Origin of the sequence: uncultured Ruminococcus sp., from assembly GCF_947301925.1 — a bacterium.
Taxonomy (GTDB): Bacteria; Bacillota; Clostridia; order Oscillospirales; family Ruminococcaceae; genus Ruminococcus.
The window spans coordinates 114,319-171,989 of record NZ_CAMYUE010000005.1; the positions used below are offsets into that span (position 1 = coordinate 114,319).

A 57,671-nucleotide genomic window follows, 5' to 3' on the forward strand; every position below is an offset into this window, starting at 1 on the left:
GAGAAGGGCCTCGTTACCGACGCTCTCAAGAAGCTCATCGACAGCGGCGAGAAGTACGACAGAGTCATCACTATCGGTCCCCTTATCATGATGAAGTTCGTCTGTAAGCTGACTAAGGAGTATGAGATACCCACGGTTGCTTCCATGAACCCCATAATGATCGACGGTACGGGAATGTGCGGCGGCTGCCGTCTCACAGTCGGCGGCCAGACAAAGTTCGCCTGCGTTGACGGTCCCGAATTCGACGGCCATCTCATCGACTTCGACGAGGCTATGGCAAGAGGCGCTATGTATAAGCCCTTCGAGCGCCACGCCCACGAAGAAGCCTGCAATCTGTTCAAGGAGGTAAAGTAATATGCCCAATATGTCACCTACAAGAAACGAGATGCCTGTACAGGCTCCCGATGTGAGAAACAAGAACTTCAGCGAGGTAGCTCTCGGTTACACCGAGGAGCAGGCTATAGACGAGGCAAAGAGATGCCTTAACTGTAAGAACAAGCCCTGCTCAACAGGCTGTCCCGTACAGATAGATATCCCTGCATTCATCGCTCAGGTAGCTGAGGGCAATTTCGCAGAGGCATACAAGATAATCACAAAGTCAAGCTCTCTCCCTGCTGTATGCGGCAGAGTATGCCCCCAGGAGACACAGTGCGAGAGCAAGTGCGTAAGAGGCATCAAGGGCGAGCCCGTTGCTATCGGCCGTCTTGAGCGCTTCGTTGCCGACTGGCACAACGCACAGCCCGAGACAGCTCCCGAAGTCCCCGCAAAGAACGGCCACAAGGCTGCTGTTATCGGTTCGGGTCCTTCAGGTCTTGCCTGCGCAGGCGACCTTGCAAAGAAGGGCTATGACGTTACTATATTCGAGGCTCTCCACGTTGCGGGAGGAGTTCTCTCCTACGGTATCCCCGAGTTCAGACTTCCCAAGTCCATCGTTCAGAAGGAGATAGGCGGTCTCAAGGCTCTGGGCGTAAAGGTGGAGACAAATACAGTAGTTGGCAAGACTATCTCCGTTGACGAGCTCATGAAGGAGGAGGGCTTTGAGTCCGTATTCATCGGCTCGGGCGCAGGTCTCCCCAGATTCATGAATATCCCCGGCGAGAACCTTAACGGCGTATATTCCGCTAACGAGTTCCTCACCCGTATCAACCTCATGAAGGCATACAAGGAAGGCAGCGCTACTCCCATAAAGGCAGGCACAAAGGCTGTTATCGTAGGCGGCGGAAACGTTGCTATGGACGCAGCCCGCTGCGCTAAGAGACTGGGCGCTGAGGTATATATCGTATACAGACGTACAGAGGCCGAGCTCCCTGCAAGAGCAGAGGAAGTAGAGCACGCAAAGGAAGAGGGCATCATCTTCAAGTTCCTCACAAATCCCGTTGAGATAACTGCTACAGACGACGGCTGGGTAAAGAGCGTTCACTGCCAGCAGATGGAGCTCTCCGAGCCCGACGCTTCAGGCAGAGCAAAGCCTGTTCCGATAGAGGGCGCATTCATCGATATCGACGCTGACTGCGTTATCATGTCTATCGGTACATCGCCCAATCCCCTTATCAAGTCCACTACAGAGGGCCTTGACACCCAGAAGTGGGGCGGTATCATCGCCGACGAGGACGGCCTTACCTCAAAGGAGGGCGTATACGCAGGCGGCGACGCAGTAACCGGCGCTGCTACTGTTATTCTGGCTATGGGCGCAGGCAAGAAGGCTGCCGCAGCTATGGATGAATATATGCAGAAAAAGTGAGCCCTCTGACGGAGGTACACCATGAATAAGAATATTACCTCACAGACACTCTCGCGTCTGCCAGTGTACTTCAATTACCTTGTTTCGCTGCCCCAGGAGAGAAAGAACGGAAATATCTCCGCAACGGCCATTGCAGAGGCTCTCGGCCTCAATGATGTGCAGGTCAGGAAGGATCTGGCCTCGGTCAGCAGCGGCGGCCGTCCCAAGGTGGGCTATTCCGCCTCGGAGCTCATGAGCGATATCGGCAGGTTCCTCGGCTTTGAGAACCACGACAGGGTAGTGGTGGCAGGCATGGGCAACTTCGGCAGAGCTATGCTGGAGTATAACGGCTTTCAGGCCTACGGCTTCGATATAGTATGCGGCTTTGACTGCAACAGGGAGCGCGTGGGCAGCACCATAAACGGCAGGCCTGTCCGTCATATCGACGAGATGGACAGCTTTTGCAGGGATAACGATATCCGTATAGGTATCATCACCGTACCCGAGACAGCTGCGCAGGAGGTCTGCGACCGTATGGCACAGGCGGGGATAAAGTATATCCTCAACTTTGCCGCAGTACATATCAACGCTCCAAAGGGCGTTGCGGTGCATAACGAGAATATATCCCTGACCCTTGCCATGCTGGCAAGATGTCACTAAAAAGAAAAAGCAGGCGCGTTGAACCGTGCCTGCTTTTGTATTTAGTCTGTGCTGATTTCGATATTTTCGTCCTCGCTCTCGATCTCGGTGTTGAATTCACCGCCGAAGGACAGCTCCATATCCTCGGGGATAGGAGTGAATTCGTCCACCTTTGAAAGGTAGATCATGAAGCCCTCCTCTTCCTCTTCATCCGCGATGATAAGTCTGTCGCCGTCCTTTTTGAGAGTCATCATTTCCTCATTGGCTTCAAAGGTAACGCCTTCGCCTGCCTGTGCCTTCAGTTTCTCGATCTCCTCATCAGCCAGGGATACAGATACGGAATCGCTTCCGTTTACTTCCCATTTGAGCTTCAGGGGACCGTCTTCGCCGAAGAATCCCGAATAGAGGAACGAAAAGAACGAACCTGTATTGTCTTCGCTGAGCTCGATCTGGTACAGAGCATAAGCGTCTACGCCCATGAGGTTGTTGGTGCTCTCCCCGTCTGATACGATCTCGTCGCACTGCCATTTTCCTACAAAGTCAGCTGCTTCGGCCTTATCACCGGCCTTGTCTTTGGTGTCGGCTTCTGTGGTTGCAGCCGCTGTGGTGGTATCTGATGCGGAAGATTTTGTTTTCTCCTTTTCAGAGTCTCCGCAGCCTGCAAAGGCCGAGAGCACAAGAACGAGAGCTGCTGATAAACTTACGATTTTTTTCATGATAAAATCCCTCCTGATCATGTTACGGAGGTCTTAATAACTTGTGTTGAGTTCATTTGACCTCCTGACAACTGCATTATATCACAAAGAAATGAAAATGTCAAGTTTTTGACAATTTTTGCTTTGGGGCACTTTTTGCCTGTAGCAGGTCAAATCGTCCAAACTTGTTGGTATATGATAACAATTAGCTGCTGCGGCACAGGCAGGAAAACCGGGCCGCTGCAATGCGGCTGTGAAGCTGCTTATGGAACGGGTATGCCGTAATAGTATGCCGTTATTCCGGCTTTTTGCATATTCCCTAAAATTGTACCGGCCGTAAAAGATATTTTCTATATTGCATTTTGTCAGGATTTATGTTATTATATAAGGTAAGAAGTTGCGCCATGACGATTCATGGCAAATATATCAACGTACATTTTCAGTGTACGGGTCAGGAGAATAATATGCCAAAAAGACAGGATATTAACAAGATCATGATAATCGGCTCGGGTCCTATCATAATCGGCCAGGCCTGCGAGTTTGACTACTCGGGCACTCAGGCCTGCAAGGCTCTTCGCAAGCTGGGCTATGAGATAGTTCTCGTAAACTCGAACCCCGCAACTATCATGACAGATCCCGATGTTGCTGATATTACTTACATCGAGCCTCTCAACCTCGAAAGACTTACACAGATAATCGAAAAGGAGCGCCCCGACGCTCTCCTTCCCAACCTGGGCGGTCAGTCAGGTCTCAACCTCTGCTCCGAGCTGGACAAGGCAGGCGTACTCAAGCAGTACGGCGTTCAGGTAATAGGCGTTCAGGTAGACGCTATCGAGCGCGGCGAGGACCGTATCGAATTCAAGAACGCCATGAGCGCTCTCGGTATCGGTATGCCCAAGAGCGAGGTAGCTTACTCCGTTGACGAGGCTGTAAAGATAGCTGAAAAGCTGAAATATCCTGTAGTTCTCCGTCCTGCCTACACCATGGGCGGCGCAGGCGGCGGAATGGTTTACAATGTAGATGAGCTCAAGGTAGTCTGTGCAAGAGGCCTTCAGGCTTCTCTCGTAGGACAGGTACTGGTCGAGGAATGTATCTTCGGCTGGGAGGAGCTTGAGCTTGAGGTAGTTCGTGACGCCGAGAACAACAAGATCACGGTATGCTTCATCGAGAACATCGATCCTATCGGCGTTCACACAGGCGATTCCTTCTGCTCCGCACCTATGCTCACCATCCCCGAGGACGTTCAGAAGGAGCTCCAGGAGATGTCATACAGGATCATCGAGTCTATCGAGGTAATAGGCGGCTGTAACTGCCAGTTCGCAAGAGACCCCGAGACAGGACGCATCGTCGTTATCGAGATCAACCCCAGAACTTCACGTTCTTCCGCACTTGCTTCCAAGGCAACAGGCTTCCCCATAGCTCTCGTATCCGCTATGCTGGCCTGCGGTCTCACACTGAAGGATATCCCCTGCGGCAAGTACGGCACTCTTGACAAGTATGTTCCCGACGGAGATTATATCGTTATCAAGTTCGCTCGCTGGGCTTTCGAGAAGTTCAAGGGCGCTGAGGACAAGCTGGGCACTCAGATGAGAGCCGTAGGCGAGGTAATGAGCATCGGCAAGACCTACAAGGAGGCATTCCAGAAGGCTATCCGCTCACTGGAGACAGGCCGCTACGGTCTCGGCTTTGCTAAGAACTTCAATAATATGACCAAGGAGGAGCTCCTTTCAGAGCTTCGTTATCCCACCAGCGAGAGACAGTTCGTTATGTACGAGGCTCTCCGCAAGGGCGCAACAGTTGACGAGCTCCACGAGCTCACAAAGATAAAGAAGTACTTCATCGAGCAGATGAAGGAGCTTGTTGACGAGGAGGAGGCTCTCCTCAAGAACAAGGGCGCTGTTCCCGCAGACGACGTTCTCAGACAGGCTAAGCTGGACGGCTTCTCAGACCGTTACCTCAGCTCTATCCTCGGCGTTACCGAGGAGGAGATAAGAAATGCCCGCACTGCTATTGGCGTAAAGGAAGCATGGGAGGGCGTTCATGTAAGCGGTACGGAGAATGCGGCTTACTACTACTCAACATATCACCTTGACGAGGACAAGAGCCCTGTCAATACAGACAAGCCCAAGATCATGATACTGGGCGGCGGTCCCAACAGAATAGGTCAGGGTATCGAATTCGACTACTGCTGCGTTCACGCTGCTCTGGCTCTCAAGAAGCTGGGCTTTGAGTCGATCATCGTAAACTGCAACCCCGAGACAGTTTCCACCGACTATGATACATCGGATAAGCTCTATTTCGAGCCCCTTACCCTTGAGGACGTTCTGGCTATCCACGAGAAGGAGAAGCCCGTGGGCGTTATCGCTCAGTTCGGCGGACAGACTCCCCTTAACCTTGCCAACGACCTGAAGAAGTACGGCGTGAATATCCTGGGTACAACTCCCGAGACCATCGACTTGGCAGAGGACAGAGACCACTTCCGCGCTATGATGGACAAGCTGGGCATTCCTATGCCCGAGGCCGGCATGGCTGTAAATGCCGATGAGGCTATCGCTATCGCAAACAAGATAGGCTATCCCGTAATGGTTCGTCCTTCCTACGTTCTCGGCGGACGCGGCATGGAGATCGTTCACGACGACGAGATGATGAGAGTATACATGAATGCGGCTGTTGGCGTAACTCCCGACAGACCTATCCTCATCGACCGCTTCCTCAACCACGCTACAGAGTGCGAGGCTGACGCTATCTCAGACGGTACAAACTGCTTCGTTCCCTGCGTTATGGAGCATATCGAGCTTGCAGGCGTACATTCGGGCGACTCCGCTTGTATCCTGCCTTCAAAGAACCTGACAGAGAAGCAGGTAGCTACCATCAAGGAGTACACAAAGAAGATCGCTGTTGAGATGAACGTATGCGGTCTTATGAATATGCAGTACGCTATCGAGGGCGATACGGTATACGTTCTCGAGGCTAATCCCCGTGCATCAAGAACAGTTCCGCTGGTATCAAAGGTTTGCGACATCAACATGGTACGTATCGCAACAGATATAATAACTTCAAAGCTCACAGGCAGACCTTCACCCGTACCCGAGCTCAAGGACAAGCAGATCGGTCACTACGGCGTCAAGGAGGCTGTATTCCCCTTCAATATGTTCCAGGAGGTTGATCCCCTTCTCGGACCCGAGATGCGTTCAACAGGCGAAGTTCTCGGTATTTCTCCTTCCTTCGGCGAGGCTTACTACAAGGCTCAGGAGGCTACAAAGAACAAGCTCCCTCTGGAGGGAACAGTTCTCCTCAGCGTATGCGACAGAGACAAGCCCGAGCTTGTGGATATCGCTAAGTCCTTCAACGAGCTTGGCTTCAAGGTCATCGCTACAGGCAAGAGCTACGAGATGATAAAGGAAGCAGGCATACCCTGCGAGAAGATCTTCAAGATCTACGAGGGACGTCCCAATATCGCAGACCAGATCGCAAACGGCGAGATCCAGATGATAATAAATACTCCCGCAGGCAAGACCAGCGCTCATGACGACAGCTACATCAGAAAGGCTGCTATCAAGCACAGAGTTCCCTATATGACCACTATGGCTGCTGCAAAGGCAAGCGCAGAGGGCATAAAGGCTATCAAGAACAATACTCATCTCGGCGTAAAGTCGCTTCAGGCTCATCACGCTGATATCAAGTAAGGATAATAAAATGGATAACAATTACAATAACGGTTCCGGGAACAACGGTACGCAGAATACAGGCACAGATCCATATAACAACGGCCAGCCCAACTATGGCGGCCAGCCCAATTATGGCAATCAGCCCAACTACAGTGGCCAGCCCAACTATGGCAGTCAGCCCAACTACGGCGGCCAGCCCAACTATGGCGGCCAGCCTAACTACGGAGGCCAGCCCTATTACGGAGGCCAGCCCAACTTCTATAATCAGATGCTCAACGATCCCTATGCTCAGCCCCCGGTTGATTCTACAGGCGGAAAGGCTATTGCTTCACTGGTAATGAGTATAATCAGTTGTTTTACCTTCTGTGTTCCTGTTGCCGGCATATGTATGAGCCTTATCGGTCTTATCCTGGGTATACAGGGACTCAAGGGCGGAAAAAGAGGAATGGCCATTGCAGGAGTTGTAATTTCAAGTATATCCCTCTTTGTAGCTGTCATAACCTTTATTTTCTTCGTGATCGGCGTTATAGAAGAGATGTAACGGCTTCACATTCAGTTTTCCCTTAGGCAAGTGACATAACAGACACGACAAAGAGAAAAAGTGAAGGAGTTTCGTAAAATGGATAACAACTACAATAACGACCCAAATAATAACGGCCAGAGCGGTTACAGCAACGCCCAGAACGGTTACGATAACCAGAGCGGCTACAGCAACGCTCAGAACGGTTACGACAATCAGGGCGATTACAGCAACGCTCAGAACGGTTATAACAATCAGGGCGGTTACAGCAACGCCCAGAACGGTTACAATAATCAGGGCGGCTACAACAACGGTCAGGGACAGAACTATTCCGATCCCTACGGCTCGCCTCAGAATTACGGCGGAGCTCCCGATTTCTACGGTAACCTGAACAACAGCGATCCTTTCAATGACAACAGCGGAAAGGCTACCGCTTCAATGGTATGCGGTATCATCAGCCTTGTTCTGTGGTGTATCCCCATAGCAGGCTTAGCGCTTGGAATAGTAGCTGTTACTCTCGGAACAAAGAGTAAGGATTCCATGAATGGCGGAAGAGCAAAAGCAGGTTTTATAATGGGATGTATCGGACTTGGATTATCTGTTATCAACTGGATAGCGGGAACCATTTTAGCATTGAGATGATAAAAAAGCGCCGTCAGAGGAAAGCTTCCTCCGACGGCGTTGTTGTATAATAAGAAAAGCCTCCGTATACGGAGGCTTTTTCGGTATGTAATTACTTCTTTTCCTTGAGAAGGTCCCTGATCTCTGTGAGAAGAACTTCTTCCTTCGGAGGCTCTGCGGGCTTCTCCTCTTCCTTCTTCTTGCCGATGCTCATGAGCTTGTTTACTGCCTTGACCATAAGGAAAATGCAGAAAGCCATGATGAGGAAGTTGATGATAGCTGTTACGAAGTGACCCCAGTTGAGATACTGGCCTGTGTCGCCCAGCTTGATCTTGCCGCCGACCTCAGCTCCGCCTATACAGGCGATGAGGGGGTTGATGAAATCCTCTGTAAGAGCTGTAACGATATTACCGAAAGCAGCACCGATGATAACGCCGACTGCCATATCCATTACGTTGCCCTTGAGAGCAAATTCCTTGAATTCCTGTAAAAACTTCTTCATTTTTTACAACATCTCCTTAATAGAAAATATGATTTATTAAATTTCCGGCAAGCCGGGAATTTCCGCTTGTTTTTTTGATTTTTTGGCCTTCATCGATTCGGGGAGCTCAATGGCGTCGATCTCGTCGTTGTAGGTCTTGGGTTTCTTAGGCATAGCCTCCACCGCGTGATCTGCCTGAGCCATGATCGCCTCGGTGTGCTCGGTGGTATTAGCTTCAAGCTCCTCTGCATTGGCGGTATCTGCCTTGTTCATTATGTTCCACGCCTTGCCCTTTTCGTAGGTGCGGAGTTCGCTGGCGTCCACATTCTTTGTGGGGCGCATATAATCCACGTGCTTTTCCTGCTTTTTGGCTTCAAGCTTGTCGGGATCGGCTGTTCCTGCCACCTTCATATAGAGCTTGTTGAACTTTGCGGGCTCGTTCTTTCTAAGCTTGCTTGCGTCCACAAGAGGCGTATCGTTCATGTAAGCGTCCTTTTTCTTTTCAAAGCGCTTCATGCCCTCGATCTCGTCGCCGCGCTTTCCGAAGAAGTCGTCGGTGGAGTCTGCCGCAGCGTGTTCTGTAGCCTTGCCGCCGTCGAAGAACTCCCAGAAATCATCGGGGACCTCTACCTTTTCCTTATCCTCTGCGGGAGGGGGAGGAACGGGCTTGCGCTGGGTGAACTGTCCTGCGGGAGCGCCGGGCATACCTGTCATAGCGGGACCCTCGGGCTTGTCGGGAGCCTGGGGCTGGCCGTACATCACGGGCTGTCCGTAAATGGGCATACCGCTGGGGTCATAGCCTATTATCTGAGGCTGTGCGTACATCATGGGCTGGCCGTAAATGGGCATACCGCTGGGATCGTAGCCTATTATCTGAGGCTGAGCATACATCACGGGCTGTCCGTAAATGGGCATACCGCTGGGGTCGTAGCCTATTACGGGAGGCTGACCGTACATCATGGGCTGTCCGTATACTGGCATACCGTTCATCTGAGCGGAGCCGTTCTGGGGCGGTATACCCTGCATACCGCCCTGCGGAGGTACAGCGCCCATCATACCCTGCTGAGGGGGAAGTCCCTGCATACCGCCCTGAGGAGGTACAGCGCCCATCATGCCCTGCTGAGGGGGAAGTCCCTGCATACCGCCCTGTGGCGGAACAGCGCCCATCATACCCTGCTGAGGGGGAAGTCCCTGCATACCGCCCTGCGGAGGAACAGCGTTCATCATGCCCTGCTGAGGGGGAAGTCCCTGCATACCGCCCTGCGGCGGAACAGCGCCCATCATGCCCTGCTGAGGGGGGAGTCCCTGCATACCGCCCTGCGGCGGTACGGCACCCATCATGCCCTGTGGAGGCATAGCGTTCATCATGCCGTGGCGGGGCTGGGGACGGGGCATACCCTGATTTATCATCTGAGCCTGTCTTACCGCCTGTGACTGCTCGGGCAGGGTAACTCTGCCTGTGTCGAGCTTGGGGATAAACGGCTCGTCGAAGCTGCTGAAATCAAATTCCTCGTCTGAGTCATTCAGCTCATCGGCGGTATACAGATCGGAAGAAGAATCTCGTGAAAATGTGTCGTTTATAGTAAAAGTGCCGCTTCCGAAGGTAAAGCCTCCCGAAGCAGGATCTTCCTCAGAATGATAGCCGCCCATATCAACCTGTTCGATGTTGATATCCTGCGGATCGTCAAGATTGACTCCGCATTTCACGCAGAATCTGAAACCCGCTTCGTTGTCAGTTCCGCATCGGGGACATTTCATAGAAATCACTCCTTAAAGTGAAAATACAGCACAGATCAAACGATAGTGAAAACTGCCGCAAAAAGATATATCGGCTCAAAGCCGAGGCTATATTATCACAATATACATTATAGCATTAATTTAATTCTTTTTCAAGAGCTTGAGTAAAAGATTGTGCAATACAGCATTAAAACCCACCGCGTTTTTGTACAGATTAACACTATATAACGGCTTTATGGGGATTTTCGGTAATTATATAGGGCTTTTCAGGGAAAGTCCGGGGGAAGTTTTTTGTGAAAACGACACAATTTGTGTCGATAATGCACAGCTGCGATTTTGCAGCTTTACAAAACTGCTCCCTTACCACTATATTTTCACAGAAAAATATGATATAATGCTATTATATGAGTATTTTATAGTTCCGCACAGCGGACAATAATAACATAAAGAGAGAGAAAAGGAACAAAAGAGAACGGAGTCTCAGACTCCCTATTTGCAGCTGTTTCTACAGCGGATTGGAGCAAAAATATGTCAAAACAGAAGATAAGCAAGGAAATGAGCATAAGGCGTGCCAAGACCATGACGGAAGTTGTCATCAGCCTCGTGATCGTGGGCACCTGCGGCTTCTTTGTAAAGAATACATTTTCCAATATGAAGGAAGTGACCTCGTCATCTTACTTCGATCAGACGGATATTGAGGTCACAACACCTACGGATAATGTCAATATCGACCCGAATCAGACTATATATGAGTCCCATCAGGTGGATACAAAGGACAAGTTCCGCGGCGACCTTATCCTCGTTAATGAGGAGCATCAGTACTTCGGCGGAGATGAGGACCTTGTCAGCATCACCGATATGAACTACGAGAACGAGCGCACCTGCTTTACCGCGGTGGACTCCACCTATACCATTCTCAGACAGGTATATGAGCCAATGGCTCAGATGATACAGGACTTCTACGATAAGTACAACAACGATACCCTTATAATATACGGTTCGTACAGAGATACCGAGTTCCAGCAGCAGCTTTATGAGAACGACCTTGCGCAGAACGGAAGCGACGACTCCACCAAGGTGGCAAAGCCGGGCTTCAGCGAGCACGAAACAGGTCTTGCCTTCGACTTCTCGGAGACTGAGAACTATGACTACACAGGCAAGGGCGATTTTGAGTGGCTCAACGCAAACTGCTTCAAGTACGGCTTTATAGTGCGCTATACCGCCGCTAAGGAGAAGATTACAAAAATACAGGACGAGCCCTGGCATTTCCGCTATGTGGGCATTCCCCATGCCTATTATATGGACAGCAAGGATCTCTGCCTTGAGGAGTACATCGACATTATACGCGAGCACCCCTACGACGGTCAGCACCTTGATTTCTCCGATAACAACGGCAATGACTATGAGGTGTATTTCGTAGCCTCCGACGACGGCGCAGAAAAGACCAATGTACCTGTTCCCACAGGTACAAGGTATGAGATCTCGGGAAATAACGTGGACGGCTTTATCGTTACCGTTTATAAGGGTCAGAAGCCTGTAGTGGAGGAGGCTCCCACAAAGGCTTTTGAGGACGCGGAAAATGATACAGACAGCGAGGACGATAGCTCCGAGGACAGCGACGATCAGTAAGTCTGTTATACCGGATATGAACTTCAGCCTGCAAGCATGAGTATTGAGTGCTTGCAGGTTTTTTATGTATGGGTTGTGCGCTTTTTTGTTATCGTTCGCTAACAATCATGCGTCAAACAGCCTTTTATAGCCTCAAAGCAGATCTGAAGAAAAACGCTCCAAAAGCTTGACAATTATGTTTTTTTGTGATATAATACCTATGTCAAAGGTTCAACGGAACTTGTTCAAAGTTATAAAGAACTCATAAAATGATAGGAGGGATTATCCCATGGGAAAAGCATTATTTTTATACAGAGCTGTCTGCTGCGGCTTTGCAGTCCCCCATGACTGCGGTCCGGACAGCGCATACGCAAGGAGCGATTAGCTGCCGCTGCATTGTTATGAGGCTTTATAACAATGAGCGGTTCGCGTATACCTTGACGTCTGCGGCTTCGGTTCAGTGATGATCCCAAGCCGTTCCATTAACCGAAAGCAAAAAAGTGTGTTCTTAAAAAAGCGGTGACTGAGGTCACCGTTTTTTATGTCCTGAAATTTCTTGTCTGGCTATTGACTTTTTTCTGCCGATAATGTATAATTATACTGTTGAGTTCAGAATGCTTGTGCAGCACAGCTGGTAGTGCAGCGAATTTGCTGAGCGGACGACCGCTGCCAGCGGCAGATAAAGGGAGTTCGCGAAGGAAAGAAATATGGAGTAATGGGAGCGTATGCGAGCAGTGCGACTTATTTCTGACCGACAATGAGCAGGTCGCAGACTGATTATAAAGCGACAACCGTGCAGTACCTTACAAATTCAAAAATTTAATATGCTTGTGTAGCACAGTTGGTAGTGCAGCTCATTCGTAATGAGCAGGTCGCAGGTTCGAGTCCCGTCACAAGCTCCATATCTATGTTACAAAATAGATCCCAAGCCAAAAACTCCCGATTTTTCGGGAGTTTTTGCGTATCAAAAAGAAAAATTTTTTATGTGTTACCGTAGATCCCAAACCGTAAAAATACGACTCGAACGCGCCAAAAGGCGTTTTGAGAGCTGATACAAAGGCGGTTAGGAATAAAAGTACGGAAAAGCTTAGAAAATAGCCAAAAACCGAATATAGAATTTTCAACCGATTTCAAAGCCGATTTTGTTGGTTTCTCACAGAAGCCATACAGAGTCGGCTTTTTTGCATATATAGATACTTTTTTAATGAGTGGAGGTCAATAATACGTCATAGGAAAAAATTAACACCACAGCAGAACATTATTTTTTTCTATATCAATCATAATTTTTATAAGTCTATTAATTGACATTATACCGTCTTCTATGATATAATAAAAAAAATTACGAATGTGGTGATTTAATTGTCCTCAGAACAACATAAAAAATTCAAATCTCTTGCACCGGCAAATGATGTAAGTGGTGTTGAACCATATATCGAATGGCTAGATGAGATAGTTAATGATGATTCCTACGGAAATATTGCAGTAACAGGTGATCTTGGCATAGGAAAAAGCAGTCTCATCCGCACGTTTGAATGCAAAAAGCAGTACAAATTTACCTATCTTTCTGCTAGTGATTTAGGTTATCGTTTTGATGAAAATCAAAATCTTTCGGCTGAAATGTGTCAAAATCGTATCGAAGAAATCCAATCTAAACTTGAAAAGGATTTACTGGTTCAGTTGGTTTCACTTTGTAAGCATACTGATATACCAAAGAGTCGTTTCCGCACTGTGCCAGAAAATGAAACTCGCTGTTCTAAGATAAAGAGTATTGTTTATTCTATGATTTGCGGTTTAGCTATTCTTTGTTTAGGTAAACTGGTTGCAAACTTTTTCCTTTCAGATGCAGATTTTTTGCCAACTTTCAATTTTGTTCCGTTCCAATTTGGAATTATAGTTGCTTTTTTAGGTTTGTCTTCTGTTCTCTTTGTTTATCGTCTACTGAAAAATTACAAATTATCAAAATTGTCGTTAGGTAAGGAGAAAAATTACTCTGCTAGTGCGGAGATTGATATTAAAAACTTAGAACCAGAAGCCTTGGATACACATCTTCACGAAATCCTATATCTTTTTGAGCAGATTGCAGAGAAAAAATCACACAAATCGAAAAAAAGCATGCCTGTTTTTATCATTGAAGATCTTGATCGTTATCGTTCAGATATTTGTCTCCCGATTCTTACAAAACTTAAGCAAATAAACAACATGCTGAACAATCGTTTTAGAAACCAACATGACACATACGGAATTCATTATAAATTTATTTATTTGTTAAATGATCGCATTTTTGATGTCTCTGAAAAAGACATAGAGAACAACAAAAATATTCCATATAACTATGAAGACTCTCCTTACAAGTTCTTTGATATTATTATTCCGGTTTTGCCCAAACTTGGGTTTACAAATAGTTCTGATACAATACGAAAACGCTTTGGAACTGCCATCGAGCAAGATTTTATTGATGAGATTTGCCTTTATGTATATGATTATCGTAAGTTAAATGATATCGAAAATGAGTTTACTATTTATAAGGAGCGTTTCAAAAGTAATGATAGAATTTCTGAAACAAAACTACTTGCGTTTGTTATCTACAAAGTATTTTACAAAGCAAAATATGACCAGCTATTTAAAGCTAAGGACGGTGCTCCAATAAGCGAGCTTCTAAAACGTCTATTAATGCCAGATGTCTATTTAAATGTTTACCGTGAAGTAGAAACTTTGGAAGGCATTCTTGAAGAAAGATTTCAGGATGTCTTATTTGACATTCTACAAATGACAGATGCTGTGAAAAGTAAATATAAATCTGAGATTGTTGTAAATAATCCAGAAAAAGATTATTCAGGAGAGAATCTCTCTAAGATTAATCTTACTAAAGTGGATTTGCATGGACGAAATTTTGTTAATTCAGATTTGAGTGGAGCAGATTTAAGCTACTCCAATTTGAATAGTAGTGACTTGAGTAGAGCAAATTTGAGAGGTACAATTTTATGTGATGCCGATTTGAGAGAAGCAGATTTGACTGATACTGATTTGAGTAATGCTAATTTAAGTGGGGCTGATTTGAGTGGAGCGAATTTGAGAGGTGCTATTTTATGTAATGCTGATTTAAGCGAAGCAGATTTGAGTGATACCGATTTATGTAATGCCAATTTGAATGGTGTTAATTTACACGAAGCAAATTTATCAAATTCAAAATTAATCAAGGCAAGTTTGGTCGAATCAAAGTTGACATGTACCTGTTTATTTAAATCCAATCTGATGATGACTAATTTAACGGGAGCAGATCTTACCGATGCAAAACTCAAAGCTACCAATTTACAACATGCTAAGTACAACTATAAGACCATTTTTCCTAAGAATTATAAACCGAATTCTCATGGTATGGTTGAAGTTAGAAGTAGCTTACATTATTGATTGTAAGCAACAACAGCTCAGAAAATAGCCAAAAACCGAATATAGAATTTTCAAGCGATTTTAAAGCCGATTTTGTTGGTTTCTCACAGAAGCCATACAAGGTCGGCTTTTTTGTATATATAGATACTTTTTTTAGTGATTGGAGGTCGATAATACGGCATGGAAGAAAAAGCTCACGCCGCAACAGAGAGCTGAATATAAGACTGAGAAGCGTGAGGAAATGCAGAGCTTATTTAAGAAAATCGATGACGGCGTTAAGGCTGTTTTCGATTCCGACAGCTACAAGAAATGCCTGCGATATATGAGTAAGTTCACAAATTACTCCGCAGGCAATTGTATTCTCATTATGCTTCAGAAGCCAGATGCAAGCCTTGTAGCGGCGTTCGGCAAATGGAAAGAGCTCGGCAGGACTATCAACAAGGGAGAAAAAGGCATAGCCATACTTGCCCCTATGTCCTTTAAGTCCAAAGAACTCAAGGAGCAGCCTGTTAGGGACGGCAGTGGTAATCAAGTATATAATGCTGACGGCAGCGAGAAAAAGGAAAAGGTCGAGGTCGAACAAACCTCAATCGGCTTTAAAAAGGTATATGTGTTTGACGTATCCCAGACCAGCGGCGAGCCTATTCCCGAATACGTTCATGAGCTGAATGAGGCTGTCGAGGACGAACACGTTGAAGCTGTGATAAACGCAGTCCACGATATAACAGGAATCCCTGTTGATTTCGAAAATATAAGCAGCGGAGCTAAGGGATATTACAGCTACGGTGAACAGCGAATAGTGATACAGGAGAATCTCAGCGGCGCACAAGCCGTTAAGACTGCCATTCACGAATGCGCTCACGCCCTGCTGCACGATCCTGATAAAAAGCTCCCAACGGCAAATACTTCCCGAAGCGATAAAGAAGTACAGGCTGAATCGGTGGCATATATCGTGGCTTCGAGATACGGTATCGATACAAGTGATTACAGCTTCCCATATATAGCCTCATGGAGTCAGGGAAAGCAGCTTGAACAGCTCAATCGCTTCCTTAATGAGATACAGGAGACTGCGAGAACGATATGTGATGCCATAGACACAGAGCTTCAGGCTTTATCCGAAAATCAAACAGAAGAACAGACCGAGGACGAGTGCCTCGGTCTTGCTATGTAAGGAGGAATTTTTTTGATAGGCATTCTTATAAACAACAACGGAAAGACACTATTTACAGCACTGCCAAAGGAAACCGAAAAACTTGAAAAACAGCTTTCAGGTATCGGTCTGAATGTACCAATGCAGGCAGTAAATCTTTCAAATCATAATGATATCGGGTATGAACTTGAGATTTATGCCCAGAGTCAGATCGACACGGAGATAGCTTCAAGAATAATTCTGCATGATAATATCGGACAGCTTAATGACCTTATGCTGTACATTTCACAGGGAGATGCTGATAAAATGTATGACAGGATATGTGAAAGCCATGCTGAAACGATCTCAGACCTATATAACGAATTAACGACTCCGCCAGAGCTCGAAACTACTGATAAGCTCGTCATAAGGACTACGCTTAACTATAACGCAAACTTCTATGAGCCTGCTGACTGTATAGTTGAAAAGGCAATAGCAATACCGCATGAGGAATATGACGCTCTTATCAATATTACTGACAGTTGCTATAGTTTTATTGCTGAAAATCAAGATTGTATGTATTACGATAAAGATAACAATAATCATTGTATCCTTATCTATGATGATACAAGCGGTGATGGAGTTATAATTAATGCTGACGGCTGTAATTACCCGAAATATTCAGCATTTGTTCCACATGCAAAAAACATGCTTGAACAGCATGAAATGGAGCAAAGCGGACTGAAAACAGTCAAAGCTCCTATTACAGAAAGTGAAAAAAGGCTTCTTGATACCATATCAAGTGCCGCAGACAGGATAGCGACCTTCGCACATCTTGGTCATAAGGACTTCACTATTGAAGATGTTCTGAAAGAACTTGACTGCGATTTTGGCGATATAAAGGAACTTATACGGAATGCAGTAGCTGAAAAACTGAATGCAAAGCCTGATATATCATCGGTCGAGGTCAGTGACCTTGATATACCTTTGCAGCCTGAAATATCAGTTACAACAGAAGAAACACAGAATATGACCGCTGATGAAGAGATCGGCGGGCTTTCTTTATGATCGGAGGTAAAATATGAAATTTGTAAAACTAAAGCTCTTTTCACCGATAATGGTAAAGGGAGAAGCTCCATACGAAAATCCGTGGGACGGCGGCGACGATTACCGCATCCTTATCGAGCGAGAAAAGAAGAAATGCAGGAATGAGATATATGTAAGTTCTTGTAATGCACTTACCCCTGTTTCTCTTCCGCAGCGCTTTGAAAGCCGAATTTATTCTGCAGTTCCTGCTATTGAGGAAAAGAACGGCAAACTCATGCTCTGCCTTAACTGTGAATGTTACAGCACACTTGCGGAATCTGAGCTTGATGAGCTTTGCGCCTGGTGGGAGAAAAGGGTTGTACAGGCGAATGAAAGTCTCAGAAAAATGCAAATAAAAACAAGAAAACTCGGCAGGATAATCATTTACCTGTGGTTTATGAACGGGTGGGCTATAGAGCCCATATTTCCTGCCATGCAAAGGAGCTGATATTATGAGAATGCCAAGTGAAAGAGAAATAGAATACTACCGCAGCCGTTACCCTGCAGGAACAAGAATATGCTGTGACTGTATGTCTGACGATCCCAGACCTGTACCGCCCGGTACTACGGGAACTGTTATGGGAGTTGATGATATGTGCAGCATTATGGTGAATTGGGATAACGGACAAGGGCTTTCTCTTGTTCCCGGAGTTGACAGCTTTCATGTCATATCACAGGAAGAAAATATATCTGAATCACCTGACATGGGTATGCAGCTATGAAGGTAAATGCAGCAGAGGAAGACTTTGAGCTTATGGAGCTTTTCGGACAGACAGTGCTTTTCACAAATATGAGAGTTGACCGAAGCACAGTACCCGAAGGTCTTTATGCATACGATGTCAGACACGATGATGACTGTACAGGCGAAATATGTGAGATAAAGCCGTCTGTAATGGTCAATCACTGGGGTACGATCATCTGTAAAGAACCTATTGAAATGGATGAGTTCTGGCATAGCAAATTCGTTGATAAGGGCGATTATTGGTATCTCGGAGATACTGCAAAGCTCGATGAATTCATAAATACGGACTATTCTGAGGAACAGTCCGAGGGAATGGAGATGACATAAATGGCGATAGAAAAGATAACAACAGCGCAGCTCCGAACTATGAATGACAAAGAAGGACTTGTTATTCAAGGCTGCGGCGGCGACCTGCAGGAATGGGTAGACGGACTCAACGAATCGCTTAATGAGGGTGGTATACTGCTTAATGGCAGTCGTTTTGAAAACGGATATGTTTTCAAAAATGACGGCGTTACCTGTATTTTCTTCCCTTTCGATGGCATTGCCTGTGATACAAATAAAATGGCAGCGTGGCGGATAAAAACTCATAGTCTTTTCTGTGGTACATGGTTCACGGATTATGTCAATAATCGACTCGGTGGGTTTGCCGAGGAAGTACAGAAGAAAAAGCCGCCTTGTCCCCTTGAAAATGAGGACGGCAATATCTTTAACATAATGGGGCTTGCCGCCAAAACACTCCGTAGGGCAGGTATGTCTGAAGAAGCAAAAGAAATGTGCGAAAAGGTCACTCACAGCGGCGACTATTATAAAGCTCTTGGAATTATTATGGAATACGTTGACGTAAGCCCTGAAAATAGCGAGAACGAGGAATTCGGCATGGAGATGTCAAACTAAACCTATCCCAGCGGCTGAAAAGCTGCTGTTAATATATATATTTCAAAAACAGCGACGGCTCGGCAGAAATACTGTCAATCTCGGAGCGATAAAGGAGGAATGAAATATGGATACGTCCTGATAACCTTTGAGGGAAGGAGGTCGTATGCAGACACGCAAAAGATACGAAAAAGCAAGTGTTACACTTAATGGAACTGTACCGTCAATGCTTAAAAGAGCGAAAACGGTTCTTTCCTGCAAGCAGTACCGCGAGCTGTGTTTCGCCGTCAATGAGGCGGCAGACTATACTACAAAGAAAGGAATGATATCAGCCTGTTTACAGGCAAAGAAAAATAATACTTAAAGCCGCTTGTCGGGAGCAGAAATGTTCCATGCAGGCGGCTTTTTCTGTTTCCGACGCATAAGCGGCGGAAAGGAGGCGTATGAACAGTTTCATGTCATGGGTGGGAGGTAAGAAATCTCTCCGAGACAAGATAATAATACGTTTTCCGCTTGAATATGGGCGGTATATTGAAGTTTTCGGCGGTGCTGGCTGGGTGCTTTTTCATAAAACACCTGAGAAATTTGAGATTTTTAACGATGCCAACAGTAATCTCGTCAACCTTTATCGCTGTGTACGCAGAAACGCCAGAAAGCTCATATACAAGCTCATGTTTATGATAAATGCACGTGATGATTTTCGCTGTATCGTGCAGCAGCGCAGGAGAGGTCTTTTTCCAAGATTCCGTGACTTTGACAGGGCAGCGAAGTTCTATTATCTCATACAGTACAGTTATGGTCATAAAACCGACCAATACTGCTGCAAACCTGTTTCCATGTGGAAGAAGTTCCCGCTTATCGAAAGAGCTGCAGAAAGGCTTCAGTCAGTTGCAATTGAGAACAGGGATTTTGAAGAACTGATCAGGCTGTATGACAGACCTGACAGCTTCTTCTACTGTGATCCGCCGTATTATGATACGGAGAGCTTCTACAAAGATGTGGACTTCACAAGAGAGGATCATATAAGGCTGAGGAATGCCCTGCTCGAATGCGAGGGAAAGTTCCTTGTATCATACAATGACTGTCCTGAGATAAGGGAACTGTGGGATATCCCCGGTATATACATCGAGGAAGTTGTAAGACCTAATAATCTTGCGCTCAGGTATGAAAGCGGAGCTGAATATCATGAGGTGTTTATCAGCAATTACGATACGTCCGAAAGGCGTAATTTAAACCGTCAGTTGTCATTTCTTGACGATGACGAGGAAGGATACTAATAATGAAAAAGATAATTCACACTATCGGCTTTGTTGAAGATAACGATGATATTGTTATCATGGGTGTCATACACGAAGCAAATAAAACGAATGTCATACGGCTGACACTCAGCGAGGAAGATGTAACAGTACAGCAGCTTGAGGGAAGAACAGTTATTCCCGAAATTCCTCCAGACCTCATAAGCAGTATATTAAAGGGCGATGCTTCATGAGCTTTGAGTTTCTGTACAAACACAGCAGAGCCGATGCCGTAGAAATGGACGAGCTTGAAAGGTGGAAGTTAAGCTATAAAGCCAACTGCGAGTGCAAGGAAGCTGTTGAAAAGGCTATAAGGAAGCACTTTGATGGCATGTACCTTGACAGCGAATGCGTCAATGAGGTTTTTTCCGAGTGCGGCTATGACCGTACAATGTGGGTAATCGCGGCAACTATCTGCTGTAAAGACTATGACGGACGTTTCTCAAATTCCAATAAGGAATGGGCAAAAGGGATAATAACTACGGATATTTCCACAGATGAAATGCGGAGATACGCTGTAGACAGTCACCCTGCTGTACTTGATGGCTTCACATCAGAAGTGCGGAAGCAGTATAAGGCTCTCGGACTGCTCGATAACAATAAATGTCTATCAGATGATAAGGAATACGCCGAAAAGCTCCTTATTCTCAAACCAACTACACTCAAAGATGAGTTCCGCAGACCGTTCTTTCAGTATTTCTATGCACAGAGCGGCTTCGGCTGTTATCCCGATAAGCTGGGCGGTAAGGTATTCGGCAGATTTCTCGCCGACGGGGAAAAAGCACAGTTCCGCCGCAGCGACTTCTTAGGCTCAGCTGATACCGAGCAGCTGCCGCAGTGGGCGCAGAAAAGGCTTGAACAGCTTGCTGCTCCGAAAATGCGGATAAGGGTATTCCAGATAGATGACAGCAAGGATGCAGATAAACTCAAGTTTATGAGCCATGAAAATGTTATGAAAAGCGCAGGCGTTGATTCCGATATATATCATCAGGTATACGGCGGAGTTGTCAACTGCTCTGATCTGGAAGGAGTTTTCACCCTTTGCAATACAAGCTTTCCTGCAGGATATTATGGGCATTCATTATCAGTAAGCGATGTTGTCGAGATATGCGACGGTGCTGATAAGGGCTTTTATTACTGCGATCCCGTAGGCTTTCAGAAGATAGACTTCGATATATCCAAAGCTGACCGCAGTGATATATTGAATGTCCTCATCGTCGAAAACGGAAAAGAGCCGTATGAAGCTGAGATCCGCGATGAGCTGAAAGCGAAGCAGAGTGTGGTCGGCGGACTTATCGAGCCTGTGTATTTTGCAGAAAATGATAATGCCCTTATCTACTGCGACGAGGAGTTTCTTCTCAAGGATTCTGCTCCTAACCGAAAGGTAGGAAGTTTAGTCATTCACGGTACATTTATGGTTGTCGGCAATGGGGAAAATGAGTATGGTGAGGGCATAGAGGTTTCGCTTACCGATGAGCAGATAAAGGAATATTCCGAGATGTTCAGATACCCACTGATATATATGACACAGGAAGAACTGAACGAAGCACAGGCAGAAGAACCCGACGAAGGCATTTCTCAGATTTAGGAGGTGTCAATGAAAGAAGAAGTATTTATACCGTCTCCCCTTGCGGAGCAGCTCGAAAAAGCTGCCGAAGAACAGGGGCTGACGGCAGATGAGCTCGCTGAAAATGCGATAAGAAAATTCATAAGGAGTGATATTAATGGCAGATGAGAAAAAAGGTATCACAGTAAAGATAGATGCCGACTTACACGCAGAGATAAAGCAGTTTATTGAACAGAACGGAATGACAATGGCTGATTTCGTTTCACAGGCTCTGTATAACGAGCTGCATCCGAAGATACAGCCGCAGGAGGTGAAAAATATGGGTCCCATGAGAACAATGGCATTCCAGATGCCTGAAGAAATGTTCCAGAGATTAAAGGACTATCTGCACGAGCACAACATGACACAAAAAGAGTTCGTTCTCGGTCTGGTCGAGGCGGAGCTTAACAGGGATCAGGAACTTAAAAATGCTCAGGCAGCTGCCGCCGGTGAAACTGTAAGCAATGAAAAGGCAGAGATTATCGGCGAAGAACTTGAAGATATCGAAGAACCAGACGTGGAAGAAGAATTTGATGGCGATGAATTCGAGGACGAAGACTTCGACGAGGATATGGATGATATTGAGGAGCCTGACGAGGATGAAGAACTCGATGATGACGAATCCGAAGATGAGGACTTCGACGAAGATATGGACGATATCGAAGAAGCTGAAGACGAGGACTTCAGCGAAGAACAGGAAGAACCAGATAATGAAGAAGCAGAGGAAGAGATAGAAGACGACTCTTTCTCAATGGCTATGTAAGGCATAGCTTAAAACAGACTTCAATGTAAGGTGTATTCAGCGGCGACTGTGGTCATACGGGTAACAACGAAATGGAAATGGCTGATATGACCACAGGAACTGCTGTTACATATATACGCAGTGCAAGGCTGACCTTGCCAAAATAAAGGAGGATTGATACGATGAAGAAAAGTATTAAAAGAACGATTGCCTGTGAACTTGCGGCAATTATGGCGTTTATGAATTTTGCGGTTTTAAATGCAAATGCAGCAGGCGACGTTGCCAGTGCCGTATCAGGTACATGGGACTCAGCCAAAGGACAGATAAAGACAGTTGTTGATGATGTGGTGTTTCCTGTTATCGACGTTATACTGGCTATTCTGCTCTTTGTTAAGATTGGACTTGCTTACATGGACTATCGAAATCATGGAAAACTTGAGTGGTCACCAATTGCCATTATTTTTGCCTGCCTGATATTTACGCTGACTGCTCCGCTGTATATCTGGAGTATCGTCAATATATGACACTCTTGGAATAGTTATTATGAAAAACAGAATAATATAATAGAACTCTAATGTATCGGCAGAATCTACTATTTTGGTTCTGCCGACATATACAGAAAGTAACTACGTATTGGAGTGGGATTAACTATGAGTTGGCTTTTGTAATATAAAATTTATAGTATTTTTTGATCCGCCGCTTGTTCTACTTATGAGCTCTTTTTGCTTTATTATTTTTATGAGATTTGATATTTTGCTGCTGAAATTGCTTTTGTCATTCGCTTTTTTCTGATAATAATAAATTTTAGTCTGGACATTATCATTTAAAATAAAATCTTTTAGAATATCCTTATCAGTAACATCCAATGAATGTCCGAATATATATAATTCAAAATCTTCTGCAAAAGATGGCCCTATTTTATTACGTTCGTGGATTGAATCAAGCCAAACAGAATAGCTATTATCAGTCTGTTTTATGATCCTTTGATAAAATTTTTTGAATGCAAGAAAATCCAAGTTCGTATTTTTCTCATGTTTCTTTAAATATTCATCAATACCAAGAACCAAATTACAAGTGTCAACTGAAGCCAAAGAATCTGCCTTACCATGTATATAGCATATTTGAGCATCTTTTGACATGGATTTTTTATAATGTTTTTCAAATGTGTTTGTATAATTAAACGATAGTATATAATCAAATTCTTGTTCGGATATATCCTGAACGATTGTTGGTTTTATTTGGGAAACAAAAGATGATAAGTATATTTCCAATGCTCTTGTTATTTTGTTTAAATGCTTATATAAAACATCCATAAAACAATCTATTTCTTCTATTGTAATTTCTTCAGCTGATCTGTTAGTTCTTGTTTCATGAGGAATTATTGTAGGATTTGAAGAGAACTTCCATATATTTACAAAATCTTTCGGCTTAAAGTCGGTGTAGTATTCTAATATTTTTATATCATAACCGATGTTTTTGCTTTTTGTTTTCTTCTTTTTTAAGTCATCAAATTTTTTAATTACTTTTGTTATTTCCGTTTCAAAATCAATCCAGTTATGTCCGTTCAAGGAAATATTCTTAAAGTAGTTATACCATATATTCCCATTAATACAGTCAAATAGTTCATTTAAAGAAGTAGATTTTGTAGTTATGGTTGAAATTGCAAATGATTTGGAAATGAAAGCATCATTTAATAAATCCTTTAAACAATCGTTTCCGCCCCATGGATCAAGATATTTTGTTTTAAATTCGTTATTGAAAGTGTCGAGGTTTTCTTCTGTATATATTTTCTCTGCTTTTTCGCAGAAATCAAGGAATTCATTATATTGAGTTGGAAGCCCATTAGCTTTATCAAATCCATTGCCAATTATAAGTATTTTTTTCATAATAATCCCCTTTTTAAGAAATAAAATAACATTAAAATGTCAATTCAATTATAATATACTTCATAGATAAAGTCAATAATTGACGAGAAATAGGAGATGATCTATGCCATACATACCATTTACAGAAGAACAGAAGCAGACCGCCAATAACGTAGAACTTGCCGAATTTCTACGTATGCGCGGCGAGAAGCTTGAACGTGCAGGACGGGAGTACAAGCTCATATATACTGACGGTGGCGGTAAGCACGACAGCATAACCATGTCTGGAAACCGCTGGTTCGACCATAAGGCTCAGACAGGCGGCGGAGCTATAAAGTTCATGCAGTATTTTTATGGTATGAACTTTGTCGATGCTGTACAAAGCCTTCTCGGATATTCGGTAGAGCCGCAGCAGCACAGCCCTCCGCATAAAGTGGAGACAGCAGAAAAGAAACAGGAATTCAAACTCCCCGAAGCCAATAGTGATATGCACAGAGTGTACGCTTACCTCATAAAACAGCGGCATATAGCTCCTGAGATAATCACTCATTTTGCAAAGGCTCATACTCTCTATGAGGATAAAGAGCATCACAATGTTGTGTTCGTAGGATTGGACGAGAAACGCGTTCCGCGACAGGCAAGCAAACGCTCTGCCACAACTTATGGAAACAGCTTCAGAATGACTGTAGGCGGATCTGACACAAGATACAGCTTTGGGCATTTCGGTACTTCAAATAAGTTGTATGTCTTTGAAGCTCCCATTGATATGCTCAGCTTCATAACGCTGTACCCCGATAACTGGCAGGAACACAGCTACATAACGCTGAACGGCGTATATGAGCATCCGTTGATTGGTGCGCTTGAAACCCATGAAAATTTACGTCAGATATACTTCTGTACCGATAATGACGAGGGCGGTATCGATGGTTATGAGCGGCTCAGGGATATTCTCTTGGATAAAGGATATACCGATATACATCGGTGCGCTCCAGAATACAAGGACTGGAACGAGCAGCTCAAGGCTTTAAGCGGCGAGGACGTGCTGCCTGCCGTTCCACACTTCCGAAAAAACAAGTATTATGAGATAGCCGAAAGCCTCAGAGAGCTTACCTTTAACCCTTACGGCTTTATGAATGAACTGCGAAAGGCGTATAGGAACGGCGACAATATTTTTATGACCGAGCTTGCAATAACAGGCTCGGTCTTCTATTTGCAGCAGGCGGCGTATAACAGCGATTTTAAGGGGCTTTGTGCGAAGCTTAGGAAAGAGTACAGGGCGTATACCGATAAGGGCAGAATAGAGCAAAAACGGCGCGATATGAGCAATATTTTCAAGGCAGTGGAGAGCGATTTTCGGCAGACGGCACGCACAAGGGAGCAGTCTGTCCGGACGGCGAAACTGCTGTATCAGCTTGCGGATTCGGCTATACGTGTGGAAGTTGAAGAATGCCACATTGCACACGAACAGGAATTGAATGAAGAACAAGAAGCGGAAACAGAAGCGGTTCTGGCTTTCGGCTAAGACAACACCCCCTGTTGCCGAGGACAACAGGCTTTGAATATACCAGTTTATTTTATTATTAATAGCAAAAGAAGAAATACAAGGAGTGATGTATTTGAGTGAAAAGCAGATAGTTATTTTAATACTGCTGTCTGTAGTTTTTATCGGCTTTATTATTTTTGCCAATGTTCTCGATAACAAGAGCATCAACGGGATAAAGTCAAAGAAAGTCGGCGACGGACAGTACGGAACGGCTCGGTGGGCGACAAAGTCAGAAATACGGCAGACCTTTTCTTTTCTGCCATTCGAGCCTCAGAAATGGCGCAAGGGAGAAGTTCTTCCGAAAGTACAGGGGACTATAGTAGGCTGCCGCGGAATAAATAATACAACTGCACTTGTCGATACAGGCGATGTTCATACACTGATGATAGGAGCTGCAGGCGTTGGAAAAACTGCTTTTTTTCTGTACCCGAATATCGAGTTCTGCTGTGCAAGCGGAATGTCATTTATCAACAGCGATACAAAAGGTGACGTGGCTCGAAATTACGGAGAAATAGCCAGGAAATACTATGGCTACAATGTTTCTGTGCTTGACCTGAGAAACCCTACAAGAAGTGATGAAAACAATATCCTGCATCTTGTGAACAAGTACATGGATATATATTTATCCGACAGGACTCAGCTTTCAGCGAAGGCTAAGGCTGAGAAATACGCAAAGATAACTGCGAAAACAATAATTAACATCGGCGGCGGTGACAGTGCAAGCTACGGACAGAACGCTTACTTCTACGATTCCGCTGAAGGCGTGTTGAGCTCGATAATACTGCTTTTAGCAGAATTCGGAGAGAATAATGAAAGACATATAGTTTCAGTTTTCAAGCTCATACAGGAGCTTATTGAAAAGTCCGCGCCGAAGAATTCAAAGGATAAGTATGCTATGTATTTTGCAAAGCTCATGGATAAGCTGCCCAGTGACCATAAAGCAAAATGGCTTGCAGGAGCTGCTCTTAATACAGCAGATCAGGCAATGCTGTCGGTTATGTCAACTGCGCTGTCGAGGCTTAATAATTTTCTCGACAGCGAAATGGAACAGCTTCTCTGTTTCGGAACGGCTATCGATGCGGAGAAATTCTGCTCGGAAAAATCTGCAATTTTTATCATACTTCCCGAAGAAGATACCAGTAAATACTTCATGGTATCCCTGCTTGTGCAGCAGCTATACCGCGAGATACTAGTTATCGCAGATGAAAAAGGCGGAACGCTTGATAACCGAGTAATGTTCTATCTCGATGAGATGGGTACCTTCCCAAAAATAGAGGGTATCGAAGCCATGTTCTCTGCAGGTCGAAGCCGAAAAATATCCATAGTTGCGATAATACAGAGTTTCGCGCAGTTGGAACAGAAATACGGAAAAGAGGGCATGGAGATAATCACGGATAATACGCAGCTTACTGTTTTCGGCGGCTTTGCTCCCAACAGCCAGAGTGCAGAGGTATTATCGAAATCACTTGGTGAGCAGACCGTTCAAAGCGGCTCAGTATCACTGGGGAAGGAACATTCCCAGTCCCTGCAGATGATAGGCAGAGCGCTTATGACGGTAGACGAGCTTAAATCAATGCCGAAAGGTCAGTTCATCGTTATGAAAACCGGAACGCATCCTATGATATCTCCGCTGAAGCTGTATTTCAAATGGGGCATCAGCTTTGAAGAACCGTTCCTGCTGCCTGATAAGGGAGCAAGAACGGTGGCATATATGTCCCGTGATGAGCTTTTCAGGGCTGTAGAACGGAAATATCCGCAGAAAAAGAAAGAGTCTCCTGTGGAGAATTATGAGTTTCCCGATGTGCAGGAGACAAAACCAAAAGTAAAGACAAAAAAGGTCGGTGATAATGATGATAGTGCCTGAGAAGATATATAAGCTGCAGCTTTCTTCATCAGAGATAAACGTGTATCAGTACTTATGCAGCAGAGCCAATAAGCAGGGAGAGTGCTTCCCGTCGCAGACTACTATTGCCAAAGCTGTGAATATGCACAGGTCAACTGTGAATCAGGCAATTAAGCGATTGGAGGGAAAGAAGCTGCTTATCATTGAGCAGCGCAAGCGTGATAACGGAGGTACTTCCTCAAATCTATACAGGATCGAGGTGATATAGCTTGTTTGACTGGGTAGAAGATGTGATAGACTGGATAAGCGGCGGCGTTTCTTCTGCATGGGATAATACGGTTGGAACACTGACGAGTGAAGCAGCAAGAAGTATTTTTGATGCAATGTTCAACTGGATATTCATGACCGTATATGACGCAATTGCAGATATATTCACATGGATAAATGAAAGCTCTGCCGACTTATTTGATCTTGCATGGATAAACTCCTTTATATCACTGTTCCATAACATAGGGTGGATATTATTTGCCTGCGGTCTGGTAGTTGCAGTATTCGATACTGCTATTGGCTGTGAAAACGGACGTGCAGATATAAAGGGAACGTGTCTCAATGTACTTAAAGGCTTCTTTGCGGCAAGTCTGATAACCGTCGTACCTCAGCGGCTATATTCATTTTGTGTATCATTGCAGAATACATTTGCCAAAGACCTTGTTGGAGCGCTTATACAGAACAGAAGCGTTTCACTTACTGATGAGGGACTTGAAGTTATCAGCGCATTAAAGGCAGATACTTCACTTACAAGTCTGTTCTTTATTATCCTTTTCGGATACTGTGTAATAAAGATCGTGTTTGCAAATATAAAGAGAGGCGGTATACTGCTCTGTCAGATAGCAGTCGGTTCACTGTATATGTTTTCAGTACCGAGAGGATATATGGACGGCTTCACGGGCTGGTGCAAGCAGGTCATCGCCACTTGTCTGACCGCCTTTTTACAGACTACAATACTGTATTTAGGTCTGCTAACATACTCGGAACATCCTATAATAGCAGCAGGTATCTGTTTGTCTGCAAATGAAGTTCCGAGAATAGCTCAGATGTTCGGACTTGATACAAGCGTAAGAGTAAATATGATGAGCATAAGCAGCACAGTTTCTATGGGTTCAAGAATGATAAGGGCTATCGGCAGAAGATAAGGAGGAAATACAATTGAAAACGTACATTTATCCCGAAAACCTCAGGGCAACAGTTAAGCTGTGGTTCTGGAATGTTCGGGATTTTATTATTATCTGTGCAGGCGTTATCGTTTCGGTAATGCTATTCGCAAAGCTGTGGACTCCGCTGCCTATGGCTGTTACAGCCTGTTATGCGTTCATAACATTAAGGGCTGAGGACACTTGCATACTTGACTATATATCAAACGCCGTAAAGTTCTTCTGCACCACTCAGCAGGAATTTCACTGGCAGATAGGAGAAGATAATGGCAGAAAAGAAAAATAAGAATAGCCTGCAAAGCCTCATAGGTTTTCAGACCTTCACAAAATACGGCGTTAAGACTGAAAAGAGTGAATTCATCTTTTATCATGTCGAGCCTACTAATATATCGGTGCTGCCGCCTGAAGTAATCGCTAATAAGATGCATGACCTTGCAATGGTACTCAGCGTAGTTCCGGAGCTTGAGATAATGGCTCTTGACAGCTGTGAATGCTTTGACGATAACAAGGCTTACGTCAGAAAAAGACTTGCAATTGAAAGGAATCAGGCTGTACGGGATCTTCTTGAAGCAGACCTTGAATTTCTCAATGAAATTCAGGTGGGAATGTCCACAGCGCGAGAATTTATGTTTATATATCGTTTCCGCAAGGAAAAGGAAGAACAGGTTTTCAGTCTCATAAACCGTATAAGCAAGGCTATTGCAGACCACGGATTTTCGGCTCACAGACTTGAAAAACCTGAGATAAAGAGGATGCTCGGACTATACTTCGGAACAAGCATTATAGCGGATGAGATATCCGATATCGAGGGTGAGGAATATTTAAAGGAGAATGCAGATGAGAATAATTAAGAACATATTCAAAAAATTATTCAGGCGAAGAAAACAGCTGACTCCTGAGCAGCGTGAAATCATTGCAACTAAGGACTTCTTTGACAGAATGCTTCCCGGAACGGTAAAGTTCTATAGTGATCACTATATCTGCGGTAACTATTACAAAAGCGTATGGGCGATAACTGAGTATCCACCAAATACTGAGGAAACAGCTCTGCTTTCACACCTCGCAGACAGAAGCGGAGTATCACTGAGAGTATATAACAGGCTGGTATCAGCCCTTGAACAGAAAAAGATAATGCAGCAGGCAGCTCGTAAGAATCACATGATGTCGGGAACTAACGATATCAATGAGAGTGTTAAGGCTGAGGAAAACATGAATGATATCGTCAATCTGATCGCGGAGCTTAAACGGGACAGAGAGACACTTCTGCATACAGCTGTTTTTATTGAGCTCAAGGCAGATAGCGAGGAAAAGCTGAAAGAACTGCAGGCGGATATCCAGATGGAGCTTACACGTTCAAAGATATCATTTGATAAACTGCTACTAAGGCAGAAAGAAGGCTTCCTGTCTGTTATCCCCTGTGGCAATAATGTATTCGGAGTGCAGCATGAACGAGTACTGCCGTCAAGCTCGGCGGCAAATCTTTATCCGTTGAACTACAGTGGCAAGACTGATCCCAACGGCTTTTATTTAGGCAGGGATAAATACGGATCTAATATTCTTGTAGACTTCGACAAGCGAACTGATGATAAGACCAACAGCAATATCCTTATTCTTGGCAACAGCGGACAGGGAAAGAGCTATCTTATGAAGCTGCTCATTTGCAATATGCGTGAATCAGGCAAGAGCGTTATCTGCCTCGATCCCGAAAGTGAATATGAGGACTTATGCAATAACCTCGGCGGCACATACATAGACATGATGTCTGGAGAATATATGATAAATCCACTTGAACCCAAGTCCTTCGGCGAAGCTGACAGGAGCGCGGATGCTCCCGATACCTTTCGTAAGATAACAAGGCTTAGTCAGCATATATCATATCTCAAGGATTTTTTCAGAGCATATAAGGATTTTTCCGACAGTGAGATCGATACTCTTGAGATAATGCTCATAAAGCTGTACAATCGATTCGGCATAGATGATAACACAGATTATTCCAAGCTGACAGCTGCCGACTACCCGACAATGGCGGACCTCTATGAGCTGACGGAAATGGAATACAAGGCTTATGACAGAGGAAAAAAGAATCTCTATACTGAGGATACGCTACAGAATATCTGCCTCGGTATTTACAGTATGTGCAAGGGAGCTGAAGCTCAGTACTTCTGCGGTCATACCAACATAAAGGACGGAGAATTCCTCTGCTTCGGTGTAAAGGGTATTATGGATACCAACAGGCAGTTAAAGGGGACTCTGCTTTTCAATATCTTATCATATATGAGCAGTCAGCTTCTCGGCAAAGGCAATACAGTCGCCGCTATAGACGAGCTTTACCTCTTCCTTTCCAATATGACTGCTATAGAATATATCAGAAACGGTATGAAGCGAGTGCGAAAGAAGGAATCCGCATTTATACTTGCTTCGCAGAATATAGAGGACTTCCTTATTCCTGAAGTCAAGGAGTTCACTAAACCGCTGTTCAGTATCCCTACGCATTCATTCTACTTCAATGTAGGTAACTGTTCAGCTGTCGATTTTATGGACACGGTGCAGCTTCTCAAGCCTGAATATGACCTTATCGCCCATCCTGAGCGTGGTACTTGTCTTTATCGCTGCGGTAATGAGCGATATCTGCTACAGGTCCATGCTCCTGCGTACAAAGAGGCTTTATTCGGAAAGGCAGGAGGAAGATGACAAACTTTGTTTACAGAATATCCTGTAATTCTTGATTTCCTCATTCATTTATGATACAATAGTCATAATAATTCTTTGGAGGGACAAATATGAGTGATAATCCTGTACTTGACAGGGAAACATACCGTAAGATAAAAAAGATGAGCCGTGAGGAAATGCATAGCTTCCTTATACGCTACGCTGACGGTCTGTTGGCAGATGAGGATAACAAAACTATCGACCTTCCTGCTCTGGAGGACGATCTGAGGCAGGTAAAAGGAATAGGCGCAAAACGTCTTGAAGAGATAATGACAATAATCGAAAAACATCTGGATATCTGAGAAGGAGTCGCTTATGCGGCTCCTTTTTTTGAAAGGAGAAGAAATGATAAAATTAGCATTAGCACTCATTAAAAGGCTGATAATCGGTGTTGCCACCGATAAAAACAAGCGCAGCAAATTCCTGACTCTGGTAGGAAGTATAGTGGTCGGTATATTGCTGCTTTTGTTTGCGCCTTTGGCTGTATTTATTTCAATGGGTGAAATGGAGCCGCCGTCTGTCGATGTTCAATTCGACGAGGCGGCATTTTTGTCGCAGCTTTCACCAGAACAGCAGGCGGACATTTCGGCAATTGAAGCTGATGGACGTGCAATAGCGGATGCGATGGCGGCAAGAGGTTTACAAGAGCAGACTATAAAGGCGCAACTCATATATATGTCATACTTTGACAGTAACAGGCTCACGGACTTTGCAGCATACGCAGAGCATTTCTCACAGAATGATGAGCAGCTTATCCAGAGTCTGAATTATGACTATAGCCTGGATATTGATTATAACGAATTCATAAACACATATATATTTGTAATGAATTCTACTATCAACGAGTATATGTTCACAGACAGATACACAAAGAATTCCGCCGACCTCGCTGCATGGTGCAGAAATGCAGTAACCTCGGGGTGGGGATTTGATGATTACTGTATAGGTGAAAGAACAGGGGAAAACAACCTGCGATGCACCGGTAATATTGGTCTTATTACAGGATATCTGCGTTACAATGCAGATAGCAGGAGCTTTACCGATGACGTAATTTGTTTGTATTATACCAAACAGGGAAGCATAGATACCATGCCGGATATACAAGGTGTGGGAGTATTCAACGGTACTGACTTCGGAGTGTATATCGGCGGCGGTGAAGTTGTTTTCTCTTCTGCTATTGGCGGCTGTGTTCAGCAGCAGGCTCTCGAATACGGTAACTGGACATCATGGTGTACCTTTGACTCGGTAAGCTATCCCCAGGAGGTATGGGACAGGGTAAATGAGCTTCACAGAGAAGAAAATGAGGGAGAGTGATATTTTGAGAGTTAAGATACGGAACAGATATGATGATAAGCACAGCATAAATGTGAATTTGCCTGCAGAGCCTTTGGAGCTTTATGATATGCTTGACAGGATCGGCTCGGACAATAAATACTGTAACGTGTATATGAACATTGATGATGAGCGTATTCCAAAAGCAATGTGCGACGGCGGCTTCTATGATGATATATTCAAGCTGAACTTACTTGCACAGCGGCTTGAGCAAATGTCCCATGCCTATACCGCAGGATTTAAAGCCGTTCTTATGGCGCATGAGGACTACAACCTTGATGACCTGATACTTGTAACATACGGCTTGGAAGCATATCCGATATATCCCTGCAAGGATCATGCAGAGCTTGGCGAGGTTGTTATTGACAATGATATGATACCCGAAGTTGAAAATTGTCCCGATGAACTTGTGGAATATCTTGATAAGGAGTGCATCGGCAGGCTTGCGGCGGAGCAGTTCAGAGGCACATTTGTTGGCGGTTACTACTGTGAGGTTGCCGACTACGAACCGCCTGATATGGCAATAACTATCAGTAAACCTAAGAGGAATGAGTTTCAGATACTTGCAGGAACAGATGAAAACACGGCACAGTGGTACAGCCTCCCATATAGCGGAGATATATCCGATAAGGATATTTATGGATTCAGATTTCCGCTTCCTTACATAGAGGATATCGATAACACATCAAGGCTTAACGAACTTGCTGAAAAGGTCGCGGCGCTTGATAAGGCTGACCTGGTAAAGCTGAAAGCAGTTATGGAGCTCGGTGAGGTAGAGGATATATCAGGAACAATAGATGCCATAAACAGTCTGTCTGAATTTGATTTTGATCCAAACCTGCGTTATGAAAGTGAGTTCGGCAGAGAGTATCTGTTGAAGATACTGCCGCAGGATTTTAAGGCGGAGATATTTGACTCATTGAATATGAGAGACTTCGGCAAGCGTATTCTTGATGCAAAGGAAGGTATTGCGACTTCGTATGGAATAATATCGGGCTACGGACAAGAGCTCTATACTTCCATATGTACCGTACAGGATCAGACCGAAAACGAAACTGAAACAGAAGAATTAGGAGCGTGTTTAACATGAAAGACAAAATTATTTTATCCATGAGTGAAGAAAAGCTGTCGGCGCTGGAGATGTATCTGGCACAGCGGAACTCAACACTGACGGCTGAGATCGACAAATATGCAGAGCAGCTGTATACCAAAAATGTTCCGCAGAACGTCCGTGAATACATAGAGCTTACGTCAGACAGCAAGCCTGTACGTAAATCCAAGCCTGTCAGAAACTCCGAGGACAGACCGCCTTCGGAGCAGTGAGGAAAGTGTTGCAAGATAAAGCCGCGTGGTCGCGGCGGTCACAGCGGACGGCGAAGCCGACCGCATATTGAGCAAAAACAGCATTTACATTTAGGGGTTGCAATTACAGCAAAAAGAAAATTCAGGGGTTGCAGCTCCGCAAAAGGCTGTTTATTGGCAAAAACTTAGGAGTCGGAGGCATAAAAATGGCATTTGACAACAAAATAAAATTTCCGCTGTGGGTATATCCGCAGACGATAGAAAATGTGAGAACTCATTACAGACACGACAACTGTAAGTCGCAGAGTGAGTTTATAGAGAAAGCGATCTCGTTCTATATCGGTTATCTTGATGAAGAAAGATCTGTCAACTACATATCGCCGCTTATAACGGAAACAGTGAAAGCTACTATCGCAGGAACAGAACAAAGATTGTCTCGACTTCTGTTCAAGGTTGCAGTAGAGCTTGGAAAAATATCAAATATGCTTGCGGCAGTAAATGATATTGATGATGAAACCTTGAGACAGCTGCAGTCGATGTGCGTGAACGAGGTGCGACGTATAAACGGTATAATTAGTTACGAAGATGCAGTTGAGTTCCAGAAGGAGTAAGCATTGCCGAGGTTAGTTGTGGTGAGTCGTTACCTGAAAAGCGGCAGCAATAAGAATCTTTCTAACTACGTTAAATACATCGCTACCCGTGAGGGAGCAGCAACAGTAAAAGAGAATAACGGAACAGCTCCTGCAACAAAAGCACAGCAGGAGCTTATTTCTTCTTTACTGAAAGATTTTTCTTACAGCAAAAACAGTTTCTCTTATGAGGAATACAAAAACAGTCCTACGCAGAAGAATGCGTCAAAATTTATCGAAGAAACTATCGAGCATAACGCCGACATAGTTGCGAACAAGAAAAACTATATGGCGTATCTTGCCAATCGTCCCGGTGCAGTTAAGTTCGGATCGCATGGATTATTTTCACAGACCGACGAACCGATATCGCTGAAAAATGTTGCAAAGGAAATCGCGGAGCATAAAGGAAATGTGTGGACACACGTTGTATCTCTCCGCAGGGATGATGCTCAGAAAATGGGTTACGATAACCTGACAGCGTGGCGCGAGCTGATAAAGCGGCAGATACCGAACATAGCGAAGCAGTCAAAAATAGACATGGCAAATTTGAAATGGTACGCTGCCTTTCACGATAAAGAGACAAATCCCCATGTTCATATAGTCGTATATTCGACCAATGAGCGTGAGGGATTTCTTACCAAGCAAGGCTGCGATAAGATACGCAGCGGCTTTATGAATGATATTTATGCCGATGAGCTGAAGCATCTCTATCAACAGCAGACCGATACACGTGACCTTCTTAAAGCTGAGAGTGCTAAGCTCATGAAACGGCTTTCGAGTGATATTGCTGACAATAACTGTATTGATACAGAAATAGTTGAATTTATGCGTAAGCTCCACGGACAGCTTCGTAACACAAAAGGAAAAAAAGTCTATGGCTACCTGAATAAAGATACAAAGCAGACAGTTGACGAGATATTTCTCAGGCTTTCGCAAAATGAATCTATACAGAAAATGTACAAGCTATGGTGTGACATGGAGCAGAGTAAGCATGACTTTTATTCCTCAGCAAAGGTGGATTTCCCTGCAATGGTCGATAACGAGCAGTTCAAGTCCGTTAAGAATATGATAATACGTTCTGCGGCAGAGATTGCTTCAGTTGATCTTGTGGCTGAGAGAAAAGCCGCTGCTGAAGATAAGCCCGATGATACAGTTTTGGAAAGCGATAGTGTCAGCGAAGCCGTTGATAAAATAGCCGTTCCGCCTGTCGTCAGTAAAGATAACAGTGTATTTGCCAGTGCGGCATTCGGGTTGATGGTGAACATCAGTCGTATTATATATGATGATTATGACCGAGAGCAGAGGAAGCTTTGTTCGAAAGTTGATAGAAAGTTGCGTAATACCATTTTAAAGAAAAAACAAGATCTGGGAGTAAAGTCGGAGAACATAATGATAAAATAACAGCAGGTCAAAAAATTGACCTGCTGTTTCAATTTTAGTAGAGTGTTCCATCAGGGCTACATGATAATGTAAGATTTCTTGTAATAGTTTCTATTGTTATCCCTAAAAATGTTTTATCCATAGTTACTTGTCCATAGGCAGTATTACCGCTTCTGTAATGTGAATGACTATTTATATGCCAATTATTATCTTTTATATCATATGAATCATCATCATATGTGCATGTTGCAGAAGCCCCATTATATGAAAATGTTCCATATATCGTGTAACTCCATAGTACCTGATTGGAAGAATTTTTATAATTATATGTTTTTGAGCCAGAAATAACAGATTTTTGTAAATTTGCATGATCAATACTTACTGTAACCTCAGCATAAAAGCCATTATCATAATATTCATAATAAGAAACAGGAGAAAAAGATTCTGCCATAGCATTAAAAGGGGCATGAATACATCCCAGAATTAATGATACAACAATAAAAAATGAAGTATAAATTTTTTTCATAAACTCACAACCTTTAATTATATTCAATGTTTTCGGTAACTATGTCAATAACTTCTACTGATCCATCGTCATTGTTCTTGTATGTTGTGATTTCACCATAATCGCCGTCAACGGATTTGCGAGCGTTTAACCATGCACAAAAAAGGACAGTACCGAAGATTATGAGCGCGATAGCGCCTATAATGATTAATACTCTTACAATTGAAGTGCGTTTTTTTATATATTTAGTATTAATATTACTAAGAAATCCATCGGCTATTTCCTGAGGTGTGCCCATAGTTTTTTGTAGCTCATCAATACTTACATCGGGGTTATCTTTCAGAAAATCATCAATGTTGTCGTTAAAGTCTTTCAGGAATTTCTTGCGCTCTTTCGAGCTGCAAAAGAGAAGTTTTTTGATTTGATTAATGTATTGATTTCTCTCTTTATTCGTGATTTTCATCGCTTTCCTCCTTGAAATTAAGGATATTACTTATTCCTTCTGTGATGAAAAAGTATTCTTCTTTAATCTCATTAAGGTATTTTTTTCCTTCATCTGTTAAATGATAATATACACGTGTACGTCGTCGTCCAACAAGGACTTGTTCGTCAGTAATAAGTCCCTTATCGATCATGCGATATAAAATAGGATACATAGAACCGTCTTTTAAAGTGAATTTGCCTTTGCTTCGTTCATTCATCTCTTGGAGAAGTTCGTATCCATACATATCACGACCTTGTAATAAATGTAACAAGATCATTTCAACGGTTCCACGCTTTAAATTCTCGCGGACCTGCATATAGAAACGTTTCCTTTCTGTTATTTAAAGCAAATAACTATGAATAAATTCTAACATACAAACAATCCGCTGTCAATACTATACAGCGCAGAGTAACGACTATTTTATTGTTAATTTCAACAAAAACTTATTACTATATTTATTTTATCATACAAATCATGTCTTGTCAATACTATACGACACAATATATTGTTGACATTTCAAATATTATGATGTATACTATTACCAAGAAATGGAAAGAGGCATATATTTTGAAAAATTTGGTTACGAAAGGAGGCGTGACAATACAGTTTTTCAAATAAAAAAATAATTAATGTATAATAAGGAGGTATGTATGGTCAAAGTAAAAAATTTAAACGGAACATCGAATCGAGTTCCCTTAGACGGCTCTTCTTCGTGGCAAGAATGGTGGGAGAAGAAGAAAAAAAGAAAATTTGGTGAGTGCTCCAGAATCAATTGCTCTGTTAAAGCAGAGGTCGGAGCTCATGTTCAAAAAGCTTTAATAAATGACAGAAGATGGTACATAGTTCCTTTATGTAGGGCATGTAACTCATCTAAAAGTGAAAATGGTTTTTATGTGGATGAAAAAGATTTAGAGCCAGTTAACCAGTAAACTTCATTTTAAAGCTTTCATTCATTTTATTACAATAACTAATTTAAAAATAGGGGGTAAAACATTATGTATAAATCAGGTTTCGCACACACAGAGGATATAACTGATGATAACAGTGTATGGTCATATTCTTCAACCAATAGTAAAGCTTGCTTCTATATTGACGAAGATGAATATTGCCATACAAATGGTCTTCTTCAAAATCGCAAAGAATACTCTTATGTAATATCTTCGAAATCAGCTGACAACGCTTATTTTTCAAAAACTATTAGTTTAAATGCAAATACAAATTATGTTGTAAATGTAATGGTAAAGTCCACTTTTGTAAAAGACACAAGCGTTCCATTTCCATTATTGCCAGCATATATATCTGCGACAATTGGTAATAACATAATTACAAGCATTGATTGTGTTGGTATTGTCGGCGATTGGATTGAGATGAGCCTTGGTTTTAAAACCGGTAGCTCAACATCTGTAACATTAAAAATAGGTGCTAATTTTAATAATAGCAGTAAAACGGAAGCTGTATACTTTAGCAATATACGAGTTGACAAGATTAACGCCACAAAAATACTCTTTCTTGCTTATAATAATGTTAATTATACTAAAGATGGAATTACATATAGCGGGGCTTATTCAGGAAATGTTGCTCAGAAGCTTCATGCTATGGCATCTCAATTTGAAAAAGTACTTAAGTTAGTTTCTAATGGAAAAATAGTACCTGAAATTACAGAATATGTGTCTCCTAATACCTTAACTCATTTAACTGTTACATCGGATACATATACTGTTACTATGAAAGATGTCCTAGATAATGATGGTGCGAACGTATCTGGATATGATTGTATTATATGTAATATGCCGATGTTAGATCCGGTAAGTGGTCATACAACTACATTTGGTGTATATCAAGGACTATTTAGAAGTGATGGTTCTGGTGGAGTTGATCAATATGAGAGTTTATCAGGACTGACGGGATTTATATTCTTGAGTAAACCATTTATTCAGGATTATACAACTGTTGAAGATGATTGGCAAAACAATGATGGAGAAATTCATGAGTTCATTCACTATATTCAGGACTGTGCAAGCCATTTGGATAAAGTAGCTCGCAAGTATTATCCATATTTGGATGATTTGGACTCTAGTAATAGAGATATATACGGGAATGCTTTTTCATTTAAACGTGAAAACACCGTATATAATAATTACGAGCTCTTCTATGAACATTTAAGAGATAGTAGCACATATAATTATTTATTTACAAATTTCACTTTATATAATGCTGATTATAAAATGAAATATCGTTGGTATTATGATGTGCTTAATGGTTTTGTTCAAGATTGTTATCGTGATGCCGGCGTATGGGGAATGTTGAGTAACTGGATTGAAATTGGCTGTGATTCTATAAAATATCACATGAACAAATATTTAGGTATTCGTCCCGGTGTTTATAGAGTAAAAAATGGTTATTCATCTAAATTCCTTGATTCAGATTTAAACAGTAATAATCAGATCACAATTAGTAATAATACGTTTAATACTGACCAATACTGGGAGTTCAGACCAGCAGCAGGAGGTTCATATGAAATAATACCTCTTGCCAATTATAGCAAAAGAATTGTTGCAACAAGTGCTTCAGCCGCAACGCTCTCGAATGCCAATACGCAGATTCCCTCAAATCAAAGATGGCAAGTTGTATGTGCTTCAGGTAATTACTTTACTATAAAATCGGTACAATATGGTACATATTTAAGAATGCCTAATCAATCAGCCAGTTACGTAACATTATCAACTTCAGCCGGAAGCGATAATACTGGATATTGGAATATGCAAGATGTTAATGTTATTGATAAAGGCTTGAATAAAATCAAGAGCCTTTTTTCTAATAAATATGTTTCATATCTTCCAAATATTGATAATTATGTGAAACAGTACAATTATCAATATGAACCTGGCCAAGTATGGCAGGTAAAACGATGCTTAGATGGATATCTTCAGATAATACCTCTTTCAAAGATAGATTCGTGTCTAACTACTCCAAATTATGTAGATGTTTCTGTCCAAACAAATACAGAATCTGATACACAAAAATGGTTGATTGTGGATATAGGTAATAATTTGCTTAGACTTATTCCAAAGAGCTATCCTTTAAAAGCGTTAGATATTGAAGGCCCTCTAGTTGAAGAAGGAACAAAAATGCATTTATGGGATTATGACGCATCAGCCAATCAAATGAAGTGGTATGTTGAAAATTTCCATGATGAAGGTGCCTTCCCCTGTAGAGTTAAGAGCGTTTTTTCAAATAATTATTTAAAGGATAACGATAATTCTGCTGTTCAGCATGACGTAGTACAACATTCTAGAAACAGCGATGATCAAACCTCTTCCAATTATACATATTCAGCTAATTTCATATGGGATTTTCAGCTTCAAGAAGATGGTTTCTATAAAATTATCCCGTTATCGTCTCCCTATAAAAGGTTGACAGCGGCATCTACTACTACGGATCCAGCCGTTCTTTCGTTGGATTTGGATAGAAATACAGATGATCAAAAATGGTTTATATTTAATCTGGGACAGAATAAATATCGTATTTCTCCGAAGAATAATGTAACCAAGGCTCTTGTTCTGTTTGGTCCTGTAGCAACAGATGATGCATTTATTCAGCTTTGGACATTTAATACTACATCTGAAGTTAGATGGTATATAGAAAAGTTCTGCGAATCATATTATAATACTGAGTATAAATTGACAACAGTATTAGTACCAAATAAATTTATGGATGCAAGAGATGATAATAGTACAGCTGAACGTATATATAGCAGAAATAGAGATGATATAATAACTATTTATTCTTCAAATAATCAAAATACACAAAAATGGCAATTTAAAAAATCAGAAGGATTTTATGAAATAAATCCTAAATCAAACAGTAATTATAGAATGTCCGGAATAATCAACAGTCTTGACAATCCAAATAAATTACGAAAAAAATATGCGGATGAATCGAGTGAGCAAAAGTGGATTATCGAAGATCTTGGATCATCGATATACAGAATTGCTCCAAGAGATAATCCGTCAAAATCACTTGTTCTTACAAATGACAGCGGTTTTGATGTTGAAGGCAATCTGGTTCAACTGTGGGTATATAATGGAACATCAGAAGTAAAAATTAAATTTATCTAACAATAAAAAATATATCTACTTTTATTATTAAATGCATGAAGGCTCTGGTGAATAATTAACGCAGAGCCTTCTCGCATGAATATCCACACGATCGGAAGGTTTTTGATGTTTAGCAAAGTTAAAAATTATTTTCAGCTGATACGCGTCAGGCATTGGCTGAAAAACATTATTATATTTATTCCTGCATTCTATGGTGGCGCAATACTGGATATTCCGATATTATACAGAACGATACTTGGATTTCTTACTTTTTCGTTCTGCTCATCGGCAATATATGTCATCAATGATCTGTGTGATATTGAAAAGGACAGAAATCACCCCGTAAAATGCAAAAGGCCGCTTGCAAGCGGTGCGGTTTCCAAAACAGACGGCGCAGTATTGTTGATAATATGCTGTGCTACGGCGATGATACTTGATCTGCTTCTATGCGGCATGAGTATAGGAGCGGTTATCCCCGTACTTTATTTCGGGCTGAATGTTCTTTACAGCACAAAGCTTAAAAATTATCCTGTTACAGATATTGTCATACTTGTATCGGGATTTGTGCTTCGTATGCTGTATGGCTCATACATAACGGATATAAAAATATCGAAATGGCTGTATTTAACGCTTATGGCACTTTCACTGTTTATGGCTTTCGGCAAGCGCCGAAACGAAAAGCTTAACTGTGGCAGTAATTCACGTTCAGTACTTACTCATTACAGTGATACCTTCCTGAACAGCAGTATGTATATGTATCTGGCGATCTTTCTGGTGTTTTATGCTCTTTGGAGCGTAGATACGGGAGCTTTGCCGGGAATGATATATACAACTCCCCTGGTTATAGTAATGGTAATGCGGTATACCTATGCTATGGAAAAGGATAAGCAGGGAAATCCCGTTGATATGATACTGGGAGATAAGGTACTGCTTATTCTCGGAGCGGCTTATGCCTTATTTGTTCTGTGGCAGATATATTTCGGGGAGGTGGTCTCATGAACGTATATGATTTTGACGGAACTATATACTCACGGGACAGCTCGGTGGACTTCTTTAAATTTGAAATAAAGCGGCATCCCCTTATTTTAAGGCATTTGCCTGCGTTCTGCATTAAAGCTGTCAGGTATAAATTGAAAAAATGCAGTATCGAAGATGTAAAGTCCTGCTTTTTCTCGTTTTTGAAGGATATAACCGATATAAAAGGCGAGATACAGCGTTTTTGGCAAACGCATATGAAGTATATGTCGCCGTGGTACAAAAGCGAAATGAAGAATACAGATGTAGTTATCTCGGCTTCTCCCTGTTTTTTATTGGAGCTTCCCTGCAAAAAGCTTGGGATACATACTCTTATAGCCTCAGATGTGGACATCAGCAGCGGAACTTTTGTATCAGCTAACTGCAAAGGCAGTGAGAAGGTAAAGCGGTTCAGAGAGGTTTATCCTGATGAGAGGATAGATAAGTTTTATTCTGATTCATTTTCAGACCTTCCTATGGCAGAGCTTGCCGCAGAGGCCTTTTTGATAAAAAAAGGACGTATAACAAAATGGGATACAAAGGAAAGAGGATATAAATAATGGAAAATGCTAAAAAACAGTTCAGCTTGCCGTCAATTTTCAAATTAAAGCCTAAAGCTGACAGCAAAAACGATGATAAAGCTTCAAAGTTTCCTATAGGTATTTCGTATCTGTATCTTGCAATACCTATGTATATTTTTACGTTCGGCTGGCTGAAGCTGCCGTTTGCGTTAATTATGGCGGTTGTGCTTACGTTCGGTCTTTTCAAGGCATGGAGGGACGCGCCCCAAATAGAGATAACTCTCTTTGAACGCCGTAATATAGGAAAACTTCTTATTCTCATTGTTCTTGCTATGATATGGGTATATCTGTCCGGTATCGGAGGCTTTGCATTTCAGAATTACGATCATATGTGGCGGAATGCTGTGCTTGAAAAGCTTGTCACGCAGGAATGGCCTGTGATAATTACAGAAACAGGAGCATACTTTGACAAGCCGGCTGCATTGATATACTATTTTGCATTATGGCTGCCTGCCGCCTGCTTCGGAAAGATATTCGGACTTTCAGCAGCACACACTTTCTTGTACTGGTGGTGTGTTATTGGCGTATCATTGGTATTCATTCTTCTGTCAGCCCTGAATAAAAAGATATCCATATGGCTGATACTGGGCTTTGTATTCTTTAGCGGATTGGACGCAGTGGGGGATTTTGTACTGCATAACTCCACAAATTACATATGGTTCGCAAATAATCACCTTGAAAACTGGGCATTTGGCTTTCAGATGTCCTCACTGACAACACAGCTTTTCTGGGTGTTCAATCAGGCTATACCTGCATGGCTGATAACACTGCTGCTCTTATGTCAGAAGGATAACAGATCGGTAATTTTTATTTATTCATTCAGCTTTCTGTCCTGTACTCTTCCTGCTATAGGAATGCTCCCTATACTGGCTTGCATAGGTATAAGCCGCATAGCAAGAACATATGACAGGACAAAGGCATTCAAGGAAAATGGAAAGCCTATTCTCAAAGAAGCGCTTTCTTTTCAGAATTTAGTAACGGGAGTTCTTACTGCACTTATCTCATATTTGTTCCTGAAATCAAATTCTACAGGAAATTCAGGTTTCAGAATGACCGAAATAAAAAAACTAATGATGTCTTATCTTATTTTTGTACTGCTTGAGTTCCTTGTTTATTATTTCGCCATATATAAGACACAAAAGAATAATCCGCTGTTCTGGACGTCTCTTGTTACACTTCTGATAGTTCCTATGATATCCTTCGGACCTCATGTGGACTTCGTAATGAGAGCTTCTATACCGTCTTTGATAGTGCTCTATACACTTATCGCAGACTCAATGAAGAAGAATACTGAAGCAGGAGATAAGAAGGCTGATATTATAATAGCTGTGCTGTTGATCGCAGGTGGATTTACTGCATATCATGAAATTTCTCGTTCTGTAGGTACAACTATTGAACATAGCTCGAATGATGAAGTTACTATAATTGCAAATGAAATAGATCTTTACGAAGACGGAGCGAGAGGAAACTTCTTTGGAGAATATCAGGATTCGGCGTTCTTTAAATATCTTGCAAAAAATTGAAAATTAATTGAATAGCGGAAATAAAATGAAAGGGAAAAGAATACAAATAAATGAACTCTAAAGCTGACCTCGGTCAGTTCATTTCCGAACAGAAACAAAGAAACTCTTTACAAAGTCAAGAACTTGCAAATAAACTTGGCATATCAGTCGCTTATTTGAGTCAGCTTGAACATGGAAAAAGGGTTTGTCCTGATATAAGCTTATTAAAAAAGATGATTGATATATTTGAACTTAGTACTGAGGAAACCAATGCTTTTTATGATTTGTATGAGAAAGCTTCAGGACAATTGAGTCCAGATATAATAGAGTATGTTCAGTCCAGTAATATTATAAAATATGCTCTTAGGACTGCGCGTGATGCTTCTGCTACAGATGGAGATTGGCAACGTTTTATCGATTTCTTTAAAAATGAACAATAAATTTGCGGTATATACCGCAAATTTATTATACAAAAATTTAGCTGTTCAGCTAAAAAGAAGGAGGATAGATAACATGAAGAAATATCGATGTCCATTTTGTAATGGCAGATTATTTGATTTCGTAAAATTTGATAATCATTTCAGCCTCGCAATGCATAATTGCCAATTAGTTATTAAATGTTGGAAGTGTCACACAAACGTTGTAATTAAATATAGTGACTTAGTATAAGCACCACCGCATTATTGTAGAGTAGGAGTTTGACAAGCTTAAAAAGCAGTGTCAAACTCCTCTTTTTCTGCCCATTCTGCTTTTTAGCAGAGTGGGATTTTATGATGTTATCTTATAAATGGCTGTGTATAGCCGCTAAATATCCTTGATCCTTCGTTTTGATTCGACAATAAGAAATCAAAACGGAGGAAAAACAATGGCATATAATCATGCAAAAGAAGAAAAGAAATTTAAGGAACAGTGGGAGCATAAGGAAAGGCTATACCGTGAGAGTGGCATGACCGATGATCAGATCTCTGTAATAAGAGAATACGATGAGAACGCTTTCAAACTGGATCGTGCCTTTTACAGAAGAACTATGCTGCTTGCTGAACTTGAAAGTATAACTGAGGGAAAATTTGATGACCGTTCCGATACATATTTAGAGGAATACTGGACTGACATTATAGACAGCAATGATAAATATTGCAGGCTTATGAAAGTACCGTCAATAATGCGAAAAGCATTCTATATGTATAAGGTGTTGGGAATGTATCAAGATGAAATATCGTCAGAACTATCAATTCCACAGCAAACAATTTCATACTGGATTGGTAAAATCGCTGAAATTCTAAAGTGAGTTGGTGAGAGCACCTTTTTTCGTGGGCTATGTTTATGTAGGGGACTCTAAGCCCTTACACTGTAACTTGAAAACAGAATAGCAGCAACAAGGATACGTTGATCCTGCGTCGGACTAAAATTCGGCAGCCAAAGAAACCATACGCTTGCGATGAATATGACGTTTCAGAATGCGGAGCAGCTCTCTGCAAGGCGATGAAAGCAGGAATATAATGATACTTCCGTTCAGTCACAGACTCACGCAATGAGGGCGGCTCTATGCGAACCATAGAGGGATGAGATCTCCATGAGGTCAGCAGCTACTGACCGTTCTTGTTGTTCCGACGTGACGGGTGCGAGGTCAAATATCACGGAAATACGTCTGAAATTAGAATCAGACGAAGGCTTAAGAGTTATATAATTCTGCGCCTGATAATATGTCAGGCGCAGATATAACGTAAGTGTATAAGCACAATTATACATTTACGTTATATCTATGATGTAGGGAGATTAAGACTTGAATAGTGATATTAATTGGGATAAACTCAGAACAAAGCTGAAAAATTCTGAATTAAAGCCAGAATACAAGTGTAAAACCTGCATATGGGCAGATAAGACTTCGGGGTATATACTATGTATTCGGCGGATATGTGTAAAGGAGAAGCATAATGAAAAAATACGGTCAGGCTGATGTTATGTGTGCAGTAATACATATGTTCCTTGAAAGTCAGAAAAATCTGACAGAGGAGCAGAAGAAAGATATTGAAGATAAATGCTGTGAGGATGTAATGGATAATTATCCGACAGCTGCTGAATGGGAGGTGAATATTTGATACGATTTATCTTAGGGGGATTTATTGGCTACTGCATTGGTATATTTGTAATGTGCTTTTGTCAGGCAGACGAAAAAGACAGTAGCATAGATTAGTCGGTTCTGCACAGTTTCAACTCCGAAAAATAGGTGGTTGTGGTGATTACCTTCGGGAGAAAAAAACGGTATAATGTGGCTGAGAACAGGAGGTGGCAGAAATGCCGACAGTAACAGTTATACAGCCGAAAGTTGCAGATGATACACATCGCTTACTGCGTGTAGCTGCATATTGCAGAGTATCATCAAACAGCGATGATCAGCTCAATTCATATAACTCGCAGCTTACATATTATACTCATAAATTTGAGAATTCCGAAACGGAAACACTTATTGATATTTATGCTGACGAGGGCATAACAGGTACTTGCGAAGAAAAGAGGACGGAATTCCTTCGCCTTATTGACGATTGCAGAAAAGGAAAGATAGACCGCGTATATACAAAGTCTATCAGCCGCTTCGCTCGTAATACAAGAGACTGCCTGAAGAATATCCGTGAACTTAAATCACTGGGTATAACAATAATGTTTGAAAAAGAGAACATCGATACTGCAAATATAAACGACGAGCTTATGATTACTATTATGGGCGGGCTGGCGCAGGAAGAATCAACTTCCATATCTCAAAACCTGAAATGGAGTATACGCAGGAAAATGAAAAACGGAACTTACTCCCCTGTCAATGCACCTTTGGGATACAGGCTCAAGAATAAGACTTTAGTTATTGAAGAAAGCGAAGTTAAGGTCGTAAAGGATATCTTTAAACAGTATGTAAGCGGCTTCGGAATAAAAGGAACAGCCGACTACATAAATAACAAGTACGGCGACACAGTGAAGATTACCTATTCTTCTATGAGATATATTCTCAGGAATGAAAAGTATATCGGTGATTCCCTGCTGCAGAAATTCTATACTCCGGATATAATAGGGGCAGGATGTGTTCCAAATAAAGGCGAAAAAGATATGTACTATATCCAGAACACACATCAGCCTATCATTTCACGGGCGATATTTGAAACGGCACAGGCTCTTATGAAAGATCGTTTAATAACCAAAAAAGATCCTGTAATATATCCGTTTACGAGAAAGCTTGAATGCGCCTTATGCGGAAACCATTTTAATCGAAAAGTATGCAGGGATAAGTATTACTGGGTGTGCAATAAGCACGATTACAGTGCAAGTCTTTGCAATTCAAAGAAAATTACTGAAGAAAGTATAATAAATGCTTTTATAAAGCTGTTCAATAAAATATATTCCAACTATACTGAGCTGCTTCTGTCTATACAGAAATCATTACAGGAATTAATGATAAAACAGGCTACAGGCAGAAGCGACATTATTGAGATTCGCCGAAGCTTATTACAGTTAAAGGAACAACTCAACATAATAGCATCACTTCGAACAAAAGGCTTCTTAAATGAAGCGAAGTATAAGGAGCAAAGTGCTGAGATCAATAATAAAATAGCAAAACTGAATAAGGATCTCCGACTTCTATCGCAGTCAGAGGATACAACGCTGAAAGATGTGGAAATGCTTATAGACTATTTTGAAAAGCGCGAGCACATAATGATAGAATTTGAGCCGCAGGCTTTTGAATTTTTAATAGATAGGATCGTTGTAAAAGACAACATCCTCGAATTTCATATAATGGGAGGTCTGATATTTACCGAAGAAGTATGACCACAGCATTTATGCTCTCTGCCCAAAACGCAGGGAGCTTTTTTGTCGGTTGTGGTGAATAGAAAAAACGCCTCCTTTGTGGTATAGTGGTGTCGGAGAGGAGGTGCGATAAATGGGCAAAAACAGAAGAATACCATTCGGCTACATGATGCAGAACGGTATAATAACCACTAACCCTGCGGAGGTGCTTGCTGTGCTGACTATTTTCAGCGAGTATATGGTGGGAAAGAGCCTTGAGAATATCGCTATTAATATGAAAGTTCCATATAGCGAGGATAAGATATGGAACAAGAATATGGTCAAGCGAGTGCTTGAGAACGAGAAATATCTCGGTACGGATGTTTATCCACAGCTTATAAGTGAAGAAGTATTCAGGAAAGTAAATGAGCGCAAGAGTGCAAAAGCTACTTCCCTTTGCATAATTCCTGACGAGTTGCAGGAAGTCCGCAACCTTACAGTATGCAAAGAGTGCGGAAAGCGGCTGTTCCGAACAAAAGCTGAATTATGGGACTGTCGTAATCATGAATGTCGTCCATTCTTATTCAAAATGGCAGATGAAATGCTGACAGGTGCGATACTGAATATTCTGAATACTGTAATTGCAAATCCTGTGCTTATTGAAGCAGTAGCAACAGTAAGCGAGTATATTCCGACTTCTGAAATCCGTAGCAAACAATCTGAAATTGATCGTGCCATTGATAATGGTACTAAAACTGTTGAGGAAATAAGGAGCGATATTCTCAAACTTGTAGAACTGAAATACAAGCACTGCACGTACAGTGATGTTAATCAGAAAACAGAACTTTTGAAGTCTCTGATTGATAACAGGGATCAACTTAATAATCTTGACATTGGCTTGCTGAAATCCTGCGTAAAGCGTATAACGGTGAGCCATTTGTGCGTTATAGAAGCCGAGTATATTAACGGCGTTATTATCAAAAATGAAACGGAAAGGAGCGATGACAATGGAAGCGGCAGCAAATGTAAGGATAATCCCTGCCAAGCAACAAGTAATTGACGGTAAGCCCCAGTTCAAGCGGCTTAATGTTGCTGCATACTGCCGTGTAAGCACGGAGCAGGAAGAACAGCAGAATAGCTATCAGGTACAAATAGAATACTATACCAATTACATCAACTCTAATCCTGAGTGGACACTCGCGGGAATATTTGCGGACGAGGGCATCAGCGGAACGCAGACGAAGAACAGGACAGAGTTCAACCGAATGATAAGAATGTGCAAAAAGAAAAAGATAGACCTTGTCCTTTGCAAATCCACAAGCCGCTTCTCAAGAAATACTGTTGATTGTCTTGATCATATACGTCTTCTGAAAAGCCTCGGTATCGGTGTCATATTTGAAAAAGAGAATATAAATACACTGACAGCGCAGAGTGAATTCATATTATCGTTGTACAGCAGCTTCGCGCAAGCCGAAAGCGAGTCTATAAGTAAAAATATCACTCTTGGTAATCAGATGGCTTTTAAAGAGGGAAAGGTGCGGTACAACTACAAATATCTCCTCGGCTACAAAAAAGGAGCTGACGGAAAGCCTGTTATTATTCCTGAAGAAGCTGAGGTTATACAGCTTATTTTCAAACTATACATCGACGGCGGTTCAACACATACAATCGCACAGGAGCTTAATAATAAAAAATGCCCAACACGCTCTAAAAGCGGTAAATGGAGTGCGATGCTTATAAAAAGGATACTTCAGAACGAGAAGTATATTGGAGACTGCCTGCTGCAGAAGACATATACTATTGACTGTATATCACATAAGGCGGTCAAAAATAACGGAGAACGTCCAATGTACTATGTAAGCGACTGTCACCCTGCGATTATTGACAAAAGCACTTTTAATATAGTGCAGCAGGAGATCGCTCGCCGTAATGCCAAAAGAAGTGTGTGTACGAATACTTTTACGGAACAGGGACGCTATAACAGTAAGTATGCTTTGACAGAGCTTCTTATATGCGGCGAATGCGGCACAGCTTATAGGCGATGCCGTTGGACTTCTCACAACAGGGATAGGACAGTATGGCGGTGTATTAACCGCTTGGAACACGGTCCGAAATACTGTAAATCCCCCACTATTGACGAAGAACCGCTTCATAACGCTATTGTGAGAACTATAAATGAGTTCTATAACTGTAGCGATGATGTTGCCAATATATTGAAATCAGCAGCTGATGCTGTCCTTTCAGGGGCGAATGATGGTGAAATAAAGCAGATCGAGCAGCGGCTCAAGGATATAGACCAAGCTCGCAATGACTTTGTAAACCTTATTGCAACAGAAGCGTGTGCTCCCGATTCACTCGATGACGAGTTTGCAAGTCTGTATAGCGAAGAAGAACGGCTGAGTCAGAAGCTCATTTTACTCAAAGCTCAGGCAAATTCAGAATCAAATGAGCTTGCGGATGAGATAAAAGCTGATATTGACAACTACAGCTTTGAACTTCACCAGTACGATGATGTATTGGTGCGAAAGGTTGTTGAATGTGTTGAAATACTCAACAAAGAAGAAATATCCGTCACTTTTAAGGGCGGATATGAAATAAAGGTTGAATTATTGATCTGAATTCAGTTTATTATTACCGCTTGCTTTGGGGCAGGCGGTTTTTATATACTGGAGAACGCCAAAACCGCGGCGAGAATAGCTGTTTTTAAGAGGATAAAGCCCCGAGAGGTGATATACAACCGCCAAGACCAGAAGCCGATAAAAGCGATTTGTGCGGCAATATGGGGCATAGCAAGCCACAAAGCAGCTCAACCGCCTATTTTTCTGAAAACAGTTGATTTTTTCTATAAAATAGAGTATAATAGAAAATGGATAAGTATATAATTCTCTATATATAGCGTTCAACGCGATAATAATTATGATTTAAAGATTATTTTATATAGAATCGATGATTAATTAGAAAAGGAGTTAATACTATGGGTATATACCTTAATCCTGATAATATAGATTTTCAGGAAGCTTTAAATTCAAAGATATATATTGATAAAACAGGATTAATGAAGTATACGAACAGTGTTATTAGAACAGAAGATAAATATATATGCGTGAGCAGACCTAGAAGATTTGGAAAATCAATGGCTGCAAATATGCTTGTTGCTTATTATAGCAAAGGCTGTGACTCTAGAGAGATGTTCAGTAGTTATAAAATTTCTGAAGACGAATCATATGAAAAGCATCTGAACAAATATAATGTGATTCATATTAATATGGTCAATTTTATTGATAGAAGGAAACCGGTATCAGAATCACTTTTAAATTTAAATAATAAGATTATTCGTGAATTGAAGAAAGAAAATGAAGATGTAGATTGTTCAGACTGGAATGATTTAATATCTGTTCTTGGAGAAGTATTCATTGAAAAGCGTGTTCCATTCATATTTGTAATTGATGAATGGGATTGTGTCTTTAGAATAATTAAAGATAAAGAGTCTGAACAAACTGAGTATCTTGAATATCTTCGTAATCTTCTAAAAAATCAAAAATATGTTGCTCTTGCATATATGACAGGAATACTTCCAATAAAGAAATATGGTGAGCATTCAGCTCTTAATATGTTTACAGAAATTTCGATGACAAACGCGGCTCCAATTCAAGAATTTACTGGCTTTACAGAGGAAGAAGTTTATGATCTCTGTCAAGTGTATAAAACAGATTTTAATGAAATTAAGTTATGGTATGATGGTTATAATGTTGATGGAATATCAATATACAATCCTAAATCAGTTGTAGAATGTATTTCAAGAGGAACTTTTAGAAATTACTGGACTTCAACAGAAACATATGAAGCACTCAAAGTTTATATTCAAATGAATTTTGATGGACTTCGCGAAAAAGTTGTTGATATGATAGGCGAAGAGAAAGTAAATGTCAATATTGAAAAGTTCCAGAATGACATGAGTACTTTTAATAGTGCTGATGATGTAATAACACTTCTTGTACATCTTGGATATCTAACCTTCAATGATGGAAAAGTTTGGATTCCTAATAGTGAAGTCAGACAAGAGTTTATTAACTCGATTGAAGATGGCGGTTGGGAAACCGTTATGAATGCAATAAAAGCATCAGACGAACTAATAGAAGCAACTATAAACAAAAACGAAGAAAAAGTCGCAGAAATGATTGAAAAGATACACGACGATAATTCTTCGATAATAGAATATAACAATGAAACTTCTCTTAGCTGTATAATATCACTCGCATACTATTCTGCTAAAAAAGATTATATTACGCATAGAGAACTTCCAACAGGCAAAGGATTTGCAGATATTTCTTTTATACCTAAAAAGAATTCAGATAAGCCTGCTATGGTTATTGAACTCAAGTATAATCATTCTGCGAATACAGCAATAAAACAAATCAAAAGGAAACAATACTCAGATAAAATATCGGAATATTCAGGAGAAATTATTTTAGTTGGAATTAATTATGATATGAAGACAAAAAAACATACGTGCATAATAGATACAATAATTAAAAACAGTTTGTAATTATGATTATTACAAGTTCCATTATTATTTTGTACAGCTATAATTATTCTGTTTTGAAGTATTCTTAGTTTCATATATTAAGATAATGTGGCAGATCGTATTAAAGAATTTTAGATTTCATTATATAATAAATGATAATCAAATATGAATTCAGTTTATTATATTTTGAAATTATCTATTTTGGCTTGTGGAAAGGAAAACTTGTAATGAATGAACTATACATTAATAAGTGCAAAATGTTTATTGATTTTATGTTATCACAACAGCAATGGTCTGGAATAACAAAAATCAACATTGATTCTTGGCTTAATAATTTTAAAAGCTTAAAAAAAGATGAACAAGCCTTAGTTTACAAGCTTCTGACACATCTAATATATTTTTCAGAAAATGACGTTATAGACGCATTAAAAAATGGTGTTTATAATTGCTTATCATATTATGATATTTTGGGGAAGCAGAAAGAGTCTAAGTTTTCTGTTAGCAATCATAAATTATCAACTATTCATAAATCAAATATAAACAAATCATGCTTTGTGCCTTTGCTTGATAGTGATTCTCCTCATGAAAGTGCGAATAACATATGTCGAGCATTAGTACAACAAGGAATAATTTCAGCAGATAGGTCAATATTCATAAATCATGTTCCAGATTTGGTGAAACATGTTGAATTAGACAACTTAATTATAGTCGATGATTGTGTAGGAAGTGGGGATCAACTTAGAGATTTTTGGTTAAATATGAGAGTAAAAGATGGTAATTGCTCCTTAGCAGTCAAGGAATTATGCCAAAAAAATGGACTTAAAGCTAACTATTTAACATTGTTTGGATATGATAAAAGCATTAAAAAGCTCCAAGAAGATTTTCCTGAGTTGAACATTCATTGTGTAAGAATTTTAAACGATCAGCATCGAGTTTTTTCAGATTGTTCATATATTTGGGAAAATTGTGATGAGAGAGATAAGGCATTTGATTTATTTAGTTCTCTTGCCAAAAATGCTGGTATACCTATATATGGATATAAAGATTTAGATTTTGCTTTTATTATGCATAAAACAATTCCTGATTGGTCTCTACCAATTTTCTGGAAAGAAAATAGCGATTGGAATTTGTTGTTGAGGAGGAAAAACTCGAATGAATAATCAGTATAATCCATTCAAAGAAAATCGAACCGAACAAATGCGAGATTTATGGAAATATTATGTTCCTTTTCCTGGCTTAGACAGTGCGGGCAAGCCATTGGTTGTTGAAGGCGGTCGAGGCAGTGGTAAAACAATGTTTTTTCAATGCAATTCATGGAGGCAAAAAACATTAGCTTTTCAAAAAAATTGTTCACCTATTACAGAACTGCTTAATGAAGATTTTATAGGAATTTATTATCGCGTAGACACAACATTTGTATCTTCAATGCGTAATCGTGAAGAAGAAAAATGGGACAGTATTTTTGAGACTTATTTGGGAATATGCATTTTAAAAGAAATCCTTGATTTACTGTTGTTACTAAACAGAAGTATGAATCTTAATGGAAGTATGTTGTCAGAGTTTGCGTTATCGTTTTCTAAAAAGCTAAATGTTAATTCTACAACGGACTCGATAGAAAGATTTAGAAAAGACTGTGACGTCTTTTTAGACATTATAGAAGATAAAATAAATGGTTCAGAGATATCACCATATTTAAGATATATAAATGTTAATCGTTTTATTACAGATGTTTGTGTTGCAATAAGTGGTTTGCTTGATAAAGAAGATTTACTTTTCAAGGTTTTTATCGATGAATATGAAACATTGCAAGAGTATCAGCAAAAAATAGTTAATACATTAATCAAACACAGTTCGCTTCCAGTTATTTTTAATATTGGGTTACGCCCTAAAGGAATGAAAACATCTGAAACAATATCAAATACAGAAACGATAGAATCTCCTCATGATTATGAATTATTATTTTTGGGATTTGAACAAGATAAATATCCGGAAATAATTAAATCGATTTGTCAGAAAAGAATTGCTCTTGGAAAAGAACAAGGGAAAATACCTGTTGACGCTTCAGAAGATATTGAATTCTATTTGAATAACTATTCTATTGAATATGAAATAAGTATTATTAATCAGTGCAAAAGGAATTTGCCTTATATTGAGAAATTGCATGATTTAATAATCCAAAGAGCCAAAGATGAGAATAGTACAAATGAAGAAATTATTAAATATTGCAATTATCTTTGTGATAATGCCCCCATATTAAATTCGCGAATGCATTATGCATTATTATACAAAAAAACACAGTTCACTCCGTCGATTAAAGAACTTTATGAGTCGTATCTAAATCAAAATGAAAGATATAATGATTGGTTGCATAACAGAAAAAATGGAGTTATGTATTTGCTTTGCAAAGAAGTAAAACGCGACAAGATGTATTTTGGATTTGATGTGTTTTCTGCCCTTTCTTCAAATATAGTTAGATATTTTCTTGAACTCTGTGAACAAGCTTTTAAAATTGCTTTTTTGAATGATTGGAAATGGGAAACACCTATATCTCCAGAAATACAGACAGAAGCAGCTAAGTATGTTAGTGAATATAAAATAATTGATATTGCAGGATATGAACCATATGGAAAAGAACTTAGAATATTTGTTCAATATATAGGACAAATATTCAACAAATTACACACTTCTGAAAATAATACATTAGGAGAGCCAGAACCTAATCATTTTAACACTAAAGATTTGTCTTTGCCGGATTCTGCAAAAAAAATAATAGCATCTGCAATTATGTGGAATGTTTTACAAGAAGGCGAAACTACAAAGAAAAAGCAGTCTAAACTATCTCCTGAAACAGTAGACTATTATTTAAACAAAATATATGTCCCTTATTTTGGAATATCTTATCGTAATCAAAGAAAAATTTTCATTTCAGTTGAAATTTTGCAAGAATTACTATCCGGCAATGAAGAATTAGCTGTCAGAGGTTTTAAAAGATATTTTAAAAATAGTGATGTTCAAACTGAATATGATAATCAATTACCGCTTTTTGATATGGAGGTCAATCATGATTAAAGAAGAGTATTCTTTTCACGATATAAATGATTATCTGTTTGAAAATATTAATTTGCTTATTGTTGGATTTCCTAAAAAAGAAGAACGCTGTACATTCTTTTCAAATTTATGGAGAAATAAACATATAGAAATAATGTATTTGAAACTATATGAATCTGAATATGTTCATATTAGAACTAATCAGAATAAGGAGTTAAAAGTTGATCTTTGTGTAGGGCTTCCAAGAATTTTAAAATCTATTAATATCTCGGAAAAAAATGTCTTATTGGATATATCCAGCTTAGACAATGTTTTGGTAATGTTTTTGACTAAGCAATTGCTAACAAAGAATTCACCGAATTCTTTCTTTGCTTCATATATAAGGCCTGAAAAGTACTATAATGAATCTGAGAATATAGGGTTTGATCTTTGTCAGCAAATTGGAGCCATTAATGCAGTCCCTGGATTTGCTAAAAGAGAATCAACAAATCAAACTTTGTGTGCATTTCTTGGTTTTGAAGGTGTTCGTTTAAAGGGTATTTTAGAAACCGTACAAAGTTTTGATCGATTAATACCTATTGTAGCTTTCCCTTCAGGAACTCCGCAGTGGTATAATGTTGCAATGTGGAATAGTATGGATATTCTACAAAGTGAAGGTAAAAACTTATCTGTATATAAGTGCTATTCTGAAAGTATTTTTGATGCCTTTGATTTGCTAAGCAACACTATCGCTCAAGATGAAACTGTAGTATTAGCACCTCTTGGAACAAGACCACATTCTATGGCTTGTGCAATATTTGCATGCCATCATGAAGCAACAAGGATAATCTATGATTTTGTTGTTGAAAACGATAATCGTGCAATCGGAATTTCAGATATAACAATATATCATCTTTCTTCATTTATTAAATCATAAAAAGGGGGCAACTACGTGGAATACAGCAAATTTTACACTCCAAAAGAAATTGCAGAAGTGTTAATTAATGAACTTACAATCCCTGAGCCTGATAAAGTTATAGACATATGTTGCGGTAGTTGTAATCTTCTTTTCGCTGCAAAGAAAAGATGGACAAACGCTGAGCTATATGGTACAGACGTTTCTGTACAGTCAGCGACAAAAGATGTTAAATTTGACAAAATTGATGGGAGAAAATTTGCTATTGAGCATGCGCATGAATATTCTTTAGTTTTGGCGAATCCACCTTTTGATTATGTTGAAAGAAAAAAGCAGATTCCTAACTTGTTTGTTGATGAATTTAAAGGTATTGTTACATCACGTTTAGAAATAGAAATGCTTATTGCTAATTTAAGACTTTTGAAACCCGATGGTGTTTTACTTGTGATATTGCCAAGCAGCTTTGTGGAAGCTCAAACATATAAAAAAGTTAGAAAAATAATTGCTAATCATTATTGTATTGAAAGTATAATCAAACTTGATGAGAATACATTCGGAAATTCCAAGATCCATACCTATGCATTAATAATACGTAATGTAATACGAAATGAGTATAATTCTAAAATTGGAAAATCTATTGGGAATAATATAATTTATAATTCTATTATAAATAGCTATAAACTTAAAGAAGGCGATTGGAATAATTATGATTTAAATAAAAACAAAATAACTATAAACCTGAAAAGAGGTAATATTTCGAGTTCCTATTTTTCTAAGCAAGGACAACCTATACTACATACTGCCAAAAACAGTGATAACTGGTTACCTAGTAAGCGTTACATATCTAATGAATTAGTTCCCTCTGTTTGGGCTGAATCAGGTG

58 protein-coding genes and 1 tRNA gene (2 of these 59 only partly in view) are annotated in these 57,671 nt (G+C 41.0%); 52 read left to right on the plus strand and 7 right to left on the minus strand.

From position 1 onward, the window contains the following. The 3 genes in view from Q0Y65_RS08490 to Q0Y65_RS08500 are tightly spaced (at most 21 nt apart) and all read left to right on the plus strand, a layout consistent with a single transcriptional unit that may run on beyond the window. Window positions 1–354: the 3' end of a sulfide/dihydroorotate dehydrogenase-like FAD/NAD-binding protein gene (locus tag Q0Y65_RS08490; protein ID WP_297958850.1), read on the plus strand. It extends 486 nt beyond the left edge of the window; 354 of the gene's 840 nt are visible here — the last part of the coding sequence; its start codon lies off the left edge, out of view; the stop codon is at window positions 352–354. A 1-nt stretch (window position 355) separates the two neighbouring features. Continuing rightward, a complete protein-coding gene (gltA, locus tag Q0Y65_RS08495) occupies window positions 356–1,741 on the plus strand; it encodes an NADPH-dependent glutamate synthase (protein WP_297958851.1) in 1,386 nt (461 codons plus the stop codon). 21 nt (window positions 1,742–1,762) lie between these two features. Next, a complete protein-coding gene (locus Q0Y65_RS08500) occupies window positions 1,763–2,380 on the plus strand; it encodes a redox-sensing transcriptional repressor Rex (protein WP_297958852.1) in 618 nt (205 codons plus the stop codon). 41 nt (window positions 2,381–2,421) lie between these two features. Here the strand turns inward: Q0Y65_RS08500 and Q0Y65_RS08505 are convergent, their stop codons facing one another. Then, window positions 2,422–3,075, minus strand: a complete 654-nt coding sequence (locus Q0Y65_RS08505; RefSeq protein ID WP_297958853.1) for a hypothetical protein — start codon at window positions 3,073–3,075, stop codon at window positions 2,422–2,424. Between the two features lie 443 nt (window positions 3,076–3,518). Between Q0Y65_RS08505 and carB the strand changes: the two genes are divergently transcribed. The 3 genes from carB to Q0Y65_RS08520 all read left to right on the plus strand — a co-directional run bounded on the left by carB (window position 3,519) and on the right by Q0Y65_RS08520 (window position 7,884). Then, the gene (carB, locus tag Q0Y65_RS08510; protein WP_297958854.1) at window positions 3,519–6,740 is read left to right on the plus strand and encodes a carbamoyl-phosphate synthase large subunit; all 3,222 of its coding nucleotides are present in this window, start codon (window positions 3,519–3,521) and stop codon (window positions 6,738–6,740) included. Between the two features lie 10 nt (window positions 6,741–6,750). Then, window positions 6,751–7,263 (plus strand): DUF4190 domain-containing protein, encoded by a 513-nt coding sequence (locus Q0Y65_RS08515; protein ID WP_297958855.1) that lies wholly within the window; start codon window positions 6,751–6,753, stop codon window positions 7,261–7,263. Between the two features lie 78 nt (window positions 7,264–7,341). Next, window positions 7,342–7,884, plus strand: a complete 543-nt coding sequence (locus Q0Y65_RS08520) for a DUF4190 domain-containing protein (RefSeq protein ID WP_297958856.1) — start codon at window positions 7,342–7,344, stop codon at window positions 7,882–7,884. A gap of 91 nt (window positions 7,885–7,975) precedes the next feature. On the opposite strand, the gene mscL is transcribed toward Q0Y65_RS08520, so the two are convergent. Beyond that, window positions 7,976–8,365 (minus strand): large conductance mechanosensitive channel protein MscL, encoded by a 390-nt coding sequence (mscL, locus tag Q0Y65_RS08525; RefSeq protein WP_297958857.1) that lies wholly within the window; start codon window positions 8,363–8,365, stop codon window positions 7,976–7,978. Between the two features lie 36 nt (window positions 8,366–8,401). Beyond that, a complete protein-coding gene (locus tag Q0Y65_RS08530) occupies window positions 8,402–10,102 on the minus strand; it encodes a zinc-ribbon domain-containing protein (RefSeq protein ID WP_297958858.1) in 1,701 nt (566 codons plus the stop codon). Window positions 10,103–10,609: 507 nt separating this feature from the next. Between Q0Y65_RS08530 and Q0Y65_RS08535 the strand changes: the two genes are divergently transcribed. The 16 genes from Q0Y65_RS08535 to Q0Y65_RS08610 all read left to right on the plus strand — a co-directional run bounded on the left by Q0Y65_RS08535 (window position 10,610) and on the right by Q0Y65_RS08610 (window position 23,076). Continuing rightward, window positions 10,610–11,710, plus strand: a complete 1,101-nt coding sequence (locus Q0Y65_RS08535; protein ID WP_297958859.1) for a M15 family metallopeptidase — start codon at window positions 10,610–10,612, stop codon at window positions 11,708–11,710. A gap of 805 nt (window positions 11,711–12,515) precedes the next feature. Next, window positions 12,516–12,591, plus strand: a tRNA-Thr gene (locus Q0Y65_RS08540). Between the two features lie 457 nt (window positions 12,592–13,048). After that, a complete protein-coding gene (locus tag Q0Y65_RS08545; protein WP_297958860.1) occupies window positions 13,049–15,097 on the plus strand; it encodes a pentapeptide repeat-containing protein in 2,049 nt (682 codons plus the stop codon). A gap of 220 nt (window positions 15,098–15,317) precedes the next feature. Then, window positions 15,318–16,247 carry an ArdC-like ssDNA-binding domain-containing protein gene (locus Q0Y65_RS08550; protein ID WP_297958861.1) on the plus strand — a complete coding sequence of 310 codons (930 nt, stop codon included), beginning with the start codon at window positions 15,318–15,320 and terminating at the stop codon, window positions 16,245–16,247. Between the two features lie 12 nt (window positions 16,248–16,259). After that, window positions 16,260–17,273: a DUF6329 domain-containing protein gene (locus Q0Y65_RS08555; protein WP_297958862.1), complete on the plus strand. Its 1,014-nt coding sequence runs from the start codon at window positions 16,260–16,262 to the stop codon at window positions 17,271–17,273. A 13-nt stretch (window positions 17,274–17,286) separates the two neighbouring features. Next, on the plus strand, window positions 17,287–17,739 hold the full coding sequence (locus Q0Y65_RS08560; RefSeq protein ID WP_297958863.1) for a hypothetical protein: 453 nt from the start codon (window positions 17,287–17,289) through the stop codon (window positions 17,737–17,739). Between the two features lie 4 nt (window positions 17,740–17,743). Next, entirely contained in the window at window positions 17,744–18,013 is a 270-nt protein-coding gene (locus Q0Y65_RS08565; protein WP_297958864.1) for a DUF4314 domain-containing protein, read from the plus strand. After that, window positions 18,010–18,360 (plus strand): LPD28 domain-containing protein, encoded by a 351-nt coding sequence (locus Q0Y65_RS08570; RefSeq protein ID WP_297958865.1) that lies wholly within the window; start codon window positions 18,010–18,012, stop codon window positions 18,358–18,360. The genes Q0Y65_RS08565 and Q0Y65_RS08570 overlap by 4 nt, the downstream gene beginning before the upstream one ends. Further along, window positions 18,361–18,930: a hypothetical protein gene (locus Q0Y65_RS08575; RefSeq protein ID WP_297958866.1), complete on the plus strand. Its 570-nt coding sequence runs from the start codon at window positions 18,361–18,363 to the stop codon at window positions 18,928–18,930. 145 nt (window positions 18,931–19,075) lie between these two features. After that, the gene (locus tag Q0Y65_RS08580; protein WP_297958867.1) at window positions 19,076–19,273 is read left to right on the plus strand and encodes a hypothetical protein; all 198 of its coding nucleotides are present in this window, start codon (window positions 19,076–19,078) and stop codon (window positions 19,271–19,273) included. 91 nt (window positions 19,274–19,364) lie between these two features. After that, on the plus strand, window positions 19,365–20,186 hold the full coding sequence (locus Q0Y65_RS08585) for a DNA adenine methylase (protein WP_297958911.1): 822 nt from the start codon (window positions 19,365–19,367) through the stop codon (window positions 20,184–20,186). A gap of 2 nt (window positions 20,187–20,188) precedes the next feature. Then, window positions 20,189–20,398, plus strand: coding sequence for a hypothetical protein (locus Q0Y65_RS08590; protein WP_297958868.1), 210 nt, complete (start codon window positions 20,189–20,191; stop codon window positions 20,396–20,398). Beyond that, window positions 20,395–21,792, plus strand: coding sequence for a DUF3849 domain-containing protein (locus Q0Y65_RS08595; protein ID WP_297958869.1), 1,398 nt, complete (start codon window positions 20,395–20,397; stop codon window positions 21,790–21,792). The genes Q0Y65_RS08590 and Q0Y65_RS08595 overlap by 4 nt, the downstream gene beginning before the upstream one ends. Before the next feature lie 9 nt (window positions 21,793–21,801). Continuing rightward, window positions 21,802–21,939, plus strand: a complete 138-nt coding sequence (locus Q0Y65_RS08600; protein WP_297958870.1) for a CopG family transcriptional regulator — start codon at window positions 21,802–21,804, stop codon at window positions 21,937–21,939. Further along, a complete protein-coding gene (locus tag Q0Y65_RS08605; protein ID WP_297958871.1) occupies window positions 21,929–22,573 on the plus strand; it encodes a hypothetical protein in 645 nt (214 codons plus the stop codon). Before Q0Y65_RS08600 ends, Q0Y65_RS08605 begins: the two co-directional genes overlap by 11 nt. A gap of 161 nt (window positions 22,574–22,734) precedes the next feature. Continuing rightward, window positions 22,735–23,076, plus strand: coding sequence for a DUF3852 domain-containing protein (locus Q0Y65_RS08610; RefSeq protein ID WP_297958872.1), 342 nt, complete (start codon window positions 22,735–22,737; stop codon window positions 23,074–23,076). 120 nt (window positions 23,077–23,196) lie between these two features. Here the strand turns inward: Q0Y65_RS08610 and Q0Y65_RS08615 are convergent, their stop codons facing one another. Further along, window positions 23,197–24,438, minus strand: a complete 1,242-nt coding sequence (locus Q0Y65_RS08615; RefSeq protein WP_297958873.1) for an AbiH family protein — start codon at window positions 24,436–24,438, stop codon at window positions 23,197–23,199. 103 nt (window positions 24,439–24,541) lie between these two features. Between Q0Y65_RS08615 and Q0Y65_RS08620 the strand changes: the two genes are divergently transcribed. The 13 genes from Q0Y65_RS08620 to mobP3 all read left to right on the plus strand — a co-directional run bounded on the left by Q0Y65_RS08620 (window position 24,542) and on the right by mobP3 (window position 36,387). Then, window positions 24,542–25,939 (plus strand): DUF3991 and toprim domain-containing protein, encoded by a 1,398-nt coding sequence (locus tag Q0Y65_RS08620; RefSeq protein ID WP_297958874.1) that lies wholly within the window; start codon window positions 24,542–24,544, stop codon window positions 25,937–25,939. A 94-nt stretch (window positions 25,940–26,033) separates the two neighbouring features. Next, entirely contained in the window at window positions 26,034–27,824 is a 1,791-nt protein-coding gene (locus Q0Y65_RS08625; RefSeq protein WP_363293534.1) for a VirD4-like conjugal transfer protein, CD1115 family, read from the plus strand. Then, entirely contained in the window at window positions 27,808–28,071 is a 264-nt protein-coding gene (locus Q0Y65_RS08630) for a helix-turn-helix domain-containing protein (RefSeq protein WP_297958875.1), read from the plus strand. The genes Q0Y65_RS08625 and Q0Y65_RS08630 overlap by 17 nt, the downstream gene beginning before the upstream one ends. Window position 28,072: 1 nt before the next feature. Beyond that, the gene (locus Q0Y65_RS08635; protein WP_297958876.1) at window positions 28,073–28,996 is read left to right on the plus strand and encodes a conjugal transfer protein TrbL family protein; all 924 of its coding nucleotides are present in this window, start codon (window positions 28,073–28,075) and stop codon (window positions 28,994–28,996) included. A 13-nt stretch (window positions 28,997–29,009) separates the two neighbouring features. After that, a complete protein-coding gene (locus Q0Y65_RS08640; protein WP_297958877.1) occupies window positions 29,010–29,300 on the plus strand; it encodes a hypothetical protein in 291 nt (96 codons plus the stop codon). After that, window positions 29,281–29,865: a hypothetical protein gene (locus tag Q0Y65_RS08645; protein WP_297958878.1), complete on the plus strand. Its 585-nt coding sequence runs from the start codon at window positions 29,281–29,283 to the stop codon at window positions 29,863–29,865. The genes Q0Y65_RS08640 and Q0Y65_RS08645 overlap by 20 nt, the downstream gene beginning before the upstream one ends. Then, window positions 29,852–31,705 carry a VirB4 family type IV secretion system protein gene (locus Q0Y65_RS08650; RefSeq protein WP_297958879.1) on the plus strand — a complete coding sequence of 618 codons (1,854 nt, stop codon included), beginning with the start codon at window positions 29,852–29,854 and terminating at the stop codon, window positions 31,703–31,705. Before Q0Y65_RS08645 ends, Q0Y65_RS08650 begins: the two co-directional genes overlap by 14 nt. A gap of 89 nt (window positions 31,706–31,794) precedes the next feature. Continuing rightward, on the plus strand, window positions 31,795–32,025 hold the full coding sequence (locus Q0Y65_RS08655; protein ID WP_297958880.1) for a hypothetical protein: 231 nt from the start codon (window positions 31,795–31,797) through the stop codon (window positions 32,023–32,025). 43 nt (window positions 32,026–32,068) lie between these two features. Continuing rightward, the gene (locus Q0Y65_RS08660) at window positions 32,069–33,037 is read left to right on the plus strand and encodes a hypothetical protein (protein WP_297958881.1); all 969 of its coding nucleotides are present in this window, start codon (window positions 32,069–32,071) and stop codon (window positions 33,035–33,037) included. Window positions 33,038–33,125: 88 nt separating this feature from the next. Continuing rightward, on the plus strand, window positions 33,126–34,145 hold the full coding sequence (locus Q0Y65_RS08665) for a hypothetical protein (protein WP_297958882.1): 1,020 nt from the start codon (window positions 33,126–33,128) through the stop codon (window positions 34,143–34,145). Beyond that, window positions 34,142–34,378, plus strand: a complete 237-nt coding sequence (locus Q0Y65_RS08670) for a DUF6103 family protein (RefSeq protein WP_297958883.1) — start codon at window positions 34,142–34,144, stop codon at window positions 34,376–34,378. The genes Q0Y65_RS08665 and Q0Y65_RS08670 overlap by 4 nt, the downstream gene beginning before the upstream one ends. A gap of 185 nt (window positions 34,379–34,563) precedes the next feature. Beyond that, entirely contained in the window at window positions 34,564–34,968 is a 405-nt protein-coding gene (locus tag Q0Y65_RS08675) for a hypothetical protein (RefSeq protein WP_297958884.1), read from the plus strand. Window positions 34,969–34,971: 3 nt separating this feature from the next. Further along, complete coding sequence (gene mobP3, locus Q0Y65_RS08680) at window positions 34,972–36,387, plus strand: MobP3 family relaxase (RefSeq protein WP_297958885.1); 1,416 nt, start codon at window positions 34,972–34,974, stop codon at window positions 36,385–36,387. A gap of 34 nt (window positions 36,388–36,421) precedes the next feature. On the opposite strand, the gene Q0Y65_RS08685 is transcribed toward mobP3, so the two are convergent. Genes Q0Y65_RS08685 through Q0Y65_RS08695 form a run of 3 tightly spaced genes read right to left on the minus strand, consistent with a single transcriptional unit; the run spans window position 36,422 to window position 37,671 of the window. After that, the gene (locus Q0Y65_RS08685; protein ID WP_297958886.1) at window positions 36,422–36,892 is read right to left on the minus strand and encodes a hypothetical protein; all 471 of its coding nucleotides are present in this window, start codon (window positions 36,890–36,892) and stop codon (window positions 36,422–36,424) included. A gap of 13 nt (window positions 36,893–36,905) precedes the next feature. After that, complete coding sequence (locus tag Q0Y65_RS08690) at window positions 36,906–37,334, minus strand: DUF6120 family protein (protein WP_297958887.1); 429 nt, start codon at window positions 37,332–37,334, stop codon at window positions 36,906–36,908. Continuing rightward, window positions 37,318–37,671, minus strand: coding sequence for a PadR family transcriptional regulator (locus Q0Y65_RS08695; protein WP_297958888.1), 354 nt, complete (start codon window positions 37,669–37,671; stop codon window positions 37,318–37,320). Before Q0Y65_RS08695 ends, Q0Y65_RS08690 begins: the two co-directional genes overlap by 17 nt. Before the next feature lie 334 nt (window positions 37,672–38,005). Between Q0Y65_RS08695 and Q0Y65_RS08700 the strand changes: the two genes are divergently transcribed. The 17 genes from Q0Y65_RS08700 to Q0Y65_RS08780 all read left to right on the plus strand — a co-directional run. Continuing rightward, a complete protein-coding gene (locus Q0Y65_RS08700) occupies window positions 38,006–38,284 on the plus strand; it encodes a hypothetical protein (RefSeq protein WP_297958889.1) in 279 nt (92 codons plus the stop codon). 66 nt (window positions 38,285–38,350) lie between these two features. Further along, window positions 38,351–41,473 (plus strand): RICIN domain-containing protein, encoded by a 3,123-nt coding sequence (locus Q0Y65_RS08705; RefSeq protein WP_297958890.1) that lies wholly within the window; start codon window positions 38,351–38,353, stop codon window positions 41,471–41,473. A 105-nt stretch (window positions 41,474–41,578) separates the two neighbouring features. Then, entirely contained in the window at window positions 41,579–42,451 is an 873-nt protein-coding gene (locus tag Q0Y65_RS08710) for a decaprenyl-phosphate phosphoribosyltransferase (RefSeq protein ID WP_297958891.1), read from the plus strand. Further along, a complete protein-coding gene (locus Q0Y65_RS08715) occupies window positions 42,448–43,026 on the plus strand; it encodes an HAD-IB family phosphatase (RefSeq protein WP_297958892.1) in 579 nt (192 codons plus the stop codon). Before Q0Y65_RS08710 ends, Q0Y65_RS08715 begins: the two co-directional genes overlap by 4 nt. Next, complete coding sequence (locus tag Q0Y65_RS08720) at window positions 43,026–44,570, plus strand: hypothetical protein (RefSeq protein WP_297958893.1); 1,545 nt, start codon at window positions 43,026–43,028, stop codon at window positions 44,568–44,570. Before Q0Y65_RS08715 ends, Q0Y65_RS08720 begins: the two co-directional genes overlap by 1 nt. 50 nt (window positions 44,571–44,620) lie before the next feature. Next, window positions 44,621–44,989 carry a helix-turn-helix domain-containing protein gene (locus Q0Y65_RS08725; RefSeq protein WP_297958894.1) on the plus strand — a complete coding sequence of 123 codons (369 nt, stop codon included), beginning with the start codon at window positions 44,621–44,623 and terminating at the stop codon, window positions 44,987–44,989. 425 nt (window positions 44,990–45,414) lie between these two features. Beyond that, the gene (locus Q0Y65_RS08730) at window positions 45,415–45,837 is read left to right on the plus strand and encodes a hypothetical protein (protein ID WP_297958895.1); all 423 of its coding nucleotides are present in this window, start codon (window positions 45,415–45,417) and stop codon (window positions 45,835–45,837) included. 646 nt (window positions 45,838–46,483) lie between these two features. Then, entirely contained in the window at window positions 46,484–46,648 is a 165-nt protein-coding gene (locus Q0Y65_RS08735) for a hypothetical protein (RefSeq protein WP_297958896.1), read from the plus strand. After that, window positions 46,630–46,743 carry a DUF3789 domain-containing protein gene (locus Q0Y65_RS08740; protein ID WP_297958897.1) on the plus strand — a complete coding sequence of 38 codons (114 nt, stop codon included), beginning with the start codon at window positions 46,630–46,632 and terminating at the stop codon, window positions 46,741–46,743. The genes Q0Y65_RS08735 and Q0Y65_RS08740 overlap by 19 nt, the downstream gene beginning before the upstream one ends. Before the next feature lie 101 nt (window positions 46,744–46,844). Then, complete coding sequence (locus tag Q0Y65_RS08745) at window positions 46,845–48,362, plus strand: recombinase family protein (RefSeq protein WP_297958898.1); 1,518 nt, start codon at window positions 46,845–46,847, stop codon at window positions 48,360–48,362. A gap of 112 nt (window positions 48,363–48,474) precedes the next feature. Continuing rightward, a complete protein-coding gene (locus Q0Y65_RS08750; RefSeq protein ID WP_297958899.1) occupies window positions 48,475–49,380 on the plus strand; it encodes a recombinase family protein in 906 nt (301 codons plus the stop codon). After that, complete coding sequence (locus Q0Y65_RS08755) at window positions 49,328–50,938, plus strand: recombinase family protein (protein WP_297958900.1); 1,611 nt, start codon at window positions 49,328–49,330, stop codon at window positions 50,936–50,938. The genes Q0Y65_RS08750 and Q0Y65_RS08755 overlap by 53 nt, the downstream gene beginning before the upstream one ends. Before the next feature lie 356 nt (window positions 50,939–51,294). Then, window positions 51,295–52,866, plus strand: coding sequence for an AAA family ATPase (locus tag Q0Y65_RS08760; protein WP_297958901.1), 1,572 nt, complete (start codon window positions 51,295–51,297; stop codon window positions 52,864–52,866). A gap of 206 nt (window positions 52,867–53,072) precedes the next feature. Then, complete coding sequence (locus Q0Y65_RS08765; RefSeq protein WP_297958903.1) at window positions 53,073–54,005, plus strand: hypothetical protein; 933 nt, start codon at window positions 53,073–53,075, stop codon at window positions 54,003–54,005. Next, entirely contained in the window at window positions 53,998–55,914 is a 1,917-nt protein-coding gene (locus Q0Y65_RS08770; protein ID WP_297958905.1) for a hypothetical protein, read from the plus strand. Before Q0Y65_RS08765 ends, Q0Y65_RS08770 begins: the two co-directional genes overlap by 8 nt. Further along, entirely contained in the window at window positions 55,907–56,809 is a 903-nt protein-coding gene (locus Q0Y65_RS08775; RefSeq protein WP_297958907.1) for a hypothetical protein, read from the plus strand. The genes Q0Y65_RS08770 and Q0Y65_RS08775 overlap by 8 nt, the downstream gene beginning before the upstream one ends. Window positions 56,810–56,824: 15 nt before the next feature. Continuing rightward, window positions 56,825–57,671 carry the 5' portion of a class I SAM-dependent DNA methyltransferase gene (locus Q0Y65_RS08780; RefSeq protein WP_297958909.1) on the plus strand. The gene runs 221 nt beyond the window's last position, so the window shows 847 of its 1,068 coding nt (coding positions 1–847); it begins with the start codon at window positions 56,825–56,827; its stop codon lies beyond the right edge, outside the window.

What these genes read in the sequence shown, in the direction of transcription:
- Q0Y65_RS08530 (WP_297958858.1), bottom strand. Translation starts at nt 10,102, where the DNA reads ATGAAATGTCCCCGATGCGGAACTGACAACGAAGCGGGTTTCAGATTC.
- Q0Y65_RS08670 (WP_297958883.1), top strand. Translation starts at nt 34,142, where the DNA reads ATGAAAGACAAAATTATTTTATCCATGAGTGAAGAAAAGCTGTCGGCG.
- Q0Y65_RS08685 (WP_297958886.1), bottom strand. Translation starts at nt 36,892, where the DNA reads ATGAAAAAAATTTATACTTCATTTTTTATTGTTGTATCATTAATTCTG.
- Q0Y65_RS08695 (WP_297958888.1), bottom strand. Translation starts at nt 37,671, where the DNA reads ATGCAGGTCCGCGAGAATTTAAAGCGTGGAACCGTTGAAATGATCTTG.
- Q0Y65_RS08740 (WP_297958897.1), top strand. Translation starts at nt 46,630, where the DNA reads ATGGGAGGTGAATATTTGATACGATTTATCTTAGGGGGATTTATTGGC.
- Q0Y65_RS08650 (WP_297958879.1), top strand. Translation starts at nt 29,852, where the DNA reads ATGAGAATAATTAAGAACATATTCAAAAAATTATTCAGGCGAAGAAAA.
- Q0Y65_RS08730 (WP_297958895.1), top strand. Translation starts at nt 45,415, where the DNA reads ATGGCATATAATCATGCAAAAGAAGAAAAGAAATTTAAGGAACAGTGG.
- carB (WP_297958854.1), top strand. Translation starts at nt 3,519, where the DNA reads ATGCCAAAAAGACAGGATATTAACAAGATCATGATAATCGGCTCGGGT.
- Q0Y65_RS08550 (WP_297958861.1), top strand. Translation starts at nt 15,318, where the DNA reads ATGCAGAGCTTATTTAAGAAAATCGATGACGGCGTTAAGGCTGTTTTC.
- Q0Y65_RS08500 (WP_297958852.1), top strand. Translation starts at nt 1,763, where the DNA reads ATGAATAAGAATATTACCTCACAGACACTCTCGCGTCTGCCAGTGTAC.
- Q0Y65_RS08770 (WP_297958905.1), top strand. Translation starts at nt 53,998, where the DNA reads ATGAATAATCAGTATAATCCATTCAAAGAAAATCGAACCGAACAAATG.
- gltA (WP_297958851.1), top strand. Translation starts at nt 356, where the DNA reads ATGCCCAATATGTCACCTACAAGAAACGAGATGCCTGTACAGGCTCCC.
- Q0Y65_RS08585 (WP_297958911.1), top strand. Translation starts at nt 19,365, where the DNA reads ATGTCATGGGTGGGAGGTAAGAAATCTCTCCGAGACAAGATAATAATA.
- Q0Y65_RS08505 (WP_297958853.1), bottom strand. Translation starts at nt 3,075, where the DNA reads ATGAAAAAAATCGTAAGTTTATCAGCAGCTCTCGTTCTTGTGCTCTCG.
- Q0Y65_RS08660 (WP_297958881.1), top strand. Translation starts at nt 32,069, where the DNA reads ATGATAAAATTAGCATTAGCACTCATTAAAAGGCTGATAATCGGTGTT.
- Q0Y65_RS08775 (WP_297958907.1), top strand. Translation starts at nt 55,907, where the DNA reads ATGATTAAAGAAGAGTATTCTTTTCACGATATAAATGATTATCTGTTT.
- mscL (WP_297958857.1), bottom strand. Translation starts at nt 8,365, where the DNA reads ATGAAGAAGTTTTTACAGGAATTCAAGGAATTTGCTCTCAAGGGCAAC.
- Q0Y65_RS08705 (WP_297958890.1), top strand. Translation starts at nt 38,351, where the DNA reads ATGTATAAATCAGGTTTCGCACACACAGAGGATATAACTGATGATAAC.
- Q0Y65_RS08710 (WP_297958891.1), top strand. Translation starts at nt 41,579, where the DNA reads ATGTTTAGCAAAGTTAAAAATTATTTTCAGCTGATACGCGTCAGGCAT.
- Q0Y65_RS08755 (WP_297958900.1), top strand. Translation starts at nt 49,328, where the DNA reads ATGGAAGCGGCAGCAAATGTAAGGATAATCCCTGCCAAGCAACAAGTA.
- Q0Y65_RS08715 (WP_297958892.1), top strand. Translation starts at nt 42,448, where the DNA reads ATGAACGTATATGATTTTGACGGAACTATATACTCACGGGACAGCTCG.
- Q0Y65_RS08590 (WP_297958868.1), top strand. Translation starts at nt 20,189, where the DNA reads ATGAAAAAGATAATTCACACTATCGGCTTTGTTGAAGATAACGATGAT.
- Q0Y65_RS08565 (WP_297958864.1), top strand. Translation starts at nt 17,744, where the DNA reads ATGAGAATGCCAAGTGAAAGAGAAATAGAATACTACCGCAGCCGTTAC.
- Q0Y65_RS08655 (WP_297958880.1), top strand. Translation starts at nt 31,795, where the DNA reads ATGAGTGATAATCCTGTACTTGACAGGGAAACATACCGTAAGATAAAA.
- Q0Y65_RS08745 (WP_297958898.1), top strand. Translation starts at nt 46,845, where the DNA reads ATGCCGACAGTAACAGTTATACAGCCGAAAGTTGCAGATGATACACAT.
- Q0Y65_RS08725 (WP_297958894.1), top strand. Translation starts at nt 44,621, where the DNA reads ATGAACTCTAAAGCTGACCTCGGTCAGTTCATTTCCGAACAGAAACAA.
- Q0Y65_RS08720 (WP_297958893.1), top strand. Translation starts at nt 43,026, where the DNA reads ATGGAAAATGCTAAAAAACAGTTCAGCTTGCCGTCAATTTTCAAATTA.
- Q0Y65_RS08630 (WP_297958875.1), top strand. Translation starts at nt 27,808, where the DNA reads ATGATGATAGTGCCTGAGAAGATATATAAGCTGCAGCTTTCTTCATCA.
- Q0Y65_RS08735 (WP_297958896.1), top strand. Translation starts at nt 46,484, where the DNA reads ATGAAAAAATACGGTCAGGCTGATGTTATGTGTGCAGTAATACATATG.
- Q0Y65_RS08665 (WP_297958882.1), top strand. Translation starts at nt 33,126, where the DNA reads ATGCTTGACAGGATCGGCTCGGACAATAAATACTGTAACGTGTATATG.
- Q0Y65_RS08515 (WP_297958855.1), top strand. Translation starts at nt 6,751, where the DNA reads ATGGATAACAATTACAATAACGGTTCCGGGAACAACGGTACGCAGAAT.
- Q0Y65_RS08595 (WP_297958869.1), top strand. Translation starts at nt 20,395, where the DNA reads ATGAGCTTTGAGTTTCTGTACAAACACAGCAGAGCCGATGCCGTAGAA.
- Q0Y65_RS08620 (WP_297958874.1), top strand. Translation starts at nt 24,542, where the DNA reads ATGCCATACATACCATTTACAGAAGAACAGAAGCAGACCGCCAATAAC.
- Q0Y65_RS08645 (WP_297958878.1), top strand. Translation starts at nt 29,281, where the DNA reads ATGGCAGAAAAGAAAAATAAGAATAGCCTGCAAAGCCTCATAGGTTTT.
- Q0Y65_RS08615 (WP_297958873.1), bottom strand. Translation starts at nt 24,438, where the DNA reads ATGAAAAAAATACTTATAATTGGCAATGGATTTGATAAAGCTAATGGG.
- Q0Y65_RS08575 (WP_297958866.1), top strand. Translation starts at nt 18,361, where the DNA reads ATGGCGATAGAAAAGATAACAACAGCGCAGCTCCGAACTATGAATGAC.
- Q0Y65_RS08520 (WP_297958856.1), top strand. Translation starts at nt 7,342, where the DNA reads ATGGATAACAACTACAATAACGACCCAAATAATAACGGCCAGAGCGGT.
- Q0Y65_RS08675 (WP_297958884.1), top strand. Translation starts at nt 34,564, where the DNA reads ATGGCATTTGACAACAAAATAAAATTTCCGCTGTGGGTATATCCGCAG.
- Q0Y65_RS08760 (WP_297958901.1), top strand. Translation starts at nt 51,295, where the DNA reads ATGGGTATATACCTTAATCCTGATAATATAGATTTTCAGGAAGCTTTA.
- Q0Y65_RS08690 (WP_297958887.1), bottom strand. Translation starts at nt 37,334, where the DNA reads ATGAAAATCACGAATAAAGAGAGAAATCAATACATTAATCAAATCAAA.
- Q0Y65_RS08580 (WP_297958867.1), top strand. Translation starts at nt 19,076, where the DNA reads ATGCAGACACGCAAAAGATACGAAAAAGCAAGTGTTACACTTAATGGA.
- Q0Y65_RS08610 (WP_297958872.1), top strand. Translation starts at nt 22,735, where the DNA reads ATGAAGAAAAGTATTAAAAGAACGATTGCCTGTGAACTTGCGGCAATT.
- Q0Y65_RS08765 (WP_297958903.1), top strand. Translation starts at nt 53,073, where the DNA reads ATGAATGAACTATACATTAATAAGTGCAAAATGTTTATTGATTTTATG.
- Q0Y65_RS08600 (WP_297958870.1), top strand. Translation starts at nt 21,802, where the DNA reads ATGAAAGAAGAAGTATTTATACCGTCTCCCCTTGCGGAGCAGCTCGAA.
- Q0Y65_RS08605 (WP_297958871.1), top strand. Translation starts at nt 21,929, where the DNA reads ATGGCAGATGAGAAAAAAGGTATCACAGTAAAGATAGATGCCGACTTA.
- Q0Y65_RS08535 (WP_297958859.1), top strand. Translation starts at nt 10,610, where the DNA reads ATGTCAAAACAGAAGATAAGCAAGGAAATGAGCATAAGGCGTGCCAAG.
- Q0Y65_RS08750 (WP_297958899.1), top strand. Translation starts at nt 48,475, where the DNA reads ATGGGCAAAAACAGAAGAATACCATTCGGCTACATGATGCAGAACGGT.
- Q0Y65_RS08560 (WP_297958863.1), top strand. Translation starts at nt 17,287, where the DNA reads ATGAAATTTGTAAAACTAAAGCTCTTTTCACCGATAATGGTAAAGGGA.
- Q0Y65_RS08700 (WP_297958889.1), top strand. Translation starts at nt 38,006, where the DNA reads ATGGTCAAAGTAAAAAATTTAAACGGAACATCGAATCGAGTTCCCTTA.
- Q0Y65_RS08570 (WP_297958865.1), top strand. Translation starts at nt 18,010, where the DNA reads ATGAAGGTAAATGCAGCAGAGGAAGACTTTGAGCTTATGGAGCTTTTC.